At 59.0% G+C, this 40,881-nt stretch carries 38 protein-coding genes; 18 read left to right on the top strand and 20 right to left on the bottom strand.

What is annotated here, in order from left to right:
* Nucleotides 1–639: 639 nt before the first annotated feature.
* Both pssA and ilvC read right to left on the bottom strand, forming a co-directional pair.
* The gene (gene pssA / locus BMZ32_RS16290; RefSeq protein ID WP_090243873.1) at nt 640–1,452 is read right to left on the bottom strand and encodes a CDP-diacylglycerol--serine O-phosphatidyltransferase; all 813 of its coding nucleotides are present in this window, start codon (nt 1,450–1,452) and stop codon (nt 640–642) included.
* Between the two features lie 156 nt (nt 1,453–1,608).
* Nucleotides 1,609–2,625: a ketol-acid reductoisomerase gene (gene ilvC / locus BMZ32_RS16285; RefSeq protein WP_090243871.1), complete on the bottom strand. Its 1,017-nt coding sequence runs from the start codon at nt 2,623–2,625 to the stop codon at nt 1,609–1,611.
* 123 nt (nt 2,626–2,748) lie between these two features.
* On the opposite strand from ilvC, the gene ilvY reads away from it, so the two are divergent.
* Entirely contained in the window at nt 2,749–3,630 is an 882-nt protein-coding gene (ilvY, locus tag BMZ32_RS16280) for an HTH-type transcriptional activator IlvY (RefSeq protein WP_090243869.1), read from the top strand.
* A gap of 51 nt (nt 3,631–3,681) precedes the next feature.
* On the opposite strand, the gene ilvN is transcribed toward ilvY, so the two are convergent.
* Together ilvN and BMZ32_RS16270 are read right to left on the bottom strand one after the other, a co-directional pair.
* Complete coding sequence (gene ilvN, locus BMZ32_RS16275; protein ID WP_090243865.1) at nt 3,682–4,173, bottom strand: acetolactate synthase small subunit; 492 nt, start codon at nt 4,171–4,173, stop codon at nt 3,682–3,684.
* 2 nt (nt 4,174–4,175) lie between these two features.
* Nucleotides 4,176–5,900 carry an acetolactate synthase 3 large subunit gene (locus tag BMZ32_RS16270; protein ID WP_090243920.1) on the bottom strand — a complete coding sequence of 575 codons (1,725 nt, stop codon included), beginning with the start codon at nt 5,898–5,900 and terminating at the stop codon, nt 4,176–4,178.
* Nucleotides 5,901–6,308: 408 nt separating this feature from the next.
* On the opposite strand from BMZ32_RS16270, the gene BMZ32_RS16265 reads away from it, so the two are divergent.
* Nucleotides 6,309–6,752: a DUF4124 domain-containing protein gene (locus BMZ32_RS16265; protein WP_090243863.1), complete on the top strand. Its 444-nt coding sequence runs from the start codon at nt 6,309–6,311 to the stop codon at nt 6,750–6,752.
* A gap of 15 nt (nt 6,753–6,767) precedes the next feature.
* Here the strand turns inward: BMZ32_RS16265 and BMZ32_RS16260 are convergent, their stop codons facing one another.
* Genes BMZ32_RS16260 through mrcB form a run of 3 tightly spaced genes read right to left on the bottom strand, consistent with a single transcriptional unit; the run spans nt 6,768 to nt 10,129 of the window.
* A complete protein-coding gene (locus BMZ32_RS16260) occupies nt 6,768–7,097 on the bottom strand; it encodes a YqcC family protein (RefSeq protein ID WP_090243860.1) in 330 nt (109 codons plus the stop codon).
* Nucleotides 7,097–7,795 carry a tetratricopeptide repeat protein gene (locus BMZ32_RS16255; RefSeq protein WP_090243858.1) on the bottom strand — a complete coding sequence of 233 codons (699 nt, stop codon included), beginning with the start codon at nt 7,793–7,795 and terminating at the stop codon, nt 7,097–7,099. The genes BMZ32_RS16260 and BMZ32_RS16255 overlap by 1 nt, the downstream gene beginning before the upstream one ends.
* A gap of 15 nt (nt 7,796–7,810) precedes the next feature.
* Nucleotides 7,811–10,129: a penicillin-binding protein 1B gene (gene mrcB / locus BMZ32_RS16250; protein ID WP_090243856.1), complete on the bottom strand. Its 2,319-nt coding sequence runs from the start codon at nt 10,127–10,129 to the stop codon at nt 7,811–7,813.
* Between the two features lie 117 nt (nt 10,130–10,246).
* Between mrcB and BMZ32_RS16245 the strand changes: the two genes are divergently transcribed.
* From BMZ32_RS16245 to BMZ32_RS16230, 4 genes are all read left to right on the top strand, one after another.
* Nucleotides 10,247–11,800 carry a bifunctional aminoglycoside phosphotransferase/ATP-binding protein gene (locus BMZ32_RS16245; RefSeq protein ID WP_090243854.1) on the top strand — a complete coding sequence of 518 codons (1,554 nt, stop codon included), beginning with the start codon at nt 10,247–10,249 and terminating at the stop codon, nt 11,798–11,800.
* A gap of 85 nt (nt 11,801–11,885) precedes the next feature.
* Nucleotides 11,886–12,230, top strand: coding sequence for a pentapeptide repeat-containing protein (locus BMZ32_RS16240; RefSeq protein WP_090243852.1), 345 nt, complete (start codon nt 11,886–11,888; stop codon nt 12,228–12,230).
* A 169-nt stretch (nt 12,231–12,399) separates the two neighbouring features.
* Complete coding sequence (locus BMZ32_RS16235) at nt 12,400–12,672, top strand: TfoX/Sxy family protein (protein WP_090243850.1); 273 nt, start codon at nt 12,400–12,402, stop codon at nt 12,670–12,672.
* Nucleotides 12,673–12,778: 106 nt separating this feature from the next.
* Nucleotides 12,779–13,579 (top strand): Crp/Fnr family transcriptional regulator, encoded by an 801-nt coding sequence (locus tag BMZ32_RS16230; protein ID WP_090243848.1) that lies wholly within the window; start codon nt 12,779–12,781, stop codon nt 13,577–13,579.
* Nucleotides 13,580–14,237: 658 nt separating this feature from the next.
* Here BMZ32_RS16230 and BMZ32_RS16225 read toward each other — a convergent pair.
* From BMZ32_RS16225 to BMZ32_RS16190, 8 genes are read right to left on the bottom strand one after another with little or no spacing between them, the layout of a single operon-like run.
* Nucleotides 14,238–15,119, bottom strand: coding sequence for a ChaN family lipoprotein (locus BMZ32_RS16225; RefSeq protein ID WP_090243846.1), 882 nt, complete (start codon nt 15,117–15,119; stop codon nt 14,238–14,240).
* Nucleotides 15,120–15,129: 10 nt separating this feature from the next.
* Nucleotides 15,130–15,897, bottom strand: a complete 768-nt coding sequence (locus tag BMZ32_RS16220) for a heme ABC transporter ATP-binding protein (protein ID WP_090243844.1) — start codon at nt 15,895–15,897, stop codon at nt 15,130–15,132.
* Entirely contained in the window at nt 15,897–16,934 is a 1,038-nt protein-coding gene (locus BMZ32_RS16215) for a FecCD family ABC transporter permease (RefSeq protein ID WP_090243841.1), read from the bottom strand. The genes BMZ32_RS16220 and BMZ32_RS16215 overlap by 1 nt, the downstream gene beginning before the upstream one ends.
* Nucleotides 16,931–17,830 (bottom strand): heme/hemin ABC transporter substrate-binding protein, encoded by a 900-nt coding sequence (locus tag BMZ32_RS16210; RefSeq protein WP_090243839.1) that lies wholly within the window; start codon nt 17,828–17,830, stop codon nt 16,931–16,933. The genes BMZ32_RS16215 and BMZ32_RS16210 overlap by 4 nt, the downstream gene beginning before the upstream one ends.
* Nucleotides 17,817–18,260, bottom strand: a complete 444-nt coding sequence (locus tag BMZ32_RS16205; protein WP_167376771.1) for an ExbD/TolR family protein — start codon at nt 18,258–18,260, stop codon at nt 17,817–17,819. The genes BMZ32_RS16210 and BMZ32_RS16205 overlap by 14 nt, the downstream gene beginning before the upstream one ends.
* The gene (locus BMZ32_RS16200; protein WP_167376770.1) at nt 18,245–18,886 is read right to left on the bottom strand and encodes a MotA/TolQ/ExbB proton channel family protein; all 642 of its coding nucleotides are present in this window, start codon (nt 18,884–18,886) and stop codon (nt 18,245–18,247) included. Before BMZ32_RS16200 ends, BMZ32_RS16205 begins: the two co-directional genes overlap by 16 nt.
* 1 nt (nt 18,887) lies before the next feature.
* On the bottom strand, nt 18,888–19,958 hold the full coding sequence (locus BMZ32_RS16195; RefSeq protein ID WP_090243835.1) for a hemin-degrading factor: 1,071 nt from the start codon (nt 19,956–19,958) through the stop codon (nt 18,888–18,890).
* Nucleotides 19,959–19,979: 21 nt separating this feature from the next.
* Nucleotides 19,980–20,684 carry an energy transducer TonB gene (locus BMZ32_RS16190; RefSeq protein WP_090243833.1) on the bottom strand — a complete coding sequence of 235 codons (705 nt, stop codon included), beginning with the start codon at nt 20,682–20,684 and terminating at the stop codon, nt 19,980–19,982.
* Between the two features lie 130 nt (nt 20,685–20,814).
* Here BMZ32_RS16190 and BMZ32_RS16185 point away from each other — a divergent pair, with 130 nt between their 5' ends.
* Together BMZ32_RS16185 and BMZ32_RS16180 are read left to right on the top strand one after the other, a co-directional pair.
* The gene (locus BMZ32_RS16185; RefSeq protein WP_090243831.1) at nt 20,815–23,028 is read left to right on the top strand and encodes a TonB-dependent hemoglobin/transferrin/lactoferrin family receptor; all 2,214 of its coding nucleotides are present in this window, start codon (nt 20,815–20,817) and stop codon (nt 23,026–23,028) included.
* 124 nt (nt 23,029–23,152) lie between these two features.
* The gene (locus BMZ32_RS16180) at nt 23,153–23,479 is read left to right on the top strand and encodes a Rieske (2Fe-2S) protein (protein ID WP_090243830.1); all 327 of its coding nucleotides are present in this window, start codon (nt 23,153–23,155) and stop codon (nt 23,477–23,479) included.
* A 23-nt stretch (nt 23,480–23,502) separates the two neighbouring features.
* Here BMZ32_RS16180 and BMZ32_RS16175 read toward each other — a convergent pair whose 3' ends face one another.
* From BMZ32_RS16175 to BMZ32_RS16165, 3 genes are all read right to left on the bottom strand, one after another.
* The gene (locus tag BMZ32_RS16175; protein ID WP_090243828.1) at nt 23,503–24,393 is read right to left on the bottom strand and encodes an esterase/lipase family protein; all 891 of its coding nucleotides are present in this window, start codon (nt 24,391–24,393) and stop codon (nt 23,503–23,505) included.
* A gap of 116 nt (nt 24,394–24,509) precedes the next feature.
* Nucleotides 24,510–25,598 carry a fatty acid desaturase family protein gene (locus BMZ32_RS16170; RefSeq protein WP_208598735.1) on the bottom strand — a complete coding sequence of 363 codons (1,089 nt, stop codon included), beginning with the start codon at nt 25,596–25,598 and terminating at the stop codon, nt 24,510–24,512.
* An 11-nt stretch (nt 25,599–25,609) separates the two neighbouring features.
* Nucleotides 25,610–26,725: a ferredoxin reductase gene (locus BMZ32_RS16165; protein WP_090243825.1), complete on the bottom strand. Its 1,116-nt coding sequence runs from the start codon at nt 26,723–26,725 to the stop codon at nt 25,610–25,612.
* A 212-nt stretch (nt 26,726–26,937) separates the two neighbouring features.
* On the opposite strand from BMZ32_RS16165, the gene BMZ32_RS16160 reads away from it, so the two are divergent.
* The 7 genes from BMZ32_RS16160 to BMZ32_RS16130 all read left to right on the top strand — a co-directional run bounded on the left by BMZ32_RS16160 (nt 26,938) and on the right by BMZ32_RS16130 (nt 33,472).
* Nucleotides 26,938–27,528, top strand: a complete 591-nt coding sequence (locus tag BMZ32_RS16160; protein WP_090243916.1) for a TetR family transcriptional regulator — start codon at nt 26,938–26,940, stop codon at nt 27,526–27,528.
* 164 nt (nt 27,529–27,692) lie between these two features.
* Nucleotides 27,693–28,193 (top strand): urease accessory protein UreE, encoded by a 501-nt coding sequence (ureE, locus tag BMZ32_RS16155; RefSeq protein WP_090243823.1) that lies wholly within the window; start codon nt 27,693–27,695, stop codon nt 28,191–28,193.
* Nucleotides 28,190–28,864, top strand: a complete 675-nt coding sequence (locus BMZ32_RS16150) for an urease accessory protein UreF (protein WP_090243821.1) — start codon at nt 28,190–28,192, stop codon at nt 28,862–28,864. The genes ureE and BMZ32_RS16150 overlap by 4 nt, the downstream gene beginning before the upstream one ends.
* A gap of 19 nt (nt 28,865–28,883) precedes the next feature.
* On the top strand, nt 28,884–29,498 hold the full coding sequence (ureG, locus tag BMZ32_RS16145; protein WP_090243819.1) for an urease accessory protein UreG: 615 nt from the start codon (nt 28,884–28,886) through the stop codon (nt 29,496–29,498).
* Nucleotides 29,499–29,763: 265 nt separating this feature from the next.
* Nucleotides 29,764–30,336, top strand: coding sequence for a HupE/UreJ family protein (locus BMZ32_RS16140; protein ID WP_090243817.1), 573 nt, complete (start codon nt 29,764–29,766; stop codon nt 30,334–30,336).
* 214 nt (nt 30,337–30,550) lie between these two features.
* Nucleotides 30,551–31,462: a glycerophosphodiester phosphodiesterase family protein gene (locus BMZ32_RS16135; protein WP_090243815.1), complete on the top strand. Its 912-nt coding sequence runs from the start codon at nt 30,551–30,553 to the stop codon at nt 31,460–31,462.
* A 1,065-nt stretch (nt 31,463–32,527) separates the two neighbouring features.
* Entirely contained in the window at nt 32,528–33,472 is a 945-nt protein-coding gene (locus BMZ32_RS16130) for a DUF808 domain-containing protein (RefSeq protein WP_090243812.1), read from the top strand.
* Between the two features lie 36 nt (nt 33,473–33,508).
* Here the strand turns inward: BMZ32_RS16130 and BMZ32_RS16125 are convergent, their stop codons facing one another.
* Both BMZ32_RS16125 and BMZ32_RS16120 read right to left on the bottom strand, forming a co-directional pair.
* Nucleotides 33,509–34,621, bottom strand: a complete 1,113-nt coding sequence (locus tag BMZ32_RS16125) for an SO2930 family diheme c-type cytochrome (protein ID WP_090243810.1) — start codon at nt 34,619–34,621, stop codon at nt 33,509–33,511.
* Nucleotides 34,621–35,859 (bottom strand): parallel beta-helix domain-containing protein, encoded by a 1,239-nt coding sequence (locus BMZ32_RS16120; protein ID WP_090243808.1) that lies wholly within the window; start codon nt 35,857–35,859, stop codon nt 34,621–34,623. The genes BMZ32_RS16125 and BMZ32_RS16120 overlap by 1 nt, the downstream gene beginning before the upstream one ends.
* A gap of 163 nt (nt 35,860–36,022) precedes the next feature.
* On the opposite strand from BMZ32_RS16120, the gene BMZ32_RS16115 reads away from it, so the two are divergent.
* From BMZ32_RS16115 to BMZ32_RS16105, 3 genes are all read left to right on the top strand, one after another.
* Entirely contained in the window at nt 36,023–36,199 is a 177-nt protein-coding gene (locus tag BMZ32_RS16115) for a hypothetical protein (protein WP_090243806.1), read from the top strand.
* 45 nt (nt 36,200–36,244) lie between these two features.
* A complete protein-coding gene (locus BMZ32_RS16110; protein ID WP_090243804.1) occupies nt 36,245–39,199 on the top strand; it encodes a sensor histidine kinase in 2,955 nt (984 codons plus the stop codon).
* Between the two features lie 75 nt (nt 39,200–39,274).
* Nucleotides 39,275–40,699: a sigma-54-dependent transcriptional regulator gene (locus BMZ32_RS16105; protein WP_090243802.1), complete on the top strand. Its 1,425-nt coding sequence runs from the start codon at nt 39,275–39,277 to the stop codon at nt 40,697–40,699.
* Nucleotides 40,700–40,881: the final 182 nt, after the last annotated feature.

The following is a 40,881-nucleotide window of genomic DNA, read 5'->3' as shown; positions in this document are numbered from 1 at the left end:
AAAACCCTAAACTTAGCTCAGCAATCGTTGGTTACATCTTTGATTTCTCGCGGAGTAACTTGTGATGCTGATAATCTTGCGACTAGCAGTCTTACCTCACAAGCACCCACACGAATTGCTTGATTCAGTTGTTAAAGAGCGGGTGGTTAAGTCTTTCGTCTCAACCGAGGCGCGAATTCTACAGCAGCCTCATCTTTCGTCAAGTGATTTCGAAAATTTCTTTTCAAATTCAGCCACTTGCGCTTTCGATCAACTTCTAGCTTCTCGTCAGCGGGAGGCGAATTCTACAGCGTTTCAAACCGCTGTCAACTGCCTCTTTTACCGCTTCCGACCACCTCGACCGAACCACTAACAGGATCAAGCCGCCACCCTGCCAGTCCGGCGCATTCTACGCAGATTTCACTGCTTTGCAACCCCTCTTTTAAATCTAACCTATTGTTTTATAAGAGGTTTAAGGGGCCACATACGCCTGAAGAGGTGCGAATTATAGGGATTAACTATAGAAGGTCAATCCTTTATTAGCCTTCTGCTTCAAGCGCATCTAATTAAGCTCACCGACCTAAACCGCGTCGACTGTAGAAACGACAAAGCCGTTGAAGCTGACGCTTCAACGGCTTTGTCGTAGATACCGCTAAACGGCTAGGCGTTTTTACGGCGACGTAAACGCAGCAAGTACTGAATAGGCCCAGACGCGGCATAAGCCAGGAAGATAATCAGCAGAACACGCGGTGGATCGCTAAACACTACCGCAAACACCAACACTACAGCCAAGATCGCTACGAAAGGTACACGCCCTCGCAAATCAAGGTCTTTAAAGCTGTTGTATTTGATATTACTGACCATCAGCATGCCCGCCCCCGCCACAAGCAGAGCAACCACAAACGCCATGTTTGAGCCCTTGATACCGAAGTCACTAAAGGCCCATACGGTACCCGCCACAACTCCCGCGGCCGCTGGGCTGGCGAGGCCAATGAAGAAGCGCTTATCGGTGCTGCCAATTTGCGTATTAAAGCGCGCTAGACGAAGTGCAGCACCTGCGACATAGATGAATGCAACCATCCAACCCACCTTGCCCATACTGCCTAGCGCCCACTCAAACGCCAACAGTGCAGGCGCCACGCCAAAAGCAACCATATCGGACAGCGAATCGTACTCAGCGCCAAAGGCACTTTGGGTATTGGTCAGGCGCGCGACGCGACCATCGAGACCATCCAGCACCATGGCAACAAATACCGCCGCCGCCGCTACATAGAAATTGCCATTCATAGCATTGATGATGGCGTAGAAGCCGGCAAACAAATTAGCTGTGGTGAACAGGTTTGGCAGTAGGTAAATACCGCGATGACGGACCTTACGCCCCTCTGCATCATGCCCCTCCTCTATATGCTCATCGATTGGCAGCAGACTATCTGCTTCACTGGGCGACTGGGGCTCATCTGGACGGTCATTCATGAACAACACCTTGCAACGGATGTGGAAAGTTTCGACAAGTGCTGGCGATAGGAATTTACGACAGCACCGGTGCAACACACTGGCTTTATACCAGAAGCCTTGCCGCACCATGAAAAAACGCGGCCGTGGCCGCGTTTTTTCTCACATCAACAGCGCTTAGTTCTTAGCTTTGTCGACAATCTTGTTGGCACCGATCCACGGCATCATGGAGCGCAGCTGCTCACCAATAATTTCAATGCCATGGGCAGCGTTGTTACGACGCTTGGCCGTCATGGAAGGATAATTGGTAGCACCTTCACTGATGAACATCTTCGCGTACTCGCCATCCTGAATGCGCTTCAAAGCGTTACGCATAGCCTGGCGCGATTCAGCGTTGATAACTTCTGGGCCTGTCACGTACTCGCCGTACTCGGCGTTGTTGGAGATCGAGTAGTTCATGTTGGCGATACCGCCTTCGTACATGAGATCTACGATCAGCTTCAGTTCATGCAGGCACTCGAAGTAAGCCATTTCAGGGGCATAGCCGGCTTCAACCAGGGTTTCAAAGCCTGCTTTAACCAGCTCAACAGTACCGCCGCACAGTACAGCTTGCTCACCAAACAGGTCAGTTTCGGTTTCGTCTTTGAAGGTGGTTTCGATGATACCGGTACGACCACCACCAACACCTGAGGCGTAGGACAGAGCAACGTTTTTAGCATTGCCAGAAGCATCCTGGTAGATAGCGATCAAGTCAGGAATACCGCCGCCTTTGACGAACTCGGTACGAACGGTGTGACCTGGCGCCTTCGGCGCGATCATGATTACGTCGAGGTCCGCGCGCGGCACAACTTGGTTGTAATGAATTGCGAAGCCGTGGGAGAAGGCCAGGGTTGCACCTTTCTTGATGTTCGGCTCAACTTCGTTCTTGTAGAGAGACGACTGAAATTCATCAGGAGTCAGGATCATGACCAAATCAGCAGCAGCAACAGCCGACGCCACGTCGGTGACTTTCAGGCCGTGGGCCTCAGCCTTGGCAACGGTAGCAGAGCCTTTACGCAGGCCAACTGTCACATCAACGCCAGAATCTTTTAGGTTGCATGCTTGAGCGTGACCCTGAGAGCCATAGCCAATGATGGCAACTTTCTTACCCTGGATGATCGAGAGGTCACAGTCTTTATCGTAATAAACTTTCATATTCTTGGCTCTTTTAATCGAAAGGAGTGGGTGCAAGCACCGCGACAAACATACCTTAAGTGATCAGCCCAATTGCGTAAAATGATATATTTGCAACACAACATGCCGAAATATGAAACGACCATGGATAGCAACACCCTCAGACTCTTTCTGGCTCTAGCCGATAATCTGCACTTCGGCAAAACCAGCCGCGAGCAGCACGTAAGCCCCTCCGCACTCAGCCGTAGCATCAAACAGCTTGAGGACGAACTGGGTGCGCCGCTGTTTATTCGCGACAACCGCTCAGTCAGCTTGACCCGTGAGGGCAACGAATTTCGTGAGTACGCGAAGGAGGTGATAAGCGGTTGGCAAGCCATACGCCAAACTTTCAAGCAAGATCAACTGGTCTTGCATGGAGAGCTCTCCCTATATTGCTCGGTAACGGCAAGCTACAGCTTCCTTTATGACATTCTCAGTAGTTTTCGCCAGGACTACCCACGCATTGAGATGAAGCTGCATACAGGCGACGCCGCCAAGGCCGTCGAACGCGTCCAGGAAGGGCTCGAGGATCTTGCCATCGGTGCCCGCCCCGACAGCCTACCGAGCGGCATCGCGTTTCAACCTATTGCCCGCTCAGAGCTGTGCTTTATTGGTCCGCTGTCGCCTCAACTGTTAAATGATGAACAGCTGAAACATCCTGGCGCCGTCAATTGGCGCGAGGTACCGATGATTCTCTCGGAACAAGGCCTCGCCCGAACCCGAACCGATCGCTGGCTAAAAAGCCACAACATCAAACCGAAGATTTACGCACAAGTCAGCGGTAACGAAGCCATTGTCAGCATGGTCAGCCTGGGGTTTGGTATTGGCGTGGTTCCGCAAATCGTACTCGACAACAGCCCGCTGACCGCACGCATCCGCACCTACGATATCCAACCGCCACTGACCGCCTACGATATCGGCCTGTTTGCGCTGGACAAACGCCTTAAAGAACCACTGATCAATGCTTTCTGGAATCGCCAGCTCTAGCAGCCAGAAACAAAAAACCCTGCCAAGGCAGGGTTTTTTTGTACAGCAGGGCTAGATGCTCAGTACTTTGTCACCACGTGCAATGCCCGTGACCCCACTGCGCACAGTTTCCAGAATCGAAGCGGTGCCAACTGCCTGAATAAAGCTATCCAGTTTGTCACTCGTACCGGCCAACTGAATGGTGTAGACGCTACTGCTTACATCAACGATCTGCCCACGGAAGATATCAGTAGTGCGCTTGACCTCTGCACGCTGAGCGCCGGTAGCTTTGACTTTAACCAACATCAGTTCGCGCTCGACGTGAGCGCTCTCCGAGAGATCTACCAGCTTAACCACTTCAACCAGCTTATTGAGGTTCTTGGTAATCTGCTCGATGACTTCGTCATGTCCCACTGTGGTCAACGTCAATCGCGACAAAGTTGGATCTTCAGTCGGCGCCACAGTTAGGCTTTCGATGTTGTAGTTACGCTGCGAGAACAGGCCCACTACACGGGACAACGCGCCAGGTTCGTTTTCAAGCAGTAGGGAAATAATGTGTCGCATGATTAGGTACGCTCCGTCTTGCTCAGCCACATATCGCGCATTGCACCGTCTTTGATATGCATCGGATAAACGTGCTCATTGGTATCAACCTGGATATCGAGGAACACCAGACGGTCTTTCAGAGCAAAGGCCTCTTCCATCTTCGGCTTCAGGTCTTTCAGATCGGTAATGCGGATACCAACATGACCATAAGCTTCGACTAGCTTGACGAAGTCCGGCAACGAATCCATGTAGGAGTGCGAGTGGCGGCTACCGTAGTTCATGTCCTGCCATTGACGCACCATACCCAGTGCACCGTTATTCAAATTGACGATCTTCACCGGCAAGCCGTACTGCAAGCAGGTCGATAGCTCCTGAATATTCATCTGGATGCTGCCCTCACCCGTGACACAGGCAACGTCATCATCCGGAAAGCTCAGCTTGACGCCCATCGCTGCAGGGAAACCAAAGCCCATGGTGCCCAGACCACCGGAGTTGATCCAGCGATTCGGCTTATTAAAGCGGTAGTACTGCGCCGCAAACATTTGGTGCTGGCCCACGTCAGAAGTGACGAAAGCATCGCCACCGGTGACTTCGGACAGGGTTTCGATAACGGTCTGCGGCTTGATAACGCTGCCGTCGCCCTTGTCGTAAGGGAACATGATGCGACCACCGCGCCACTCTTCGATCTGCTTCCACCAGCTCGACAGGGCATCTTTATTGAGCTGCTCGCCAATCTCTTTGAGGATCGCGACCATTTCGGTCATGACGCTATCGACCGGACCAACAATCGGGATGTCGGCTTTAATTGTCTTGGAAATCGAGGCAGGGTCGATATCGATGTGAATGATCTTGGCATTCGGACAAAATTTGCTCGCGCCATTGATCACGCGATCATCGAAGCGTGCACCCACTGCGACAATCACATCGGCGTGATGCATCGCCAGGTTAGCGGTGTAACTACCGTGCATCCCAAGCATGCCGAGGAACTGGCGATCGGTGCCAGGATAGCCGCCCAAGCCCATCAGGGTGTTGGTGACCGGCAGATTGAGCATTTGTGCGAGCTCAGTCAGCGGCGCTGCAGCACCGCCCATGATCACGCCACCACCGGAATAGATAATTGGTCGCTTGGCTGTCAACAGCAATTCGGCTGCCTTGCGAATCTGCCCAGAGTGGCCACGTAACGCTGGGCTGTAGGAGCGCAGCTTGACCTTCTTCGGGTAGACATACTCAAACTTCTCGGCGGGGTTGGTCATGTCCTTAGGAATGTCCACAACCACTGGACCGGGACGACCGGACTCAGCCAGATAGAAGGCTTTTTTCAGGACTTCCGGAATTTCCGAGGCGTGCTTGATCATAAAGCTGTGCTTTACGATCGGCCGCGAGATACCAATCATGTCGGTTTCTTGGAATGCATCAGTGCCGACCATATTGCTAGGCACCTGCCCGGACAACACCACCATCGGAATGGAATCCATGTAGGCCGTAGCGATACCGGTAATGGCATTAGTTGCGCCAGGGCCCGACGTAACCAGCACCACACCGGCTTTACCGGTAGCACGGGCATAACCATCGGCCATATGGGTTGCTGCTTGTTCGTGACGAACCAGGATGTGATTCACTTCCTGCTCTTTGAACAAGGCATCGTAGATGTGCAACAGGGCACCACCGGGGTACCCGTAAATATTCTTAACGCCTTCGTCACGCAAAAAGCGGACGACCATTTCAGCGCCGGATAAAAGCTCCACGTTGTTCACCTCTAAAACGCCAGAAAACCGCCCAACAATATGGACGGCCTAAGATAGGTTTACTGCCAGCAGAGCATGAGCGACGGTGGTCGCCGACTACGTCAGCTACTACTGAGCAAGTATTGGGAAAGCCCCTTGGTGTTGCGGGGTTCTCCCACCCAGCGCGAGGTAACGCGTTGCGGGTGTAACAGGTCGGCGCGGGTGTGCGCCTCATGTCTGCTGAGCTAAAGCCTGCTTGCGGCGGACTCCACTACAGCCAAGAACGGAATTGTTGGGATTCGGCGCGGCCAAGTCAAGTAATCCGTGATTGAATCTGCAATCTTCTGCTGTGACGCAGCGCAGGATGACGATTCGAACATTTTGGTTATAGTAGTCGGCAGGCACCGCAGCTCAACATAAGGAAACCGCATGCGCCGCATGATTATCACCAGCAGCTTGCTGCTCGCCATCAGTGCCACCGCCATGGCCAGCCAGGTTTATAAGTGGGTCGACGCTCAAGGCGTGACGCACTTCAGTGCGCAACCGCCGCAGGGCCAAGAGGCCACTAGTATCAACACCGCAGCCGCGCAGCCAAAGCCTGTAGCCAGTGACGAGAAGAAGGCAGCCCCAACCTTCGAGAGCATCGCTGACCCTGAACAGGCGGCGATCGACAAGAAAGTTAAACAGCAAATTGCCGCCAAGGAAGCCAAACGCAAGAAGTACTGTGAAGATGTGCGCACTAACTTGGCGCAGCTGCAGAACAACCCACGCGTACGCATAGACGTTGATGGCGAAGTACGCCGGTTAAGCGAAGAAGAGCGCCAAAGCCGTATCAGCGAAGCGCAGAAGTCGATTAACGAAAACTGTAAGTAAGCCGATGGGCGCGATTCAAGTCGCGCCAACAATTAATTGATCGAACTCACCCAGCAGTTTGATCAACGCTCTGGCCCTCTCAGCCTGCCCGTCATACACCTGCTCAGCCATCGACTGAATACCAGAGACACTGGGCAGGTCTGCTCCAGCCTCCAGCATCTGCTTCATCCGCGGTAAAAATAACCACTGCAGCCACTGCTCGAACGCCAATGTATCGACACAGAAGGGCAGTTCACTGGACAGCGCCCGGGTGTCAGGCGCTTGTGTTCCCCACCAGCCTTGCAGCCGTAATTCACGTTCAATCAGCAACAATTGCTCAGCCACGGCAGGCGTACGTGCATCCATCAGAGACTGACTCGTGCTTGCTCGCGGGCCTGAGCTGCGCCAGCAGCATCACCTTGGCGCTCACGGGCCTGAGCAATAAGATTCCACAAGCTAGCCTGTAGGGCAGGACGGCCACTGGCATAACTCAGACCACGACGCGCGAATTGTTCGGCCTGCGCCGCGTCGCCTTGAGCCATACGAACTTCAGCCAAGCGATAGAGCACCTGCGGTTCACGCGGCGCAATACGCTGGGCACGCTCAAGGCTGGAGGCTGCACCATTCAAGTCACCACCACCCTGCTGTTGCTGAGCAGTGGTCAACAAGGCCAGCACTGGGCCATCCAGCTGCTCATCCATGGTCAGCCCACCACTTGGAATACCGCTGGGTGACGGCGCGACATAGCCACCTTGCGCGTTAGCGGGCGGCGCTGCACTCCATGGCTGATTACTTGTACTGGTGTCCAGCGGAGCATTACCTGCCGGGAACGACTGAATTGGCATAGAACTGCCACCACCGCCCGGCACCATCACCACGACCCCGGAGTCTTCCGGCAGGGCCTGCGGCTGCGCGCTCTGATTGCCGTAACCGCCGGGAGTGCCTGACTGCGCGCTACCGATCGACGAACCGCCATCTACAACTGGAATCGAGCCACGCGGCACACTGCTACAACCGCCCAGCACCAGCGAAGCTGTTAAAGCTGGAATCAACCACTTATTCACGTCACACCCTCTCACTTAATCCAACCAGCCACGCACCCAATCCATCACTTCATTGACCGGAGCCTGAATACCACAGGCTGGCCCAGCGACGGGTTGGCTGCCGCGAATATAGGGTATCTGAACTGCATTTGGGCAACTCGGGTCTGTGCCCTGCCCTGTATTGGCATCGACCCAGGCGCGCACCACATTATCCGGCACCGGCATATCCAGCGGCAGCGGATCAGCCTTACGCATAAAGTCTGCCCACACCTGCAGTGCGCCAGTCGCACCGGTCAGCGGAGTGGGGCCGTTGTCATCACGACCCAGCCAGACCACCGCCAGGACATCTTGACTAAAGCCAGCAAACCAGCTGTCACGCGAATCGTTACTGGTACCCGTCTTGCCCGCTAACGCCAGGGAGCGCGGCAGCTGGTTATAAACCGAGCGGCCGGTACCCTCAGTCATTGTGCGCTGCATGGCGTTCTGCAGCAGATAAATCGCGCCACTGTCAAAGCGCTGCTGAATCTGGAACGGGTAACGCTTGAGCGGCTCACCCTCGGCCGTCAATACGTTACGGATACCGCGCAATGGTGTATTGAAGCCGCCATTGGCCAGTGTCTGATACATGTTTGCCACGCTCAGCGGGCTCAACCCACCAGCCCCCAGCAGCATCGACGGGTACGCGGGCCATTTCTGCTCAACGCCCAAACGATCCATCGTCTTCAGAACCTCCGGCACGCCGAGTTCCAGACCGAGCTTGGCGGTAGACAGGTTGTAGGAGTTAACCAGCCCCTGGTACAGGTAAATCGTGCCATGGGCTTTACGGTCGTAGTTTTGCGGACTCCAAACCTGGCCGTCCTGGCCTTTGATGGAAAACGGCTTATCTTCGAGCAGGCTGGTCAAGGTGTACTGGCTTGGGCGTTCCAATGCTGTGAGGTAAATTGCCGGTTTGATCAGCGAGCCAATCGGCCGCACCGCATCCAGGGCTCGATTGAACCCAGCAAAGCGCGGTTGGCGGCTACCAATAATAGCCTGCACCTCACCGTTTTCAGGGCTGGTGACCACCATACCGGCCTCGACTTGATCAACGCCCTTGCGCCCAGACAGGCGTTTCAAGGTATCGGCCAAGGCACTTTCTGCCTTGAGCTGCATAATTGGATCGAAGCTGGTGAAAATGCGCAAACCTTCTTCGGTCAGGTCCTGCTCCTGATAATCCTCACGCAGCTGACGCTTGACCAGATCAAGGAAGGCCGGGAACGAGCTGTCCGCCAGGGTGCCGCGCTGGGTAATCCCCAATGGCTTTTGTTTAGCCGCAGCGACTTCTTCAGCGCTGACCACGCCCTGCTCCACCAACACGTCGAGCACCAGATTACGGCGCGCCAACGCACGCTCTGGGTTACGTCGCGGATTGTAGTAAGTCGGCCCTTTGACCATACCCACCAGCAGCGCTACTTGCTCAAGCTTCAACTCGGACAGCGGCTGGCTGAAGAAATACTGGCTGGCCAGGCCGAAACCGTGCACTGCGCGCTGGCCGTCTTGGCCCAAGAATACTTCGTTGAGATAGGCCTCAAGAATATCCTTTTTTTCGTAATGCAGCTCCAGCAGCACCGCCATCATGGCCTCAGTGGCCTTACGCGACAGGCTGCGTTCGTTGGTCAGGTAGAAGTTCTTCACCAACTGCTGCGTCAGGGTGCTGCCACCCTGACGCAGCTGCCCGGCGGTGGCGTTAATCCACACAGCACGGGCAATACCCTTGGGCGACACACCAAAATGATTGAAAAACTCGCGATCCTCAATCGCCACCAGGGTTTCCACTAGATAAGGCGGCACTTGATCAATCTTGATCAGCACTCGGTCTTCCTGATGCGCCGGGTAAAGGCCACCAATCAATAGTGGTTCAAGGCGCGCCACCGCCAGGTTGCCGCCCCCGGCCTGGGTCAGGCCCGCGACATAATCACCAGAGAAACGCACACGTACACGCTGCGACGGCTCAGCACTTTCATAGAACTGAAAACCGCGCGAATACAGCTCGATAGCGTTGCCCGCCACTGAAACGCCGCCGGGGCCACTGACAGCGCCTTCACGACGATAACCAAGGGCATCTAGCTCCTTGAGGAAGTCAGCTTTGGCGAGCTTTTGCCCAACGAACAGCTCCAGCGGCCGCGCATAGACTTTAGCGGGCACAGTCCAACGCTTGCCGGAGAACTTCTCCTGCACAACGGCATCGAGGTAAACCGCAAACACGGCAAGCACCACCAAACCAACCAGGCTGAGCTTAAAAGCCCAACCCAACCAAGGGCGCATACCGCCAGGGCGACGTTTAGAACGGGGACGGGAAGATCGGGTTCGAGTCATGGCGCGGGATTATACGCACTTTGCCTGCTTGTCAGCAGGCCGTAGCCGCGGTTTGCAGACGAGCGTTGAGCGCCCATAATGGCCGTCTCTTATTTAGTAAAAAGCCAAGGATCGCCCGTGAGCCAAGCTCTGATCGCCGCACTGCAGAACCCGGCCCTCTACCCTCATCCCGTAGAGCAATTCCAGGTCATTGAAACCCATATTTCTTGGGTAATTCTCACCGGCCCCTTTGCTTACAAAATCAAAAAACCGGTGAACTTTGGTTTTCTCGACTTCACCGAGCTAAGTGCCCGCGAGCACTTCTGTCAGGAAGAACTGCGCCTTAACCAGCGCCTGACACAAGGCCTCTACCTAGAAGTAGTGCCGATCAGCGGCAGCATCGCTGCCCCGCAGCTAGGCGGCAGCGGAGCGTCTATCGAATACGCTCTAAAAATGCGCCAATTCCCGCAAAGCCAGTTGCTTAGCGACGTGCAAGCGCGCGGCGAACTGAGTGAGGCGCACATCGACGGTTTGGCCAAACAGATTGCCACCTTTCATAGTGCAACGCCTGCCGTAGCGGTTAACCATCCGCTGTGTACACCCGAAGCAATTGTCGCGCCGATGCGCCAGAACTTCGAACAGATCCGCCCGATGCTCAGTGACGCGGCTGATCTTCGCCAGCTTGAGGCCTTAGAGGCCTGGACCGAAGCCAGCTACGCACGCTTGGAACCGCTATTGGCCAAACGGGCCAGCAACGGTTCCATTCGCGAATGCCACGGCGACATTCACCTAGGCAACGCCACCTTGCTGGATGATCAGGTGGTGCTGTTCGACTGCATCGAATTCAATGAGCCGTTCCGCCTTATTGATATCGCCCTAGACGCGGCCTTCCTAGCCATGGACCTAGAAGACCGAGGCCTCAAAGCGCATGCCTGGCGCTTCATCAACGCCTGGCTGGAACACACGGGCGATTATGCAGCGCTGGAACTGCTGAACTTTTACAAGGCCTATCGGGCGTTGGTGCGGGCCAAGGTAGCGCTGTTCAGCCTGGCCCATCAGACCGACGCCGTACAGAAGGCCGTAACCCTGCGCCAATACCGCAACTATGCAAACTTGGCGGAAAGCTACAGCGCCATCCCATCCAGGTTCCTGGCCATTACCAACGGTGTTTCTGCCGTTGGCAAAAGCCATGTCGCCATGCGATTGGTCGAAGCACTTGGGGCCATTCGCCTGCGTTCAGATATAGAGCGTAAGCGCCTGTTCGGCGAACAGAAAGATGCCGATCTTGGCAAACTCAGTGCTGGCATCTACACCCCAGACGCCAGTGCCGCCACCTACCAACACCTGCACCAACTGGCCGAAGCGGCACTGCGCGCCGGTTTCCCGGTAGTCATCGACGCCACCTACCTGAAACACACTCAACGCGAAGCAGCCAGCCAGACTGCCGAAGCCTGCGGCGTGCCTTTTCTGATTTTGGAATGCTGCGCCCCCGATCAAGTCATCACCAGCTGGCTGGAGCAACGCAAGGCGGCCGGTACTGACCCGTCTGACGCCACCATGGAGGTTGTGCGCGCCCAACACGCCACCCGCGAACCACTCAGTGAAGACGAGCTGCTGCAAAGCAAGCGCGTGGACACCCATGAAAGTGCCAGCCTGGACACCCTGATCGCGCGCATCCGCCAGCGCCTGTAAAGCCCTCGCTGGGCAACCCGGTTGCGGCGCGAGCAGAGCGCGCCGCGGCCTCTATACTAATAGAGAGCCCATAAGGAGATGCCCCATGAGCCAGCCCCGACAACTGGATAGCCCGCTGTATCGCCTGATTCATACCGAACAAGTGTCTGCCTTCAATGCGCAAAAGCCCAAAGACACAATCATCGACTTGAGCGACGGTGATTTTCGCGGCCTCGACCTGCGCGCGCTGGATGCCCAATGCATCAACTTCACCAACGCCTACTTTCGCGGTACCGACCTGCGCGGCCTCGACTTACGTAATGCCCAGCTTGAAGGAGCGAGCATCGCGCATGCGCAGATCTCCGGTGCCTACTTCCCGGCCGAGCTGACAGCTGACGAGATACTTATGTCGGTCAATTTTGGCACCCGCCTGCGCTATAACACTCGCTGAGCACCACAGCCTCTCGCGAACAACCTCAAGCAATTGCCACGGCAAATAGAGCGACATCGGCACGGAGAAATACCGAGCAGCCACGATTTGTCCGATGGCCGCTACACTTTCTGCCAGAAGGCCATGCTGACTCCATCCGCACAACTGCTTAGCAGTGCAAGGAGGCTCAATGAACGATGAGTTGCAACACCTGAAGAACCTCGGCAAAACCTCGGCCCAGTGGCTACATGCGGTAGGCATCCACAGCGTTAATGATCTGCGTCGATTAGGCGCGGTTAGCGCTTATCGAGCTGTGCGCGCGCGGGGCTTCAGAGCCTCCAAGGTGCTGCTCTATGCAATTGAAGGCGCGCTGCTGGACGTACACTGGAACGATCTGCCGCCTGGCCACAAAGCTGAACTAAACGGTCAGCTCGATGAAAGTTCACACAACAACAAGAGCTAGCTCACATCCCCTTAGCCTTTTGATTTACCTGAGGAGCGCTGGCCACTATTGTTTTAGGGACGTTCGTGCGGTTTAGTATGCCAAGCCAGTTCAAGGAAATTCGCTCATGTATTTACTCGGGGAGCAACCGGCTTACGCCGATCAGCTGATCAACCGACTGCAAAGCATCCCCACTCAGTTGCTCGATGGGCTTGCACCTGCTGGACCGTCTCTACAACTGGAACAAGCTGAAGACCTCGCCAAGGTACTGCCGGGTAATCAACTTTTCATTATTGAAAATGGGTTGCTACACGCAGTGGTCGATGAGCGCCCTTTGTTTTATCTGCAGGAGGGTGACTTAGTTGGGCTGCGCCAAGGCCTGGAGATGCCCAGCTGTCGTTACAGCAGCGAAGAGCAACTAAGCCTGATTCCTTACTCGCGCAGTGAAGTGTTCAAGCACATCTATGCCAACGAACAACGCCAAGAACTGTTTCTCCAGTACCTGATCGGCCACACCGCACTGCTGTCTGATGCATTGGCTCGCTTGAAGCAACCCGACATTCGCCCCTCCACTGGCTTTCAGCATTTTGCCGCTGGTGAAGAGCTGATCCATCAGGGTGATATCGCCGACAACGTATTTATCATTATCGAGGGCCATGCCGAAGCCTATGTCGACGGGCATAGGGTCGGTGACGTGCAGAAGGATGAAATCTTCGGCGCCATGGCGGTATTCACTCGCGAAAAACGTAGCGCCACCGTATTAGCCAGCGAGCCCTGCACGGTGATGGTGATTCCTAAAGAACAGTTCCTCAGCCTGATGCAGAGCAACCCCCGGATTGCCCATAGCCTGATCGAGAGCATGGCCAAGCGAATCGACTTGCTCAACAAGGAAGTCACCCAGCTGCGCCTACCCGCAGAAGCACCCTGAAACCTGCTGCAGTTTTAAGAGCCCGACCTTGTGTCGGGCTCTTGGTTTATAGGCCGAGCGCCAGTTAGCCGCGCGGAGTAAAAAGTTTATCCGAACGCATTGACATGAAAATGAGAATTGTTATTATTGCCGCAACTGGTCGCGAGATCAGTCGATAAGCTTAAGAGACCTTCAGTCGGCCTCTTCAGATTATCTCCTCATCAGGCTAATCACGGTTATTGACCCGGCTCTTGCCGGGTCTTTTTTTGTGCGCTGCAATCCATGCCGGTCACCCCATCGGGGCCATCGCTGTGCACTATTAAACATCGCTCCCGACGATTTCTTGTCCGGCGTTTTAACTTAGCTCGCGGATATCCCCCAGCGTTCACGCCGGCAAGAAACCGACATGCGCCAGCCAATCCGGCATATTGAGGGTGGGCTCGCCCGGTAGAGCTTACCGTCGCAAATTCTGAAGAAGCACGCCGCCGTTAGCTGATAGCTCTAGCCACAGGCGACCGGAATGAACTCACATGCAGCCCTTGATTGCTGCTCAACAACACACCGCTTCTGAACAGCGCCAGGCTGGAGCGCCTATCGCGCCTCGTTGAGGACGTTAACGAAAGGGGTAAGCAGGGCGTGGGCTGCGGCTGAGCGCTACGCTCAGCCGCAGGGAGATCGGCTAGGGGCGAAGTTTGGCACAGTGGTCCTGCTCAGGTCGCGGTGGTGTATACCAAGCGTAGTCTGCAGAGGTGGCGCTGACCGCACTGCCAGCCTCCGACAGGATCAGTACCTGCAAGCTCTGATCAGCGTGCAAGTCCTGCAGGTGCAGTGGCACGCCAAGGTCGCGGCGTACATGGAATGCCCCGGCAAACAGTAGGCTCGGCGCAGGTGCCGCGATCAGCGCTTCAGCCATGCGCCGGTCACGTTGCTGCTGCACAGCCAGCATGGCGGGTAACTGGCTTTCCGGCAGCAGGTCGCAGTGCGATTGACGAATTTGCTTGAACAACGCCTCGCGCACCGGTTGCGCCGTTGATGCCTCACCCTCTAGCTGAGGTACTTGGGTGTATATCTGCATGATCTCGCGCTGTTCGAGGTTGGCCGCCAGCAGAGGATAAGGTTGGCGCAGAGCATGCTGCACCAACGGCCCGTATAGCGACCAGGCCCAACCCGGCTGCCAGGCCAGGGCATCGAGCATGTCCTGCGGCGCCTGCCCAGCAGCGATGGCAGCGCGCGCCTGATCGACCTTGACCTGCTGATCCGGCGTCAGCATTTCCAACAGTAGGCTGCCCTGCGGACGCTGCGCTGCCAAGGCCCGCAACAGCCAGAGCTGCAGCGCGTGGTGATCGGGATTGTCATGCCGTTCGCCCACCAGCACCTTGGGTGCAGCGGCCAGGCGCTCAAGCAACTGCGCCGGGGTCAGCTGCGCGCCAGTACGCAACTCGACAATCTGCCCCAGCTCGGCATGCTGTAAACCTCCCGGGCTTTGCCAGGCCGGTAACGCCGGCAACGTGGCCTGGCAAGCACTCAACAGCGCGACAACCAGCAATAACGCACGACGCATAAATAGGACCTTAACGGGCAATGATTAATGGATGACCGCGTTCTGGATGCTGCTGCACCAGCACCTCCAGACCGAACACGGCCTGTAACGGCTCAGCACGTAAGACTTCCTCAGGTGTACCGAGCGCATGGGGGCGACCGCGCTCCAGCAGCAACAGGCGATCACAATAACGCGCGGCCAGATTCAGATCATGCAGGATCACCAGCACCGCCGCGCCTTGCTCAACAAAAGCGCGGGTGGCCTGCAGCGTGGTGTGCTGATGCAGCGGATCGAGCATTGAGGTCGGCTCATCGAGCAGCAGCATCTGCCCCTCACCACCGGGCCAGAGCTGCGCCAGCACTCGCGCCAGGTGCACGCGCTGACGCTCGCCACCGGATAACGCCAGGTAACTGCGCCCGGCCAGGTGCAACGCATCGGCCGCCTCCAGCGCTTGCTTGATGATCTGCGCATCTTTTAGCTGACCGCTGGCATGAGGTAAACGCCCCATGGCCACCACTTCTTCCACACGAAAGGCAAAGTTCAACGTCGAGGTCTGCGGCAATACCGCCAGGCGCTGCGCACGCTCACTGCCCGGCCAGTCCTGCAGCCGCCGCTGATCCAGCCAGACATCGCCGTGGCTCGGCTGCAGTTCACCACACAACGCCCCCAGCAAGGTGCTCTTGCCGGCGCCATTGGGGCCCAGCACGCCGAGCACTTCGCCAGGCCGCAACTCCAGGTTGATATCCGCCAACACCGTGCACGGGCCGCGTTGCACTGCCAGATTCTCTGCGCGCAGCATCAGGTACGCCCTCGCAATAACAGATAGAGGAAGAACGGCGCGCCAATCAGCGCCGTGACGATACCAATCGGTAACTCGGCCGGAGCCAGCACCAACCGCGCTACCAGATCCGCCAGCAGTAACAGGCTGGCACCCGCCAGAGCCGAGGCCGGCAACAGCACGCGATGATCCGGCCCCACCAGCAGGCGTACCAGATGCGGCACCACCAAACCGATAAAGCCGATCATCCCAGCCGCCGCCACCGCCGCGCCAACGCCGAGTGCGGTGCAAAACACCAGCTCGGCCTTGACCCGCTCCACGGCAAACCCCAGGTGGCGCGCCTCGGACTCGCCCAGCAGCAAGGCATTCAGCGCCTTGGCCCGCCGTGGCAGCCATAGTGCCACCGCCGCCGTGACCAGCAGCAACGGCCACAGGCGCGCGTAACTGGCGCCATTGAGACTGCCCAGGTTCCAGAACGTCAGAGTACGCAAGGTGGCGTCATCGGCCAGGTAGGTAAACAGGCCGATGGCCGCGCCGGCCAGTGCCGTCAGCGCAATACCGGCCAGGAGCATAGTCGCCACATTGGTTTCGCCATCACGTCGGCCCAGGCGATAAACCAGCGCAGTAACGCCCAATCCACCGATAAAGGCGAACAAAGACAATAGATAAGGTGCAAAGGCTTCCGGTAAACCACCGAACGCGGCGCCGCCAACAATGGCAATCGCCGCACCCAGGGCCGCGCCGCTGGATACGCCGATCAAGCCGGGGTCAGCCAGCGGGTTGCGAAACAGGCCCTGCATTGCCACCCCACACAGCGCCAGCACGGCACCGACTAACAGCCCCAGCAGCGTGCGCGGCAGGCGAATCTGCCCGAGGATCAATTCAGCCTGGGCCAGGTCATCACCCGGCTGCGCCAGGCCGAGCAGGCGCAGCGCCGCCTTGAGGGTGTCCAACAGCGGCAGGCTAACGGGCCCCAAGGCCAGTGATAACCACAGCGCGAGCGCCAACAGTAGGCTCAGTGCGATAAACAATGAGCGCGGTCGAATAACAGGATTCATAACGTTGGCTTAGCTTCGGCGACCAAGGGTTGGCTGGCAGGATAAAAGGCTGCGGACAAGGTCGCCAGCCCATCTGGCAAACGCGGGCCCAGACCACCGACCAACAATGTTGGATCGAGCATCAGTAAACGTTGATTACGCGCTGCCCGCGTCGCCGCCAGCGCCGGGTTCTGTTGTAACAGGGCCTCGCGCGCAGCATCTCCCGCAAGACTGCGATCAGCAATGATCACCACCTCAGGGTCGAGTGCTAACAAGGCTTCAGTGGACAACGCTTTATACCCGTGATGACTGGCCAAATTGCGCCCACCCGCACGCTCAATCAGCCAGTCCGCCGACGTGTCCTTACCGCCCACCATCGGGCTGCCGCCGGCGTGCCCGAGCAATAACAGCACCCCTGGCATGGCTTGCTCGCGCTGCGCAGTCACTAACCAGTCGGTTTGTTGCTGCAGGCGTTGCTGGTACGCCGCAAAGGCCTGTTCGGCACGCTGCGGCTCACCCAGCAGCATGCCGATACGCCGCAAGCTGGCCCGCAGGCTGGGCAGATCCGCCTTGGCAGAAAGCATTTCTACTCGCACCCCCGCACCGCGCAGTTGCGCCAGCACGGGCGGCGGGCCCATTTCCTCGCTACCTATCAACACATCAGGACGCAGGGTCAGCATGCCTTCGGCCGCCAACTGGCGCTGATAGCCAATGCTCGGCAACGCTCGCAGCGATTGTGGGTGCTGACTGGTGCTGTCCACGCCCACCAGCCGACTTTCGCCACCCAACGCCACCACCCATTCACTGAGCGAGCCACCGGAGCTAATCCAGCGTTGCGGCAACGGCTCAGCGGCAAGCGCCGAACCACAGAACAAGACACTCGCACACAGAGCGAGTACAGCATTAAGGCGTTTCATGATTGGCCTCTAAAAGAATGCGACTGTCCTGAATACCCTGCTGTTGCAGCAGCGCCGTCAGGTCAAGAAATGCCGACAGCGGCGCCTGACGATCCAACGCCAGGTCCAAAGCGGTAGTTTTGTCGGCGGCAAAGGCCGTGATCAGTGCAACGCGCAGCGTGTCAAAATCGGTCTGCAGCGCGCCGTTAAAACGCCAAGCGCCTTCGGCCGAAAGCTGTACCTGGATGCGCTCGCCATTGCCGGCACTCGCTGCGGGCAAGGCCTCACGGCTTTGCGGCAACTGCACAGGCAATTCCAGCAGCGGCGTTTGCGCGGTCAGCAAAAAGAACACCAGCACGATAAAAATCACATCGAGCAGCGGCGTCAGGTCGGGCAACAGGTTGCCCTGCGCCGCAGTGGCCGCCGGCAAGCGAATCACGGCAGCACCCACTGCGTCGCCAATGGACTGCCGGTTAGCTCCAGCTCCAGACCGTCCAACGCCAACTGGCAGCGATTGAGCAGCGCTTGCACACCTTCCAGGTAGCGCTCAGCCCACAAGGCAAAGCCCTGACCCGCCGCCAGCGCCGGGATGGCGATCAGCAAGCCCCAGACTGTGGTGTACAGCGCCTGCCACAGGCCATCAGCGAGCAACGCCGGGGTTACCGGGCTGTTCTGCCCGGCAATATTGGCAAACATCTCGAGCATGCCCAGCACGGTGCCGAGCAAGCCGAGCATGGGCGCCAGCATGCCGATCAGCTGCAGCAAGCGCAGCTGGCGATTGAGGCGCTGACGCTCCTCCAGCAGCCAGCAACCTAATAGCTCTTCACGCTGCACGGCCGGCAAGGCACTGTGCTTGAGCAACAACGCCAGGCCATAGCGCCAACCGCGCGCACGGCCTTTGCAATGCTCACGCTCACAGGTGCGGCAAGCGCTGACTGCCGCACGCCCGGCGGCAGTGCTCAGCGGCTGCAAACGCAGAAACACACTGAGACGCTCAAGTATCAGCGCCAGCGCCAGCAGCGAACACAGCGCCAGCGGCCAGCCCAACGGCCCCATCGCACTCCACCACTGGCTCATTTCAGCACTCCAGCGCAGCAGCGCTTTCGGCCAGGGCGCGCCAGTCCTCACGCTCCGGAATGCCGGGTTTGCGTGCGCCAAACAGCTGCACCACCAGCTCGCCCTGGGCATCGAAGGCTTCCCAGCTGGTGATCACGCCATCGCTGCTCGGTTTGCGCACCCGCCACAGTTCGGTCACGCCAGTGGTCTGCAGGTGCAGGTTGAACTCGGGGTCGAGTACATTGAACCAGCTGTCCATCCAGCGCAGGTTGCGTACCGGGCCGGAATGAATCTGGATGCAGTGGCGATTGCCGACAAACACCATGATCGGCACCTCACGCGTGCCAGCCTGTTCCAGTAATTTCGGCAGCTCACGCACGTCCAGTGGCTCAGCCCATTCACTCCCAGCCAGGCGCAGGGCCTGAGTGCGGGTGGTGCCGTGTTTTTTCAGCAGCGCGAAGAAATGGTGCGTGTCCTTAAGGGTCGACCAACCCACGCGCAAGCCATTCACATCCACCTGAGCATCGGCTTGCGGCGGCTGCGGCTGGGGCAGCGGCAACAGCCCCAGCTCGACGCTCTGCTCAGCCATACGAAAACGCTCCAGCAGAGGCGCCCAGGCGCTTAGCTGGCTGTCCTCGGTGAGGAATACCTTGTGCACCGCAGTGCCTTGGCGATCGAACACCTGGATGCTGCGCTGAACGCCTTTGGCCGTCTGCTCCTCGATGGCAAACACGCTGGCCCAACCGCCGAGGAACAGGCGCAGGTCGATATCAGCCGATACCACCAAGCCCATCTGCCCGTTGCCGGTCACCGTTACGTCGCGGTAGTAGCCTTTACGCTCATGCACGCAATGCTCGTTACGAGTTAGCGCCATGACATAACCCAGGTCGCCGAGCGCTGGCAGTAAGTGCGCCCAGTCTGGCTGCAGGCGCACCGCATCGACATCGAGACGGCTGGCCACCAACTCAGCCTCGCTGACCGCCAGACGCTCGGCGGCATCCCGGGCGCGCAGGCGTGGCTGCTCGCTGCGTAGCACCTGCCAGGCCAGATACAGGTCATTGCTGGGGGCGACAGGCTGGACGTGTGTGCTCATGGAAAACTCCTCATTGATTAATCAACGGCTCGCCGTCAAAGCGAACCGAATAGGGATCTGTACGCGGCTAGGCACGGCCTGGCCGGCGCTGGTTTCAGGGCGAAAACGCCACTGCGCCACGGCCTCAAGCGCGGCGCGATCGAGACTGTCCACCCCCGAAGAGCGCAGTACGTTGAGGCTGCGTTGCCGACCAAGCGCATCCAAGCGCACCTCAACCAGCACTTCACCTTGCTGGTTTCGCCGCCGCGCCTGAGCCGGGTAGTTCGGCTGGCGTGGCGGATCACGAAAGCTCGGTTTAGCGCTGAACACTTCAGCGGTCGGTTGCGCGGCAACCGACTTGGTAGGCACGACCTGAGCAGCTGCAACCACCACTGACGACTGACTGGTTGTCTCGGCTGGCTGCGCTTGCACGGGCTGGCTTTGAGTTGGCTGTGCCACTAGCGCTGGCTTTGCCTTGGCCTCTGGCGCCTGCGTTGCAGGCTTAGGTGCCGGTGCCTTTCTAGGCACTACTGCCTGGCGTTGCGGTTGCGGTTGCGGTTGCGGTTGCTCTGGCAGCTTGACCGGCGCCGGCGCGGCCTGTTGCAGCAGTGCAGCCAGGCGTAGTACCTGGGGCGCTTCGCGGGTTTGCGCCGCACTCAACGCAGGCGGTTGCGCCTTGCCATGCAGCAGCCAGCCGGCGGCATGCAGCGCCAGCGACAGCAACAAAAACAACGGCAAACGCAACATGCAGAAATCCAGTCAAATCGAATTAAATCTATTTGATAACTATTTGCATTTGCATGTCAATGTCGTTTAGGTTTGCCGCCGATGCCAACCCGGTGGCCACAGAAGCCGCTCGTACGATCCTGGAGTTCCCATGCACAGAAGCCCTCCATTCCCACGCCGCACCTGCTTTGCCTTGCTATTACTGAGCCCATCACTGGCACTTGGCGCCGAGAAAGCGCCGAACCAGTTCGACACGGTGACCGTCACTGCGACTCGAACCGAGCAAACCCTGGACCAAGTGCCGAGCACGGTGTCGGTACAAACCGAACGCGATATCGATCAGCAGAACGTGAAGAACATTCAGGACCTGGTGCGCTATGAGCCCGGCGTTACCGTCGGCGGCACCGGCAGCCGTTTTGGCCTCGCGGGCTTTACCATTCGCGGCATTGGCGGCAACCGCGTGCTAACCCAGGTGGACGGCGTACCGACCCCGGATGCCTTCACCTTCGGGCCCTTCCTCGACTCACGCCGCAACTACGTCGACCCAGACACGGTAAAGCAGGTGGAAATCATCCGTGGCCCGGCCAGCTCGCTGTATGGCAGCGACGCGATTGGCGGTGCCGTGAGCTTCCTCACCAAAGATGCCGGCGACTATCTGGATGAAGGTGATGACGTCTACGCCCGCCTCAAAACGGGCTACAGCGGCGCCGACGACAGCTGGATGCGCAGCACCACCCTGGCCGCACGCCAAGGCCAGTTCGATGGCCTGGTACACCTCGGCCGGCGCGACGGTCAGGCCCAAGACACCTTTGGCGGCCGCAGCGGGATCGGCGCACCACGTGAAGAAGCCAACCCGCAGGACTACCGCGCCGACAACTTGCTGAGCAAAATCGGCTGGAGCTACAACGATAGCGACCGCCTGCAGCTGACCTACGAGACCCTGGAAGACCGCGCCAACACCCGCGTGCTCAGCGAATACAGCACGAACGCCACCGTGCGCACTGCCGATGCCACGGACACCACCGACCGCCAGCGCGTTAGCCTGCAGCATCAATTCGAGCTCGGCAGCGTGATCGCCGACCGCGTTGACTGGCAGCTGAGCTATCAGGACAGCCAAATCCGTCAACGCACCGAACAAACCCGCTTCAGCGCGGGTCGTCTGCGTGAGCGCAGCCGCGACTCCTCCTACGAGGAAAAACTGTGGGCGCTCAACGCTAAATTCGACAAGCTGTTCGAAACCGGCAACGCCAAACATCACCTGGTCTACGGCGTCGACATCAAACGTTTGGACAGCAGTGACCTGCGCCGTGGCAACGAGGTTTATGCCAACAATGGTTTGCCGGTACCGGCCATTCCGGGCAATGAAACCTTCCCACTGAGCGACTTCCCCGACCCAACGTCCACCGAGTACGCCTTGTTTGCCCAAAACAGCATCGAGATCGGCCGCTGGACCCTGCTGCCGGGTGTGCGCTATGACCATTACCAGATGAAACCGGACGTCACCCAGGAGTACCTGAACAGCCAACCGGTCAACAACAACCCCTCTGATTACAAAGACGACGCCATTTCGCCCAAGTTCGGCGCGACCTACCAGCTCGACGACGCCCACAGCGTTTACGGCCAGTACGCCGCCGGTTTCCGTGCGCCCAACGCGGTGGATATCTTCGGTGAGTTCATCAACTTTGCCCGTGGCTACCAAACCATTGCCAACCCCGACCTCAAGGCGGAAACCAGCGACAGCTATGAGCTCGGCTTGCGCGGCAACTACAGCGCCGGCAGCGTTGCCCTGGCGTTGTTCTACAACCGCTACGACGATTTTATCGAGCAGGTCACCCTGGCCAACGACCCAACCGGCAACGGGCGCATGACCTTCCAGTACCAAAACCTGGATCGCGTCACCATCCGCGGCGCCGAAGCCAAAGGTGAGCTGTTCCTCAACAGCGTTGGTCTGCCGAACGGCACCCATCTGCGCGGCTCGATTGCTTATGCACGCGGCAAGGACGAAGCCAGCGGCCAGCCGATCAACAGTGTCGATCCGCTGAAAGCGGTGTTTGGCCTCGGCTATGACGCGCCCAGCGGGCAGTTTGGTGGCGAACTGGCCTGGACGCTGGTGGCGGCCAAGGAGCGCGTCGACCAAACCCAGACGGCCAATCAGTACGAGCCCTCCGGCTACGGCTTGCTCGACCTGACAGGGTATTGGCAGGCAACTGAGCAACTCTCAGTGAACGCCGGCCTGTATAACCTGGGTGACAAACAATACTGGCAGTGGGGCGATGTACGCAGCATCAGTGAAGACAGCACCAGCCTGGGCCGCTACACCCAGCCGGGCCGCTATGCTGCCGTGAATCTGGTCTGGGAAATCTGACCGCCACACCTGATAAGCGTGCTATTGCGAGCACTCAACCGAGTTCCACTTGGCGCAAGGATGCGCCCTGCTCTTTCACTTCCGCGCCAGGGCGGCATAATGCGCGCCTGTCGTGGAGGTTCCTATGTTGCGTTTATGTGCGCCGGATGAGCTGACCGAAGGCCAGAGCCGGGGCTTTGAGATAGCTGAAGAGAAGCTGTTTGCCGTGCGCAAGGACGGCCAGCTGTATGCCTATCGCAATCGCTGCCCGCACCGTGGCATCCCGCTGGAATGGCTTCCTGACCAGTTTCTTGATACCAGCGCCAGCCTGATCCAGTGCGCCACCCACGGCGCACTGTTTCTGATCGAATCTGGCGAATGCGTCGCCGGCCCCTGCGCCGGGCAAGCGCTGCAGATACTGGCCATCCGCGAAGATGATCAGGGCATCTGGGTCGATCTAAACGAGGCTTAACAACCTGTTTACGATCTCGCGAGCTAGAGCCCTGCAGCCTGTAAACGCTGCGCATGCTCAACAAACAACTTCACCGGTTCAGCACCTTTGCCTACCAGGCCGAAGGTCTGATTGATGATATCGAAGTGGTCCATCGGGTACTGATCACCAATCACGGTACCCAAGTGCGAGCTGTAACGCCCGACCATGCCATCGCACTGCCCAACCTCACGCTGAAAAGTCTTGGCAAACATGCGGCAGGCAACATTCGGCCCATCGAAACGATTACCCCCCTTATCGGTGATACCCGGCTGAATGGTGCCGGACCAGGAGTAGTAACGCACGCCATTGACCTCGGCCGCGCCCTCACCGCCCCAGACCTCCGGCAAACCCTGTGGGTACTGCACATTGAACGCCGCCACACCGTCGCTGGTCAGCGATTGCTGCGCCGCCGCCACATCCATCGGCAATGGCTCGCCTTTATAGCCGCGCTCCAGCCAGGCCATGCAGCGGGCCACACCGCGCAGCAGACGCGACAACAGGCGCTCACGCAGGCTGCCATGCGGCGCTTTACGTTTAAGAAAATCCGCCAGTTCCGAGCCGTGGTTGGGCCCAGCTACCGAGGTCACGGACGCCACCCACTCAGGTTTCAACGCCGCGGCATAACGCGCCGTCAGTGCGCCCTGGCTATGACCGATCAGATGCACCTTTTCTGCACCGGTCTCCTGTATCACATCGGCGATGCGCAACAGCAGTTGCTCGCCGCGCACCTCGGTGGAATGCACTGAAGACACCAGCACCGGGAACACCTGCGCGCCAAGCCGGCGCAGCGCCGAGACAATGCCGTACCAGTAGGAATAACCGAGCAGGCTGACAAACCCAAGCAAACCGGGCACCAAGACCAGCGGATAACGGGGAGCAGATGATGACGTCATGGCTAACCTTCCTGGTAATTGAAGCCCTGAGCATCCGCTAACAACGCTACAAATAGCCAGCGCATAGACACTGAGCGGTAGTAGCCGCTCAATTTCGCAGCAATATGGCCGTCGGCCTAAACCTGCGTAGACACGACCTCAGCTGGCGGACAGCGGTACACCCAAATCCGCTTGAGCACCGTGGCGAACTGCCGCCACAAGCTGCCGTTGTTGTAGACCTGGCCGTAACGCTCGGCAATCTCGCGCACCTCCACGGCCAGCGCCGCATAGCGCCGCGCCGGCAAGTCGGGGAACAGGTGGTGCTCGATCTGGTGGCTGAGGTTGCCGGTGAGGATATGAAACAGCGGCCCACCGTTGAGATTGCTGGAACCACGTAATTGGCGCAGGTACCAGTGGCCACGGCTCTCACCGACCACCGACTCCTTGCTGAATACGGCCGCCTGCTCAGTGAAATGCCCGCAAAAGATCACTGTGAAGGTCCACAAATTGCGGATCAGGTTGGCGACAATGTTACCGGCCAGCACCGCCAGGGCGTTGGCCCCAAACAGCAGCGCCAGCAGCGGGAAGCACAGGTAATCCTTGCCCCACTGACGCAGGATTTTGGTGTTGAACTGCTTGATCAGCGGGCGCACCTCTTCCTTGCTCAGTTTGCCTTTGAAGACCTTGTCCAAGCGCAAATGCTGGATCGCCACAGAATACTGGAACAACAGCGCCTGAATCGTCACCCACAGCGGTTGCCAGCGGTAGAACGGCTTCCAGCGCTGCTCGGGGAATAACCGCACCACGCCATAACCGACGTCATCATCCATGCCCAACACATTGGTCCAGGTGTGGTGCACATGGTTGTGGGTGTGCCGCCAGAAATCACCCGGGCCGGCGATATCCCACTCATAGCTGCGTCCGGCCAGTTCAGGATCATTCATCCAGTCGTACTGGCCGTGCATGACGTTATGGCCCAGTTCCATGTTTTCGAGAATCTTGCCCAGCCCCAGCAAGGCCGTGCCCAGCAACCAGGTCGGCGCAAACCAGCCGAACATCAGAAGGCCGCGCCCACTCCAGCAACAGAAGCGCACCGCCGCGCGAATACGGCGGATATAACGCGCATCCACCTCGCCCAGATCGGCCAGGGTGCGCTGACGCAAGGCATCCAACTCATGGCCGAACGCATTCATTTCATCCGTAGAAAGCTCACGATCACTACGCATGGGCATCTCCTTTAAAGATCAATTTCAATATCGCTATGCGCCGCGCTGACACACAGGCGAATGGGTTGTCCCGATTCACTGAATAACGCGCCACTGCGCAAATCGCGCACCGTGCCGCTGATCAAGGTGCAGGTGCAGCTGGAGCAGATACCCTGGCGACAGCCATGGGCCGGCTGCAACCCCTGGTCCTCCGCGTGCTCGAGTAAACTGCGCTGGTTATTGGCAAGCGCCTGCTGGTGGCTGCGGGTAAAACCCAGACGCACCTGGCGCACACTGATGTCGCGGCTGAGCGCTGGCGGCGTGAAGGCTTCAACCTGCAGCGCACCGGGCAACTCGGCGGCTTGCCACCACTGCTGCACCTGGGCAACAAACCCCGCCGGGCCACAGGCCAGCACGCTGCGTTGATCTAACTCACTAACGGCAGCTAGATGCTCGATGACGAACCGTCCGCTCAGCTCGCCGGGCTCAACATTGCCCATGGTCAGCGACCAGCGCACCTGCAGGTTGCTGTACTGCGCCTGAAGAGCCTGCAGCTCAGTGACAAAAGCCCGCTGGCCCTGCTCACGGACGTAATGCAGCAAGGTGACCGGGGCGCTAAAGCCTTGCGCTAAAGCAACGCGCAATAGCCCCAACAGCGGCGTAATACCACTGCCAGCGGCCAATAGCAGCACTGGTTGGGCTGCAGCTGGCCAACGCAACTCGCCCTGCACCGGCCCCAATTCCAGCACATCGCCCACTGCTAACTGCTCCAGCAGGTAGGGCGACACCCGGCCGCCGGGCTGTTGCTTAATGGCGATGCGCAGGCTGCCGTCCGCCTGCACAGCGGTCAGGCTATAGCTGCGGCTCAAACGCACACCCCCACGCTCAAGATACAACTGCACATGCTGACCTGGCTGCGCGCCCGGCCAGTTACCGTTGGCGCGCAAAGTCAGTTCGAGCATGTCGTCGGCAACCCATTGCCGCTGCGTGACTCGAGCAAACACCCGGTTCAACCGCAGCGCCGAGTGCAGCAGCGCCAGCCCTGCATCAACATCGCTTTCACGCAAACCGCCATGCGCTACCAGCACGCGCAGCGGACGCAATAGGCGTGCGAAACCGCGCACCCAGGCAAAAGGAAGAAGGGCCATAGAAGGACTCCAGTGAACATTCGTGCACTAGAGTGTCAGGGGCTATTTATTCAGTCAACACTCGTGCACCCAAATCGACTCGAGCGGAGGCCGTTCGACGCAAACGGCCGGCATTTGTTAGAGTGCGGCGCTGATTTAGCCATGCAGAGCCAGGCAGTTTGAAACCACTCCAACCGCGCGCCGAACAAAAACTGCAAACCCGCCACGCCCTGATGGACGCGGCGCGCAGCCTGATGGACAGCGGCCGTGGTTTCGGCAGCCTGAGCCTGCGCGAGGTGGCGCGTTGTGCCGGTATTGTGCCAACCGGTTTCTACCGTCACTTTGATGACATGGATGCCCTAGGGCTGGCGCTGGTGGCTGAAGTGGGCGAAACCTTCCGCGAAACCATCCGCCAGGTGCGCCACCACGAGTTCGAAGTCGGCGGGGTGATCGACGCCTCGGTGCGTATTTTCCTCGACGCCGTGACGGCCAACCGCTCGCAGTTCCTGTTTCTCGCCCGCGAGCAATACGGTGGCTCGCTTTTGGTTCGCCAGGCTGTAGGCGCACTGCGTGAACGTATTAGCGCGGATTTGGTGGCCGACCTCGCCACCATGCCGAGACTGCAGCATTTCGATGGCCCGGCGCAGAACGTAATTGCCGACCTGGTGGTGAAAACCGTATTCGCCACCCTGCCCGAGCTGATCGACCCGCCCGCCCCCACGCTGCCGATGCATGCCTCACCCGAGTTCAAAATGATTGAGCAGCTGCGCTTTATCTTTATCGGAGCCAAACACTGGCAAGGGCTGGGCCAGACCACTCACTAACACGCACCAAAACAACTCACACACCCCTTCATCGCACCAAATCAGCCCAAGCAACGCACAGAAAGCTTGCACGCGACCGGCGTCAGCCCTACATCCGCCTGGGCGCACATGGATTGGCAAGGCACTTGCTCTATAACCGGCATTGACCTGCCGGAAGCTGCCCCATGTTGGTGATCCACCGCCGTATTGCCGCCCAGCCACGCTGGGATGCCGAACTTGAACTGAGCTTTGAGGCCCGCAGCAAAAGCCGCCTGCGCTGCTATAGCCTGACTGGCGAGGATGTCGGCCTGTTCCTCGAACGCGGCCAGCCCGCTCTGCACGACGGCGAATGCCTGCACGCCGAGGATGGCCGCATCGTGCGCGTCATCGCCCGCGCCGAGCCGTTGCTGCACGTGACCTGCGCCAATCCGTTTGAACTGATGCGCGCCGCCTACCACCTAGGTAACCGCCACGTCGCCTTGCAGCTGGGCGATGGCTGGCTGCGCCTGCCAGATGATTACGTGCTCAAGGCCATGCTCGAACAGCTTGGTGCCACAGTGGAAAACGTCGAGGCACCCTACCAACCCGAGCAAGGTGCCTATGGCGGCGGCCATCACCACTCACATGCCGGCGATGCCGAATTCAGCTATACGCCGCGCTTGCATCAGTTCGGTGCGCGTAAGTGAACCCCGCTTGGCAGCTGCTTAGGTTAGCCAGCCCGCAACTGCCGATTGGCGGCTACAGCTATTCCCAAGGGCTGGAAATGGCGGTCGAGCAGGGCTTGGTCGATAACGCAGAAAGTGCCCAACGCTGGATCGCCGATCAGCTACTGCTCAATCTCGCCCGTTTTGAAGCACCGTTACTGCTCGCCCATTGCGAGGCAGCCGCTAACGAGGATTGGAACCAGCTGCGCAACCTGGCCGAACAACAGCGTGCCAGCCGCGAAACCCGCGAATTACGCCTGGAAAGCCGGCAGATGGGCTATTCCCTACAGCAGCTTCTCAGCGGCCTGCCGGAGCTGGACGCGCCGGCGCAGCAGCTGTTTGCCGAACTCGATGAACCTGGCCTGGCCGTCGGCTGGGCATTGGCCGCACGCGCCTGGCAGATCGAACCAGACGATGCGCTGAGCGCCTGGCTGTGGGGCTGGTTGGAAAACCAACTGGCGGTGCTGATGAAAACCTTGCCGTTGGGCCAACAAGCCGCCCAGCGTCTGACCTCGCAGCTGATGCCGTTACTCGATCAGGCGCAGCGCCAAGCCAGTGAACTAGAACCACAACATTGGGGCAGCGCCGCGTTCGGTCTGGCCCTGGCGAGCATGGCGCACGAACGTCAATACAGCCGTTTATTCCGTTCTTGATGATAAGGAAGACTTAAAGATGAACAGCCAACCCCTGCGTATCGGCATCGGTGGCCCGGTCGGCTCTGGCAAGACCGCCCTGACCCTGGCCCTGTGCCTGGCCCTGCGTGAACGCTACAACCTGGCCGTGGTGACCAACGATATCTACACCCAGGAGGACGCGCAGTTTTTGGTGCGCAACGAGGCCCTGGCCCCGGAACGGATCATTGGCGTGGAAACCGGCGGCTGCCCACACACGGCCATCCGTGAGGACGCCTCGATCAACCTGGAAGCCGTTGACCAACTCAACCGGCGTTTCCCCGGCCTCGACCTGATCATCGTCGAGTCCGGCGGCGACAACCTCTCGGCGACCTTCAGCCCGGAACTGTCGGACCTGACCATCTACGTGATCGACGTCTCCGCCGGCGACAAGCTGCCGCGCAAGGGCGGCCCGGGCATCTGCAAGTCCGACCTGCTGGTGATCAACAAGATCGACCTGGCGCCACTGGTGGGTGCCTCGCTTGAGGTAATGGAGCGCGACACGCTGAAGATGCGCGGCGACAAGCCGTTTGTGTTCAGCAACCAGAAGATCGGCCAAGGCCTGGAGCAGATCATTGCCTTTATTGAACAGCACGGCATGCTCACCGCAGCCTAACAACCTGTTTACGATCTGCTGCGCGTCGGCCATTCGGCGTTAAAACAGCCCCGGCAAGCCACTTGTGGCTAACGCGCTTCAGCGCGACCCGAGGGGCAAGGGGCAAGGGGCGAGTAAAACGAGTAATGCTCATTTACAACACGTGAGCTCCGCTTCCTCGACGTTTTGACCAGCCGGAGGCTGTTACTAACGTAGCGCCTTGTATGGCTCGCGAGATCGTAAAACAGGTTCAAAGTACAACCTTACTCAGTCAAGGAGACACCCCATGAACCTGCGCAAATCACTATTCGCCATCGTCCTGTTCCTCAGCCCAACCATGGCGTTCGCCCATGCCGGCCACGACCACTCAGGCCTTATGGCCGGCCTGGCTCACCCGGTGTTCGGCCTCGACCACCTGCTGGCTATGCTCGCCGTTGGCCTGTGGGCCGCGCAGCAATCCGGCGCGGCGCGCTGGGCGCTGCCGCTGACTTTTGTGGGCACGATGCTAATCGGTGGGCTGCTCGGCTTTAACGGCCTGCAGATGCCGCTGATGGAAACCGGTATCGCCGCCTCGGTATTGGCCTTCGGCCTGCTGGTGGCCGTGGCCATTCGCCTGCCGGTGCTGGGTGCCATGGGCCTGACCGCCGTATTTGCCCTGACCCATGGCGTCGCCCACGGCCTGGAACTGCCAGCACTAGCCAGCCCTTGGGGCTACGCCGCCGGGTTTGTGATCGCCACTGCCGCCTTGCACGCCAGTGGCTACGCATTGGTGCGCCTGTTGCCGCACGCGGCTGCACCGGTGGTACGGGTACTAGGCGTGGCTTCGGCAGTAACCGGTGCCTGGTTGCTGACCGGTTGAGCGCAACGCAGCCAGACCTGCCTGATGTCCGCCTACATAGGCCAAATCAAATCCGGGCGGGCCTGCACAGAGTGCATCCGGGCGGTATAAACCACTGCTGGCTGGCTTAGATAGGCCCTGGATTGGCGTATTTCGCCTCTCGCTCAGCCGCCATGGCTTTGTCATAGTCGGGGTGTAATAACCACAGCCTATATGACCACCCTGGACTTTTATCATGCTGCATGTTGCCCGTTTTCTATCTGCTCCGCTCCTGCTGCTTGCCATTGCCCTCGGCGTGCTGGCACTGACCAGCAAACCGGCGCAACCGGCGATTGTGCTCAATGCGTTTGCCGAGCAGCCGCTGGTCATCGCCCACCGCGGCGGCAAGGGCTTGTGGCCGGAGAACAGCCTGTTTGCCTTCCAGCGTGCCAGCGCCCTGGGCGTGGACATGCTGGAGATGGACCTACAGCTGTCCAGTGATGGCGAGCTGGTGGTGATCCACGACCGCACCTTGGAGCGCACCACAGACGGCCAAGGCCCGGTAGCTGCGCTCAACCTGGCGCAGCTACAGGCACTGGATGCTGGCTTTAACTGGAGCGCGGATGGCGGTCAGAGTTATCCCTACCGTGGCCAGGGTGTCCGTATCCCCAGCTTTGCCGAGGTGCTCGTAAGCCTGCCCGAACAGGCCAAGGTAATCGAGATTAAGGTGCCCGATGTCGGCATGGAGGTCCTGCTGTGTGATGCCCTACAGGCGCATCAACAACGCGACCGGGTCATCGTTGGTAGCTTCTATGACCGCAGCCTGCAGTTGTTCCGCGAACGCTGCCCCGGCGTGGCCACTTCCGCAGGCCCTAGCTCGGTGCGCCTGCTGGTGGCACTTAACTGGGTGGGGCTGGGTAACGTGCTGTCGCCTTCCTACCAGGCGCTGCAGATTCCCGAAGCACACGACGGTATACCCGTTGCCACCCCAAGTCTGCTCAAGGCCGCCGCGCAACGCGGACTGAACGTGCAACTCTGGACCATCAACGAACAACCGGACATGCGCCGCCTGCTCGACCTGGGTGCCCACGCACTGATCACCGACTACCCGGACCGTGCATTGCAGGTGCTCGGCCGCTCGACCCGAATCAGCGCCCTGAAAGATTAAGCACCTGTGTACAACCTGCTACACATCAGCCTCCAGGGGTAAAGCAGGCGCGCCACTCAGCTCGCTGTACAAAAAACAACCTAACCGCTTAAAGCCACGCCTGCCGTGGCCTCGATGCAAGCGTGCGCAGCTTATCCACAGATCGCTCCACAGTAACTTGGGATAAGTTATCCACCGCGCACCGACCTCCTGGGGAAAACCTTCGAAATAAACTGATTATTGCTTGACTCGACCGGCTACAAATGACGTTTTAGCCCGCGACTACAGGCTGATCGAAAATTGACCAATACACGCAAAGCCATACCAACAATGGACTTCAGGCAGGCATACCGGAGTTATCAACAGCTCTACCCACAGTAGTCGTGGACAACTTTAGCGCTACCCTATCGCAACCTGAATAACCAGACTAACTTGTTGTTTATACGATAAATAACCCACTGATCAAAAAACACACAACCTTTGTAAAGCCACGCCAAATAAGGCCTACAGGCAGGCATACCAGAGTTATGAACAACTCTACCCACAGTAGCCGTGGACAACTTTAGCGCCACCCCCCGATATCACCCTCAATAACCAGGCCGTTCTGGTGTTTATACGCCAAACAACAAACTGATCAAAAAACACACAACAACCGCTAACAGCTGCACGACTAAGCTCTCACGTGTCTACACCCACCTTATCCACAGAATGCCCCACAGCCTTTGTGCACAACTAACCGCCCACGACTCCAGCACTGTGCATAACGCTAAATGTGTCCTGCGCCTATGAGCCTCATCGAGACAATCAACACCCCAAACGTCGCGCACAGGCATAACCTCGCCTGACCCAATCAAGGAGAGACCCCATGCCACTTAATGACCTGTTACGCAGCGTGCTTGCCGCTTATGCCAGTGGCGCCAGTGGCAGCAGCCGCGACTAATCTGCAGGGCGATTTCGTGCACTGCGGCAAACCTAGGTTGGCCGCCTCTGGCTGCCGCCGGCTGAGTCACGTATAAATCTGCGCACTATTACCCGCACGACTCGCTGGTGATTCCCCCCCAAACAGCGCAGAAAGGAATATTTCCCATGGCCGGTGCCAGCCTGTTAGCCCTGCTCGATGATATCGCCGCCGTTCTCGACGACGTGGCGCTGATGACCAAGGTCGCAGCCAAGAAAACCGCCGGTGTGCTCGGCGATGACTTAGCACTTAATGCCCAGCAGGTTAGCGGCGTGCGCGCCGAGCGTGAGCTGCCGGTAGTTTGGGCAGTAGCCAAGGGCTCGTTCAAAAACAAGCTGATTTTGGTGCCCGCAGCCCTGCTGATTAGCGCATTTATACCCTGGGCGGTGACGCCATTACTGATGCTCGGCGGGGCCTTCCTCTGCTATGAAGGCTTCGAGAAACTCGCGCACAGATTTCTGCACAGTAAGCACGAGGACGAGGTCCAGCACGAGCAACGGCGGCATGCCGTGGCAGACCCTGAGATCGACATGCTGGCGTTTGAAAAAGACAAGGTTAAAGGTGCAATCCGCACTGACTTCATCCTCTCGGCAGAAATCATCGCCATCACCCTCGGCACTGTGGCCCTGGCCAGCTTTGGCAAGCAGGTCGTGGTGCTCTCCGGCATCGCCATTTTGATGACGATCGGGGTATATGGGCTGGTAGCGGGCATCGTCAAACTGGACGATGCCGGCCTGTTTCTCAGCCAGCGCAGCGGCGCACGCCTGCAACGTAGCTTCGGTCGTGGCCTGCTGTTTACCGCGCCGTACCTGATGAAGAGCCTGTCGGTTCTCGGTACCGCGGCGATGTTTATGGTCGGTGGTGGCATCCTCACCCACGGCATCCATGCCGCGCAGGTGTGGATCGATCAGTTGGCGCTGAGTGTTACCGCCAGCAGCGGCCTGCTGGCGGCCCTGCTACCCACCCTACTCAATGCCGGCATCGGAATCATTGCTGGGGCTGTCGTGCTGCTACTGGTGAACCTGGCAACGCGCCTATGGAAAACGATGAAATCGGCAAAACCCGCTGCCTAAATCGGCAGTCGTCACGCAGACCACGTAACGGGGGACTCAACAATCCCCCGCCAGGCTGGTGATCCAGCGGTGCAGCACCTCGACACCCTCGGTATGCACGATGGAGCGGCCGAGCTCCGGCATCATCACACTGGGGTCAGCACTTTCAACCCGAAACATCAGCACCGATTTGTCTGGTTGTCCTGGGTGAATATCCACGCGCCGGTCACCGGAACCCTTACCGGCGGCCACCGGCTGCTTGCACAGGCCATAACGAATGCCGATGGTCGTAGCCGGATCAAGCAGCAAGCCCGAGGTACGCCCCGGTCCGGTGGGGTTATGGCAGTGGCTGCAATTAGCATCCAGGTAACTGCGCGCCTGCTGCTCCAGGCTTTCAGTAGGGCGCGGGGCCGGCCACAGGGCGTTGTGCGGCACGCCCTGCAAGTCCGCCGGCAACCCTTGCAGACGTCCCTGCTGCTGCCAGTGCTGCAACTGATTGTGCGCGCCCTCGGCGTAGGTGAAATCTTTATTTAGATGCCGTGCTTTCGGCCCCAACGGGTTAAGGCCCTGCCCCGCGCGCTCCTCATGGCAGCCGGCACATTGGTTAGCGTCCGGTACCTGATAGGTAACGGGCTGAGTTTGACCCTGGGCATCCAACAGGCGGACATCGCGGCTGGCACCGGCCCATTCGAGAGATGCCTCCAGCTGCTGCTCATCCCACACATAGGGCAGCGCCACCCAGCCATGCTGTTGCTTGAGTAGGATGCGCGTCTCAATCAGCTGCACCCGTGCCAACTCCAGGCCGCGTTGCGGGTCGCGGTCGTCCTGCTCATTGAGCAGCAAACGACCTTGTGCATCCTTGGGGTAGTAGAAGGTCTTGCTCAATACAGTCCCGAGCGGGTAGTCGAAATGCGCCTCGCCGTAGTGTGCCGACGCACCTACCGGCATCCAGACACTGCGCAGCTTGTGTGCGTAATCGGTGAACAGCGGCGTGTTCAGATCATAGGGCAGCGCTTCGGTAATCAGCGCGATAAAGCCATCGGCGCGCTGCAGCATGCCCCATTCACTGAGCTTTTCCGGGTAGTTGTCGCCGTCCGGCATATACAGCGGCGCCGGCGGCTGTTCACAGCCGGCGAGGAGCAGCAGCACACCTAGAAGCAACCTGCGCATCAGGCCCCCTGACCGGCTTCGGCCGAGGCCAATTTAACTGCCGGCAGCGGCGGCAAACTGCAACGGTAATCAGCCATCTCGGTGCTGATGTTCTGGTAGTTGTTCGGCGCATCGACGTTGATCATCGCGGCCGAGCCGTTGTTGATACAAATCGCCCGGTCAGCCGGTAGCTTGCCGTCCACCAAGATGTCGAGGTTGACGTAACCGTCCCAGAGAATATCCGGCAGGCGACCATTTAAGCCGAATTGGCTGATTTTCAGCGCTTTCAGCTCTAAGTGATCCGGGCTGTCGCCCGCCGGGCCAAAACGGTTGCCGTGGATATGGATACCTTCGGGGTAAGGGTCAAAGTTCTCGGCGGTGGAGAGGTCGGTATACCCGGTGCTGAAGTAGCTGCTGATGATCACGTTGGCGGTCTTGTGCTCGCCGATGTCGTTGTCGAACACCTCGACCTCATCGTTGGAGTTGATCACCACACCGGAACCGGCCGGCACGCTGGCCACCGGCGTGCCTTTGTGGCCGAAGTTCGGGTGGTTGTTGCCTTCGATCCTGTTGCGAAATACCCGCGTTACCCGACCGGCTTGCGGCAGGTTGGGCATGTTGAACACCAGAACGCCACCGGTGTTACCCGTAGCGACGTTGTCATACACGTCGGCACCGATGGTGTTCTCGATCTCGATACCGGCGACGTTGCGCTCGGCGCGGCTATTGCGCACCACCACGTTGCGCGACTGGCCGACATAAATACCGGCGTCCGACGCGCCGATGGCCACCACGCCGTCGATCAAGGTGTTTTCAGTCTGTACCGGGTAGATGCCGTACGCGCCGTTTTCGCTGGCCGGGCCGTTGGTCCATTCGGTGCGCACGCGGCGAATGATGATGTTCTTGCCGCCCACCACTTTCAGCGAATCACCCTTAGTGTCTTCGAAGGCGATGTCTTCAATGGTGAAGTCCGAGGCATCTACCAGCAGGCCTTCGGCGCCCGACTTCTGCCCCTTAAAGCTGAGGATGGTCTCGTCCATGCCTGCGCCCCTGATGGTCACACCGCTGACTTTCAGGCTCAGGCTGCGGTCGAGCTGGTAGGTGCCAGCAGGAATCTCAATCACGCTGCCTGGCTTGGCTTTGATCAGCTGGGTTTGTAGATCTTTCTGGAAATCCAGATTGGCCACCGAGGCAGGCTCTTCGCCACAGGCGGCGAGCAGCACGGACAAGGCAAGCAAGGAAAGCGGGGCAAGGCGCATGGCAATCTCCAGTATTCTTCTTATGAAAGTGGAACGATAGTACCAACCAATAAAAAAACCAAGCTCCACGTCTGCAGTCTTAGCGCCATCCGGCCACGCGCCGACCTACGCAGAGCGTCACGCATCCGTTACCATCGCCGGCAATTAAGCGAAGAGATGCGGCATGTATATCTATCGACTGGTGCTGATCCTGGTAGTGGGGATCTATCTGTTTTCCCCCGCCATCATGGACTGGTGGATCGACCCCAATGGGGCCTGGTACCGCCCCTACCTGCTGTGGCTGATTCTGATCGTCGTCACCTTTATCCTGCAGAGCCAGCAAGATGCCGATGAACTCTGAACCGCTGCACCTACATGACCTTCTTCTATTCGCCGAGCCGACCTGATGCTGACAAGCTTTAGCCTGAGCCAGCTGATCCTGATCAGTGCGGCTTACCTTCTTATCCTGTTCGGCGTCGCCTGGATCAGTGAGCACGGCCTGATACCACGCTGGATAATCCGTCACCCGCTGACCTACACCCTGTCACTCGGCGTATACGCCAGCGCCTGGGCCTTCTATGGCACGGTAGGTCTGGCCTACCAATATGGTTATGGCTTTCTGGCCAGTTACTTGGGCGTGTCCGGGGCGTTTCTACTGGCACCGGTGCTGCTTTACCCGATTCTGAAGATAACCCGCACCTACCAGCTGTCTTCCCTGGCCGACCTATTCGCCTTCCGCTTTCGCAGCACCTGGGCCGGCGCCCTCACCACCGTATTTATGCTGATCGGCGTACTGCCGTTATTGGCGCTGCAGATTCAGGCGGTGGCGGACTCGATCGGCATTCTCACCCGCGAGCCGGTACAAGAACGCGTGGCCCTGGCCTATTGCGGGCTGATCATCCTCTTCACCATCCTGTTTGGCGCCCGCCATATCGCCACCCGTGAGAAGCACGAAGGCCTGGTGTTCGCCATTGCCTTCGAGTCGGTGGTCAAGCTGGTGGCGATCAGCATCATCGGCCTGTATGCCTTGTACGGCGTGTTCGATGGCCCGCAGGACCTGCAATCCTGGCTGGTACAAAATCAAGCCTCGCTGTCCAACCTGCATACCCCCTTGCAAGAAGGCCCCTGGCGTACGCTTTTGCTGGTGTTCTTCGCCTCGGCCATCGTCATGCCACACATGTACCACATGACCTTTACCGAGAACCTCAACCCGCGCGCCATGGTCAGCGCCAGCTGGGGCCTGCCGCTGTTCCTGTTGCTGATGAGCCTGGCCGTTCCGCTGATCCTCTGGGCTGGGCTGAAGCTGGGCGCCACCACCAACCCGGAATACTTCACCCTCGGCGTGGGCATTGCCGTTAACAGCCAAACCCTGGCCTTGATTGCCTATGTCGGGGGACTGTCAGCCTCCAGCGGGCTGATTATCGTCACCACCTTGGCGCTGTCCGGCATGGTGCTTAACCATGTGGTGTTACCGCTGTATCAACCGCCAGCTGAGGGCAATATTTACCGTTGGCTGAAGTGGACGCGCCGTGCGCTGATCCTGCTGGTGATCATGGCGGGTTACGGCTTCTACCTATTACTCGGGGCCGAGCAGGACCTGGCCAACCTCGGCATCGTTGCCTTCGTCGCCACCTTGCAGTTCCTTCCCGGCGTGCTCTCGGTGCTGTACTGGCCGACGGCTAATCGCAAAGGCTTTATTGCGGGTTTGCTGGCCGGTGTCGGCGTATGGGTGGTGAGCATGCTGTTGCCGATGCTCGGCAACCTACAGGGGCTTTACCTGCCCTGGTTCAACGTCATTTATGTACTGGATGACAGCAGCTGGCACATGGCCGCGATCGCTTCGCTGGCCGCTAACGTGCTGGTGTTCACCTTGGTGTCGCTGTTCACCGAAGCCAGCCAGGAAGAGAAGAGCGCCGCTGAAGCCTGCGCCGTGGACAACGTGCGTCGCCCGCAACGGCGTGAACTGCTGGCCAATTCGCCGCAGGAATTTGCCGCACAACTGGCCAAACCCTTGGGCGCAAAAACCGCCCAGCATGAGGTCGAACAGGCGCTACGCGACCTGCATCTGCCGTTCGATGAGGCGCGCCCCTATGCCCTGCGCCGCCTGCGTGACCGTATCGAGGCCAATCTGTCCGGGCTGATGGGCCCCAGCGTGGCCCAGGACATAGTCGAAACGTTCCTGCCGTATAAAGCCGGCAGCGAAACCTACGTCAGCGAAGACATCCACTTTATCGAGAACCGCCTAGAGGACTACCACTCACGCCTCACCGGTCTGGCCGCCGAACTCGACACCCTGCGCCGCTACCACCGCCAGACCCTTCAGGAACTGCCCATGGGCGTCTGCTCGCTGGCCAAGGATCAGGAGATCCTAATGTGGAACAAAGCCATGGAAGAGCTCACCGAAATCCCCGCCCAGCGCGTGGTCGGCTCACGCCTCAGCGCCTTGGGTGAACCGTGGCGCGGTCTGCTGCAGAACTTTATCGAGCTGCCCGACGAGCACCTGCATAAACAGAGCCTGGCTCTCGACGGCCAAACCCGCTGGCTTAACCTGCACAAGGCCGCTATCGACGAACCTTTGGCACCCGGTAACAGCGGCCTGGTGCTGCTGGTTGAAGACCTCACCGAAACCCAGATGCTCGAAGACAAACTGGTGCACTCCGAACGCCTGGCGTCCATCGGTCGCCTGGCCGCCGGGGTGGCCCACGAGATCGGTAACCCGATTACTGGCATCGCTTGCCTGGCGCAGAACCTGCGCGAAGAGCGTGAAGGTGACAGCGAGCTGACCGAGATCAGCGCGCAAATCATCGAACAAACCAAGCGCGTGTCACGCATCGTCCAGTCGCTGATGAGCTTTGCCCATTCCGGCAGCCACCAGAACAGCGAAGAGCCGGTTTGCCTGGCCCAGGTCGCCCAGGACGCCATTGCCCTGCTAGCGCTCAATCGGCAAAGCGTCGACGTGCAGTTCTTCAACCTCTGCGATTCCGACCACTGGGTGATCGGCGATCCGCAGCGTCTCGCCCAAGTGCTGATCAACCTGCTGTCCAACGCGCGTGACGCCTCGCCGCCCAGCAGCGCGATCCGGATCAAGAGTGAAGCGTTCGAACACACCGTCGATCTGATCGTCGAAGACGAAGGTACCGGTATCCCCAAAGCGATCATCGACCGTTTGTTCGAGCCCTTTTTCACCACCAAAGAAGTGGGCAAGGGCACCGGCCTCGGCCTCGCGCTGGTCTATTCGATCGTGGAAGAGCATTATGGACAGATAACAATCGACAGCCCGGCCGACCCCGAGCTTCAACGCGGCACCCGCATCCGGGTCAGCCTGCCGAGGCATGTCGAGGCGACGTCCCTAGCGACTTAAACCAGCTAACTGAGAGCATGCCTGCCAGGCCCTTAGCCCAGCGGCATGCCTCGAGACCGTCGAGAGACCAAATTAATGCCTCATATTTTGATCGTCGAAGACGAAACTATTATCCGCTCTGCCCTGCGCCGCCTACTGGAGCGCAACCAGTACGAAGTCAGCGAAGCCGGCTCGGTACAAGAAGCGCAGGAACGCTTCAGCATCCCCAGCTTCGACCTGATCGTCAGTGACCTGCGCCTACCTGGCGCCCCCGGCACTGAGATGATCAAGCTTGGCCAGGGCACACCTGTGCTGATCATGACCAGCTATGCCAGCCTGCGTTCGGCCGTCGACTCGATGAAGATGGGCGCGGTGGACTACATCGCCAAACCCTTCGATCACGACGAAATGCTCCAAGCTGTAGCGCGTATTCTGCGTGACGTCCAGCAGACCAAAACTGCCCCTGCGCCTGCTGCTACCAACAGCAAAGCTGGCGCCGACAAGGTGGTGGACAACAGCAACGGCGAGATCGGCATCATCGGCTCTTGCGCCCCGATGCAAGAGATGTACAGCAAGATCCGCAAGGTCGCGCCCACTGACTCCAATGTACTGATCCAGGGCGAGTCCGGCACCGGTAAAGAACTGGTAGCCCGCGCCCTGCACAACCTCTCGCGCCGCGCCAAGGCGCCGCTGATTTCAGTGAACTGCGCGGCCATCCCGGAATCGTTGATTGAGTCCGAGTTGTTCGGCCATGAGAAAGGCGCATTCACCGGCGCCAGCGCCGGCCGTGCGGGCCTGGTGGAAGCCGCTGATGGCGGCACCTTGTTCCTCGATGAAATCGGTGAGCTGCCTTTAGAGGCTCAGGCACGCTTGCTGCGTGTGCTGCAGGAAGGCGAGATTCGCCGCGTCGGCTCGGTGCAGTCGCAAAAGGTCGATGTGCGCTTGATCGCGGCGACCCATCGCGACCTAAAAACCCTGTCGAAGATCGGTCAGTTCCGCGAAGACCTGTATTACCGCCTGCACGTAATCGCCCTGAAACTCCCCCCCCTGCGCGAGCGTGGGGCTGACGTGAGCGAGATCGCCAGCGCCTTCCTGATTCGTCAGTGCACACGCCAGGGTCGCCTCGACCTGAGCTTTGCAGCGGACGCCGAGCAGGCCATTCGTCACTACCCCTGGCCGGGCAACGTGCGCGAGCTAGAGAACGCCATTGAACGCGCGGTGATTCTCTGCGAAGGCAACAGTATTTCTGCAGAGCTACTGGGCATCGATATCGAACTCGATGACCTTGAGAACGACTTCATCGGCCTGTCCAGTCAAAACGGCCCGGGACATGAACCCAGTGAGCCAACTGAAGATTTGTCGCTGGAAGATTATTTCCAGCACTTCGTACTGGAGCACCAAGACCACATGACCGAGACCGAACTGGCACGCAAGCTCGGCATCAGCCGCAAATGCCTATGGGAGCGCCGCCAGCGCCTGGGCATTCCACGTCGCAAATCGTCAGGTGCTACCGTAGGCTAGAGCGCCTGCGCCGAGGTGACAGATAGGCGCACAAGAGGTTCCACAATCTGTTACCACTTCAACACTTAGTAACAAAGCCGGGTCTTATGGTAACGAGAGCCCGGCTTTTTTATGCCACCCGGCCACCCGCTATAACGCTCAACCCATTGAATTTAAAGGGATTGTAGAAACTGGCACGGGTT

This window comes from Pseudomonas guineae, assembly GCF_900113745.1.
Classification (GTDB): Bacteria; Pseudomonadota; Gammaproteobacteria; order Pseudomonadales; family Pseudomonadaceae; genus Aquipseudomonas; species Aquipseudomonas guineae.
The sequence above is the reverse complement of the archived record's forward strand: the minus strand, read 5'-3'. Positions and strand labels throughout refer to the sequence as shown.

Bases quoted from the DNA above. Each gene is read 5' to 3' on its own strand.
- ilvN (WP_090243865.1), bottom strand. From the start codon at position 4,173: ATGCGACACATTATTTCCCTACTGCTTGAAAACGAACCTGGCGCGTTG.
- BMZ32_RS16195 (WP_090243835.1), bottom strand. From the start codon at position 19,958: ATGAGCACACACGTCCAGCCTGTCGCCCCCAGCAATGACCTGTATCTG.
- ilvC (WP_090243871.1), bottom strand. From the start codon at position 2,625: ATGAAAGTTTATTACGATAAAGACTGTGACCTCTCGATCATCCAGGGT.
- BMZ32_RS16225 (WP_090243846.1), bottom strand. From the start codon at position 15,119: ATGCGTCGTGCGTTATTGCTGGTTGTCGCGCTGTTGAGTGCTTGCCAG.
- BMZ32_RS16260 (WP_090243860.1), bottom strand. From the start codon at position 7,097: ATGGATGCACGTACGCCTGCCGTGGCTGAGCAATTGTTGCTGATTGAA.
- BMZ32_RS16215 (WP_090243841.1), bottom strand. From the start codon at position 16,934: ATGAATCCTGTTATTCGACCGCGCTCATTGTTTATCGCACTGAGCCTA.
- mrcB (WP_090243856.1), bottom strand. From the start codon at position 10,129: ATGACTCGAACCCGATCTTCCCGTCCCCGTTCTAAACGTCGCCCTGGC.
- BMZ32_RS16190 (WP_090243833.1), bottom strand. From the start codon at position 20,684: ATGTTGCGTTTGCCGTTGTTTTTGTTGCTGTCGCTGGCGCTGCATGCC.
- BMZ32_RS16170 (WP_208598735.1), bottom strand. From the start codon at position 25,598: ATGCGTAGTGATCGTGAGCTTTCTACGGATGAAATGAATGCGTTCGGC.
- BMZ32_RS16120 (WP_090243808.1), bottom strand. From the start codon at position 35,859: ATGCGCCTTGCCCCGCTTTCCTTGCTTGCCTTGTCCGTGCTGCTCGCC.
- BMZ32_RS16160 (WP_090243916.1), top strand. From the start codon at position 26,938: ATGGACGCGGCGCGCAGCCTGATGGACAGCGGCCGTGGTTTCGGCAGC.
- BMZ32_RS16125 (WP_090243810.1), bottom strand. From the start codon at position 34,621: ATGCGCAGGTTGCTTCTAGGTGTGCTGCTGCTCCTCGCCGGCTGTGAA.
- ilvY (WP_090243869.1), top strand. From the start codon at position 2,749: ATGGATAGCAACACCCTCAGACTCTTTCTGGCTCTAGCCGATAATCTG.
- BMZ32_RS16115 (WP_090243806.1), top strand. From the start codon at position 36,023: ATGTATATCTATCGACTGGTGCTGATCCTGGTAGTGGGGATCTATCTG.
- BMZ32_RS16130 (WP_090243812.1), top strand. From the start codon at position 32,528: ATGGCCGGTGCCAGCCTGTTAGCCCTGCTCGATGATATCGCCGCCGTT.
- BMZ32_RS16110 (WP_090243804.1), top strand. From the start codon at position 36,245: ATGCTGACAAGCTTTAGCCTGAGCCAGCTGATCCTGATCAGTGCGGCT.
- BMZ32_RS16240 (WP_090243852.1), top strand. From the start codon at position 11,886: ATGAGCCAGCCCCGACAACTGGATAGCCCGCTGTATCGCCTGATTCAT.
- ureE (WP_090243823.1), top strand. From the start codon at position 27,693: ATGTTGGTGATCCACCGCCGTATTGCCGCCCAGCCACGCTGGGATGCC.
- BMZ32_RS16265 (WP_090243863.1), top strand. From the start codon at position 6,309: ATGCGCCGCATGATTATCACCAGCAGCTTGCTGCTCGCCATCAGTGCC.
- BMZ32_RS16200 (WP_167376770.1), bottom strand. From the start codon at position 18,886: ATGAGCCAGTGGTGGAGTGCGATGGGGCCGTTGGGCTGGCCGCTGGCG.
- BMZ32_RS16175 (WP_090243828.1), bottom strand. From the start codon at position 24,393: ATGACGTCATCATCTGCTCCCCGTTATCCGCTGGTCTTGGTGCCCGGT.
- BMZ32_RS16180 (WP_090243830.1), top strand. From the start codon at position 23,153: ATGTTGCGTTTATGTGCGCCGGATGAGCTGACCGAAGGCCAGAGCCGG.
- BMZ32_RS16220 (WP_090243844.1), bottom strand. From the start codon at position 15,897: ATGCTGCGCGCAGAGAATCTGGCAGTGCAACGCGGCCCGTGCACGGTG.
- BMZ32_RS16105 (WP_090243802.1), top strand. From the start codon at position 39,275: ATGCCTCATATTTTGATCGTCGAAGACGAAACTATTATCCGCTCTGCC.
- BMZ32_RS16230 (WP_090243848.1), top strand. From the start codon at position 12,779: ATGTATTTACTCGGGGAGCAACCGGCTTACGCCGATCAGCTGATCAAC.
- BMZ32_RS16140 (WP_090243817.1), top strand. From the start codon at position 29,764: ATGAACCTGCGCAAATCACTATTCGCCATCGTCCTGTTCCTCAGCCCA.
- BMZ32_RS16210 (WP_090243839.1), bottom strand. From the start codon at position 17,830: ATGAAACGCCTTAATGCTGTACTCGCTCTGTGTGCGAGTGTCTTGTTC.
- BMZ32_RS16165 (WP_090243825.1), bottom strand. From the start codon at position 26,725: ATGGCCCTTCTTCCTTTTGCCTGGGTGCGCGGTTTCGCACGCCTATTG.
- BMZ32_RS16185 (WP_090243831.1), top strand. From the start codon at position 20,815: ATGCACAGAAGCCCTCCATTCCCACGCCGCACCTGCTTTGCCTTGCTA.
- BMZ32_RS16135 (WP_090243815.1), top strand. From the start codon at position 30,551: ATGCTGCATGTTGCCCGTTTTCTATCTGCTCCGCTCCTGCTGCTTGCC.
- pssA (WP_090243873.1), bottom strand. From the start codon at position 1,452: ATGAATGACCGTCCAGATGAGCCCCAGTCGCCCAGTGAAGCAGATAGT.
- BMZ32_RS16235 (WP_090243850.1), top strand. From the start codon at position 12,400: ATGAACGATGAGTTGCAACACCTGAAGAACCTCGGCAAAACCTCGGCC.
- ureG (WP_090243819.1), top strand. From the start codon at position 28,884: ATGAACAGCCAACCCCTGCGTATCGGCATCGGTGGCCCGGTCGGCTCT.